The sequence below is a fragment of the Stenotrophomonas sp. 71799_Sma genome, assembly GCF_056482505.1.
This window is the reverse complement of sequence record NZ_CM151202.1, coordinates 1-57,671: the sequence shown is the minus strand read 5'-3', so window position 1 is coordinate 57,671 and position 57,671 is coordinate 1. Positions and strand designations below refer to the sequence as shown.

Sequence of the window (57,671 nt, the reverse complement as noted above, 5' to 3'; positions counted from 1 at the left end):
GCTGCGAAAGCGGCAATGCCTGGAAGCCCTTCACCGTGCGCAGCACGAAGCTGGAATTGGCATCGGCCACGCCGCCGGCATTGAGCAGCCGGTCCAGCAGGAAGTGCGAGAAGTGCTCCAGGTCGCGCACGTAGACGTGCAGCAGGTAGTCCATGTCGCCGGTCAGTGCATGGCAGGCCACCACTTCATCCCAGCCCTGCACGCTGTCCACGAAGTGGCCGATGGCGGCCTGGTCGTGCTTTTCCAGCTGCACGCGCACGAAGGCCTGCAGGCCCAGCCGCAGCTGCCGTGGCTCCAGCCGCGCGCCATAGCCGACGATCACGCCCTCGCTTTCCAACCGCTGCAGGCGACGCAGGCAGGCCGAGGGCGAGAGGTTCACCCGTGTCGCCAGCTCGGCGTTGGTGGCGCGCCCATCCCGCTGGATTTCAGCCAGCAGGCGTATATCCGTGCGATCGAACTGGACTTCTCCGGCCATTGTTGCCCCGCAACATGGTGAGTACGCAAGGATATTGCGCCAACAAGGCCAATCGACGCAACTTTTGCAACCCTGTTGCGCGCGCCCTGCCCTAGCATCGTGGGTATCCCGTCAAGGAGTGCCCCATGGACCTCGCCCAGCCCCGCCGCGTCGAACACCAGCAGACCGACAAGGGCTACGTGCCGGTGTATACCACCGCGCTCGTCGAGCAGCCGTGGGACACCTACAGCGCCGACGACCACGCCACCTGGAGCACGCTGTACCAGCGCCAGCGCGAACTGCTGGTCGGCCGCGCCTGCCAGGAATTCCTGGATGCACAGGACGAGATGGGCATGAGCGCGCACATGATTCCGCGCTTCGACCAGCTCAACGAAGTGCTCGGCGCCGCCACCGGCTGGACCCTGGTCGGCGTGGAAGGCCTGCTGCCGGAACTGGACTTCTTCGACCACCTGGCCAACCGTCGTTTCCCGGTGACCTGGTGGATCCGTCGCCCGGACCAGATCGATTACATCGCCGAACCAGACCTGTTCCACGATCTGTTCGGCCATGTGCCGCTGCTGATGAACCCGGTGTTCGCCGACTACATGGAGGCGTACGGCCGTGGCGGCGTCAAAGCCCACGCGATTGGCCCGGATGCACTGCAGAACCTGACCCGCCTGTACTGGTACACGGTGGAGTTCGGCCTGATCGATACGCCCGACGGCCTGCGCATCTACGGCGCCGGCATCGTGTCGTCGAAGGGCGAATCGCTGTACTCGCTGGAGTCGGCTGCGCCCAACCGCATCGGTTTCGACCTGCAGCGGATCATGCGCACGAAGTACCGCATCGACACCTACCAGAAGACCTACTTCGTCATCGACAGCTTCGAACAGCTGATGCAGGCAACGTCGCCGGACTTCACCCCGATCTACGCGACGCTGTCTGATCAGGCGCATCTGCCGGCGGGCGATGTGCAGGCCGATGACCGCGTGTTCCAGAAGGGCACCGGCGAAGGCTGGGCCGACGGCGGCGATGTGTAGGCGAACGGCGTACAGCGCTTCGCATTGAACGGAAAACGGCGCACCTGGATGCGCCGTTTTCGTTGCTGCCGAGGGCAGGGCACTCAGCCGTCCACGGCCCGGCAGGAACCGCGCACCATCAATTGCGGATGCACGCTGGTTGCGGTCGGCGCATCCGGCACGTCGGCCTGCACCAGCATCGCCGCCGCCATGCGCCCGATGTCGGACACATGGCGGCGCACCGAGGTCAGCGGCGGCCACAGCCGCGACGCCAGTGGGCTGTCGTCGTAGCTGACGATCGACAACTGCTGCGGCACCGCGATGCCCGCACGCAACGCCACCTGATACACGCCGGCAGCCATTTCGTCGTTGCCGGCAAAGATCGCACTGGGCCGTTGTCCACCCATCAGCAGCCGTTCGGCGGCATGCACGCCCGACTCGAACGTATCGCCCGCTTCCAGCACGCGTTCACCCGGCAGCGTCAGGCCCACCTGCGCCAGCCGGTCGAGGAAGCCATGGGTGCGCTCGCGTGCGGTACGGCGGTCACCCGGACCGGCAATCACCGCGATGTCGCGGTGGCCGAGCGAGAGCAGGTAGCCCGCTGCCGCGGCTGCACCGTCGCGATCATGGGTGACCACGGCCTGTGCCTCGTCATCCGACACATGCGCGTTGATGCGGACATAGCGGCATTCGATGCCGTCGAGCATCTCCGTCAACGCAGCCGACTCGGAGGCACGCGGGCCCAGGATCACGCCGTGCAGCTTCTGCTGCTGCACGAAGCGCCGCACGCCGTGCGCGCAGTCCGGAGACTGGCTGTCGCAGGGATGCACGACCAGTTCATAGCCGGTGCCGCGCAGCGCTTCCAGCGCGCCGTGCTGCAGGTCGACGATGCATTGGGCGCCCGGGTCGTCATACACCAGGCCGATCAGGAAGGAGCGGCGGAACGCGAGGCCGCGCGCCAGGGGGTCGGGCACGTAACCGACCTCGCGCATCAACGCCTCAACCTTGTCGCGGGTGTCTTTGCGCACCAGCGGCGAGTTGTTGATGATTCTTGAAACCGTTTTCTTGGAAACTCCCGACAGTCGTGCGATGTCGTTGATCGTGGCAGCCTTGCCCTTCGATGCCGGCAACGCGGCATCGCTAATAATTCGCACTGACATGTATAGAACCAGGTAAGTCGGAGAATTCTAGCCTTGCGCCCGTGGGGCGCGAAGTTGCGGAATGTCGCAGCGAAGATGGATCGCGTCGTGTTCGACCGCTTCTGCTGCGCGAGGTTCCATTGTGATCGCTCTACTTGATGTCCATCTGAACCGTTCTTCCGCGCGTGTTCACCTTGAATGCGGGCGCGACGCGCGCGAACGCCAACATTCCCTTAACCAGGCTCCGCTACAGTCGGGGCATGGACCTGCAGACTTCTCCGTTTCCGGTGTTCCGTGGCCGCGACAGGTTGATCGCTGCGGTCGACGCGGCGATGACCTCCGGTGATGCCGAGCGCATCACCGCCGACCTGCAGCTGGCGCTGCAGGAAGCCATCGCGGACAGCCGCATCGAATTGCCCGAGTGCGTACACCGTCCGGTCAGTGATCATTACGCGCGACGCCCGCTGTACCACAGCCGCGAACACGGCTACAGCGTGATTGCCATGAGCTGGGGCCCAGGGCAGGGCACGCCGCTGCACGACCACGATGCCATGTGGTGTGTGGAGGGAGTGTGGTCAGGCGAGCTGGAGATCACCCGCTATGAACTGCTGGAGCGCAACGGTGAGCGCTGCCGCTTCCGCCGCCACGCCGTGCTGCGCGGGGGCTGCGGCAGTGCCGGCAGCCTGATTCCGCCGCACGAGTACCACACCCTGCGCAACGCCAGCAACGAAGCGCTGGCGATCTCGGTACACGTGTACGAGGCGCAGATGGAGCGCTCTGCGGTGTTCGATCCGCTCGGTGGTGACTGGTACCAGCGTCGCATCCAGGCATTGCAGGCCGACCCGGCCTGAGCCGGGGGCAGGGCGGGGCACCACCAGCACCGTCGTGAGCCACGTGGCATCATGCGCCGCTGCGCTGCCGGACCCGGCGGCGATCCGCGATGCCCGGTCGGGCAAGGAGCAAGACGATGTCCAGCGCTGATCCGCGCCTGCGCGCGCTGTTGAAGCTGGCACCGGTGATTCCGGTGTACACCCCCGAAGATGTGAATGAAGCGGTCGAAGTGGCCCAGGCGCTGTTCCGCGGCGGCCTGCCGGTGATCGAAGTGACGCTGCGCACGCCGCAGGCGCTGGATGCGATCAAGGCGATGGTCGAGGCCGTGCCCGATGCGGTAATCGGTGCCGGCACCGTGCTCAACGCCGCGCAGATGCAGGCAGCCAAGGAGGCCGGTGTGCGTTTCGCGGTGTCCCCCGGTGCCACGCCGACGCTGTATGCCGCCGCGCGTGATGCCGACCTGCCGTACCTGCCCGGTGCCGCCACTGCCTCCGACCTGATCCTGGGCCTGGAGCACGGCCACGACACCTTCAAGTTCTTCCCGGCGGTGCAGGCCGGTGGCGCTGCGTTGCTGGCGGCCTGGCACGGCCCGTTCGCCGATGTGCGCTTATGCCCGACCGGCGGCATCAGCGCGCAGACCGCGCCGCAGTTCCTGCACCTGCCCAACGTGCTGTGCGTGGGCGGCTCGTGGCTGACCACCCCGGCGCTGCTGCAGACCCGCGACTGGGATGCGATCGAGCGTCTGGCCCGCGAGGCCTCGGTACTGGCCGGCTGAACCGCTGCACGAATCGTCAAAGGTTTGATCGTGATCAAAGCGCCGGCCTCGAGCCGGCGTCATTCTGTGGGCAAGCGCACTACGGAGATCCGAACATGAATTCGACCATGAAGGCCGCTGTCGTGCGTGAGTTCGGCAAGCCACTGGTGATCGAGGAAGTCTCGGTACCGCGCCCGGGGGCGGGCGAGGTGCTGGTCAAGATCGAGGCCTGTGGCGTCTGCCACACCGACCTGCACGCCGCCGAGGGCGACTGGCCGGTGAAACCGAACCCGCCGTTCATCCCCGGCCACGAGGGCGTGGGGCACGTCGTGGCCGTGGGAGGCGGGGTAGGGCACGTCAAGGAAGGCGACAGGGTCGGCATCCCCTGGTTGTACTCGGCGTGTGGCCATTGCGAACACTGCCTGGGTGGCTGGGAAACGCTGTGCGAGACACAGCGCAACACCGGTTACTCGGTCAACGGCGGCTTCGCCGAGTACGCACTGGCCGATGCCAACTATGTCGGCCTGCTTCCGAAGGACGTGGGCTTCGTCGAGATCGCGCCGGTGCTGTGCGCCGGCGTGACCGTCTACAAGGGCCTGAAGGTGACCGACACCAAACCCGGTGACTGGGTGGCGATTTCCGGCATCGGTGGCCTGGGCCACATGGCGGTGCAGTACGCCCGCGCGATGGGGCTGAACGTGGCTGCGGTGGATGTGGACGACAACAAGCTGGCATTGGCCCGGCACCTCGGCGCGCAGATCACCGTGAACGCGCGTACCACCGATCCGGCCGCCTTCCTGAAGAAGGAAATCGGCGGCGCGCACGGCGCGCTGGTCACCGCGGTGTCGCCGAAGGCGTTCGAGCAGGCGCTGGGCATGGTCCGCCGTGGCGGCACCGTCTCGCTCAACGGACTGCCGCCCGGTAATTTCCCGCTGGACATCTTCGGCATGGTGCTCAACGGCATCACCGTGCGTGGCTCGATCGTCGGCACCCGGCTGGACCTGCAGGAGTCGCTGCAGTTCGCTGCCGAAGGCAAGGTCGCGGCCACGGTCAGCACCGACCGCCTGGAAAACATCAACGACGTGTTCGCGCGCATGCACGCGGGCACCATTGAAGGCCGCGTGGTGCTCGACTTCGCCGCCTGACCGCCTGTGCATGGCCGCCGTCGCTCCGTCCCCCTCTCCCACGGACGCGGCGGCCATGCCTATCCCCCGGTGGTGCCGGCCGTTGGCCGGCAACCCCAGGCATTTCGCGCCGCCGTACAATGCGCGCATGCCCGGCCTGCTCAAGACCCTGTTCCTGTCCCTCGTCGCCCTGATCGGCGGCGTGCTGTCGCTTGCGCTGGTCAGCAGCGTCGCCAGCTGGCTGCCCCCGTTGCTGGGCATGTCGCCGGACAACAACTGCGTGCAGCTGGGGTGGGACCTGGCCTTCAGCGTGCTCGGCGGCGTCGCTGGCATTTCCTTCGCCACCTACTACGCACCGTGGTGGCCGCGTTCGCATGGTTTTTCGATCTGGTCGTTGATCGCACTCGGATGCGGTTACGCGATGTGGAGCGCCGGCGCGGATTTCCCGCTGTGGTTCGTCATTTCGCTGCTGGCATCGCTGCCGTTGCAGCTGCTGGCCGGCTGGTGGTTCGGCCGCCGCGCGTCGCGCGATCCGCGCTGAGCGCATCCAGGTAGTGCCGGCCGCTGGCCGGCAACCTCGCCCATGCTACAGGTGCCGGCCAGCGGCCGGCACTACCGCTTCAGCGTCGGCAGCGTCTGCTTCAATCGCGCGATGCCCTGCCATGGGTCACCCTTCAGCCGCTTGGCACGCGCCAGCGCCTTGGCCATCGGAAACGCGTCGGCCGCGCTCACCCGCGCCAGTTCTTCCCAGCGCAGCGGCACCGCCACGCCGCCAGAATCGCGTGCACGCAGCGACCACGAGCACACGCTGGTGGCGCCTCGGGTGTTGCGCAGCCAGTCGATGAAGATGACGCCATTGCGCTTCGCCTTGCTCATCGTCGCCACGTAGCGGTCCGGCGCCTGCTCCGCCATCGCCTGTGCGAACGCCTCGCAGAATGCCTTGGCTTCGCCCCAGCCAGCCTTGGGCTGCAGTGGTACCACCACGTGCACCCCCTTGCCGCCAGACAGGCGTACGAAGCTCTCCAGACCCACCTGCTGCAGGCGGCCACGCACGTCGCGCGCACCGGCTTTCACCTGTGCCCAGCTGACGCCGTCACCAGGGTCGAGATCGAACACCAGTCGGTCCGGATGCTCCGGGTCAGCCACGGTCGCACCCCACGGATGCAGCTCCAGGGTGTTCATCTGCACCAGCTGCAACAGGCCACGTGCATCGTCGATATAGACATAGTCCTCGCGGCCGCTCTTCTGCTGGAGGGGCACCGCATGTACCGCATCGCCCAGGCCGGGGCCATGATGCTTCTGGAAGAAGCAGGCCTTGCCGACGCCATCCGGACAGCGCAGCAATGACAGCGGACGTCCGGCGACTTCGGGCAGGATCCAGCGCGCCATGCGCTGGTAGTAGTCGGCCACGTCGCCCTTGCTCAGTTTCTGCTTTGGAAACACCACCCGCTCAGGATGGGTGATCTGGACCTCACCTCCGGCTTCGGCATCTGCGGTGCTCATTCCCAGGTCCTCCTTCTGCTTGTCGCTGCGCAGCCGCTTGAAACTGGCCTGGCGCAGCAGGCCTTCCTTGCCCCAGCCACGGAACGCCACCTCCGCCACCGTCACCGGTTTCACCCAGCGTACGCTGGCGGCGCGGAACGGCACATGCACCGGCAGCTGCAGCACCGGCGTCTTCACTGCCAAAGGCTGCAGTGCCTTGAGCAGCGCGCGCAGGCGCTCGTCGTCGAAGCCGGTACCCACGCGGCCCACATAGCGCAGCCCGGCCTTGTCCGGCGTGGCCAGAAGCAGCGAGCCGAATCCCACCCGGGAACCCTTGGGTGCCGTATAGCCGACGATCACGAACTCGTCGGTGTCTTCGTGCTTCACCTTCACCCAGCTGCGCGCGCGGGTGTTTACGTACGGCGCATCCACCTGCTTGCTGACGATGCCTTCGAAGCCGGCCTCGCCGCTGGCATCGAACACCTGCGGCCCATGGTCGACCACGTGTTCGCTGAAGGCCAGTGTGCCGGGCGCCGGCCCGATGAGATCCTTCAGCAGCGCCTTGCGTTCCAGCAACGGCGCACGACTGATGTCCACGCCGGCCACACCCGGAAGATCGAACACGATGTAACGCAACGGTTGCTTCGAGCTTCCATCGATCACGCGCTGCAGTGCTGCGAAATCGCTGCGTCCTTCCTTGTCCAGAACCACCAGCTCGCCATCCAGGCGCGCATCGCGCACCGGCAGCGCCAGCACGGCCTGCGCGACCTCGGGAAAATCGGCCGTCCAGTCCAGGCCGTTGCGCGAGCGGAGTTTCACCTCGCCATTGTGCAGATCGGCCAGCAGACGATAGCCGTCCCACTTGATCTCGTGCAGCCAGCGCTCGCCGTCGGGGGCACTGTCGCGATGATCGGTCAACTGCGGTTTGAACCCAAGGGGATAGGGCGTATCACGTGCGCCGTGCAGTTGCAGCGCGCGTGCACGCCAACGCGCATCGGCCTTGCGCGTGGTCGTGCGTGCGACGGGTGCAGCATGCGCCGCCTTCGCTGTGGAACGCTTCTTCGCCGCAGGTGCTCGTTTCGGCGTGGGTGCCGTCAGCAGGTCATCCGCCTCCGCGTCGCGCGCTTCGCCGTCGTCGCGCTTGATCAGCAGCCACTGCACCTGGCGGCCTTTCATCGCGGTCCGCACCAGCTTCCAGCCACCGGCCAGGCGTTGCCCGTGCAGCACGAAGTCGATCTTTCCAGCCGCCAGCGCCTGCAGTGGATCGCCTTCACAGGCCCAGGTGCCGTGATCGAAGACATCCACGTGGCCAGCGCCATAGTGGCCTTCAGGAATGTCTCCTTCGAAACCGGCGTAGGACAACGGGTGATCTTCCACCTCCACGGCCAGCCGCTTCTCACCGACGCGCAGCGAAGGCCCCTTGGGCACGGCCCAGCTCTTCAGTACGCCGTCCATTTCCAGGCGGAAGTCGTAGTGACGCGAGCTTGCGTGATGCAGCTGGATGACGAAGGTCGGCCGCCGCTTCGTATCGCCGCGTGCGGGCGTGTCGTCAGGCTCCGGCGTCTGCCCGGCGCCACCACCCAGTCTGCGCTTGCGCCGGTACTGGTGCAGCGACATGGTTCAACCTGCCTTGCGCCGCGTGGTCTTCTTTACGGCCTTTTTGGCGGCCTTCTTCGCAGCCTTCTTCGCCGGTGCCTTGCGCATTGCCGTCTTCTTCGCCGGCGTGCGCTTGTTGGCGTCCAGGCTCTTCTGAAGCAACGCCATGAAATCCACCACATTGGTGGTGGCATCTTCACGCGGTGCGGGCTCGTCTTCCACCCGGGTAGTGCCGCCCTTGGATTTGATGCGCTTGTTCAATACCAGCTGCAGACGCTCGCGGAACTCATCGTGATAATCCGAAGGATCCCAGTCACCGGCCATTGACTCGATCAGCTGTTCGGCCATCGCCGTTTCCTTGCTGGTGATGCGATAGTCGGACAGTTTTCCGGTGGGCAGCTTGTAGTCCTCGGGATCCACCAGCTCCTGCGGATAGCGCAGGATCATCAACACCAGCGCGTCCTCATGCGGCATCACCGCGCACAGGTATTCGCGCGTGCGCACCACCACCCGCGCGATGCCCACCTTGCCGGTACTGCGCAGCGTTTCGCGCAGCAGCACATAGCCCTTTTCGGCCTTCTTGCCGGGCACCAGCAGATACGGTTTCTCGTAGTAGCGTGGGTCGATCTGCGCCGCATCCACGAACGATTCCACCTCCACCGCTTCGTGGCTTTCCGGCGCCGCCGAACGGATATCACCTTCCTCCAGCACGACATAACTGCCCTTGTCGTACTCATAGGCTTTGACGATGTCCTTCCAGGGCACTTCCTCACCGGTGTCGGCGTTGACCCGTTCGAAACGGATCGGCTTGCGATCGCGGGAGTCGAGCATGCGGAACTGCAGATCGACCTTGCGTTCGCCGGACATCAGTGACACCGGCACGTTGAGCAGGCCAAACGACAACGTGCCGGTCCAGATCGGGCGGGCCATGGGCGCACCTTTGGCGGGGCAGGGTGCCCAGCGTGGGCCGGAGGGCGTAAACCAGCCGTGTCCGTGCCGTGCACGTGGGTTCTACGGAACACGGTAGTGCCGGCCGCTGGCCGGCAACCACAGCACACCTGAGCCTGTACGCAGAACCCCAGCGCTACTGCAGCAACGGCCTCACCGCTGCCGCCGGGATATGGTCCAGTGCGCGCCACGCATCTTCCACCACCGGCCGCGCCTGCGACCAGCTCAAGCGCGAGTGCCCACGCATCTGTTCCCAGTGCTCGGCCAGCTCCTCGCAGGTATCGGCGGCGTCACCGCGCGGCCAGTCGGCGGCATGCGTGGTCAGCGCAAAGGCGTAGACCGGGCAGAGGTCACGCCAATTGCGATGGCTCTGGCCACGGCGCTCTTCGTAATCGCTCAGCATGTACTGCAGGTAGTCCTGCGCCACCGCCTGCGGGTCCTCGTGGCGACGCGTGCGGCGCTGAGCTGTGCGCTGGCCGAGCGGATCGAGCAGGGCGTTGAACACGGACGGTGCGGGTCGTTCAAGACGGGGCATGGCCGGCTCCTGCAGCGGGGGCGGGTGGGCAGGAATACGCGCGGTCCCGTTACCGGGGGGTGAGCGAGATGTTCATGACGCCAGGTTCGCGGCGGCTTTACCTTGCGAGCGGTGTAGTGGGAGCCCCCGAGCGCAGGTAGCCAGACCATGAGCCGAGAGACCTCCCGTGACCCGCTGCGGGAAAACCACCCGCCCATTCCCGGCGAGCAGCGCGGTAAGCGCGATGCCGACAACGCCGACTACCGCGGCACCGGCGCACCGTTCTTTGACGCCGAGCATGGTGGCGAGCATCTGCCGGTGAAGCACGAGTCTGAACAGGCCGCGCTGGACCGCAAGGATGGCGGCGACCGCCATCGTGGGGGCCAGGAAAGCCCGCTGAAACGCCGCGAGCGCAAGCAGCATGCCAGCGACAACCAGGACGAGGCGCTGGAGGAGACCTTCCCGGCCAGCGACCCGACCTCGCCGTTCGTACCGGCCAAGGCCCCCGACTGACGGGTAGCGCCGGGCCATGCCCGGCGAGCGCATAGCGCAGCGCGGGATCCACCGGGCATGGCCCGGCGCTACCGTGGGAACGGCGTCAGCGCCACGACCACTGCAGCCCGAGGCTGGCCCGCCGTCCCGGTCCCGGCTCGTGGAAGCGGCCATTGCCGTCATTGACGATCACCGAGCCGATGTAGGCCTGGTCCAGCACGTTCTCCAACCGCGCGAAGGCACGCAGCTCACCGCCCGGCAGGGTCCAGCGGCGTCCACCCTCCAGGTGCAGCAGAGCGAAACCGGGCGCGCGCGCCGTAGCCACGTCATTGACCACGGTATCGGTGCTGGCCGAGGCCTCCAGCGCCCACTGCCAGTCGGCGGGGCTCCACTGCAGGCGGGCGAAGGCCTGCTGGCGTGGCACACCAGGCAGACGGCTGCCGGCGGCGACCACGTTGTTCGAGGTCAGGTACGGCGAGCGCACCTGCGCCTGCAGCCAGGTCCAGGCCAGCTGCAGTTCCAGCTGTTCGGCCAACGGCTGTCGGTACTGCAGCTCCACGCCCTGGCGACGGGTGCGGCCGATGTTGCGATAGGTGCTGCGTCCTCCGATATTGCTGGCAACTGCCAGCTCATCGTCGGTATCTGCACGGAACAGGCTGACATCGAGCTGGGTTCCATCCTGTGCGTGCCACTTGCTGCCGACCTCCAGATTGCGGCTGCGCGCAGCCGCCAGATCCAGCGCCAATCCCGCCTGGGCGTCGGCGCGATAACCCAGCTCATTGAAGGTAGGCGTCTCGAAGCCCCGGCCCACGGCGGCGTGCAGCCGCCACTGCGGGCTGGCTTCGAAGCTGACGCCTGCCACCGGCGTGGTTGCCTGGTAGTGGCGGCGGCCGCTGTCGTCCGGATTGCGCCCGGTGATGTAGCGGTCATCGGACTCGAAACGCACTGCGCTGTGGCGCAGGCCGGCCAGCAGCGACCAGCGCGGGCTCCACTGCCACCAGGCTTGGGCGAACTGGTCGACGTTCTGCACGGTGTCGATCTGGTCTCGACGCAGGCGCCCACGCACACCCAGGGTGCTGCCGATGAAGTTCTCGTAGCCGGTACGGTGCTGGCGCTGGCGGTCGGCGCTGAGCCCGGCCACCAGATCCAACGGGCGGCCGGCGAGATCGCCGTGCCAGCCCCAGCGCGCGTCCAGCCCGCCATAGCCCGCGTCCAGATCGATCACGCCGCCCGCATGCAACGGGTTGGCCTGCGCGGTCGGCGGAATCGGCAGGTACTGGGTGACCTCACGCTGCCCGGCATAGCCCATCAGTTGCCAGCGCTGGGCGTCGGTTTCGCGGGTCCAACGCAACCCGGCCTGCTGCTGGCGCACCGATTTGCGGGTGTTGTACTGGTGCGCCACCGCAGTGGCCTGGCGTGGGTCGGCCGCCACCTGCGCGCGGGTAAGGCCCAGCGGGTCCTGCGCATCCGGCGCATCCAGCGCGTTGAGCAGCAGCTCCAGTCGCCCACCGCCCAGATCGCCGCCGATGCGCGCGGTGAGCGATTCGCGGCGCGCGCGGCTGTGTTCGCGCCAGCCATCGGTGCGGAAGTGATTGGCGGCGATGTTGTAGTCCAGCCCGTGGCTGGCTCCCTTCAGCTGCGCGCCGATGCTGAGCGTGTTGTCGGCACCTGCGTTGAGGCGCAACCGCCACGGGTCGCTGGCCTGGCCCTGCGCGCTCCACACCTGCAGCACGCCGCCGGAGGAATTGCCGTACAGCGCCGAGAACGGCCCGCGCAGCACCTCGATGCGTTCGGCACCCAGCAGGCTGGCATGCGACAGCTGGCCCTGGCCATCGGGCATGGTCGCGGGCACCCCGTCGATCAACACCCGCACCCCGCGCACACCGAAGGTCGAGCGCGCGCCGAAGCCACGGATCGACAGCTGCGTGTCCTGGGCGAAGTTCTGCCGGTCGCGCGCCAGCAGTCCCGGCACCCCGGCCAGTGCCTCGGACAGCTGCGCGCCCGTTCCGGCACGGCCGGCGTCGATCCAGACCGTGTCCTGGCTGGCCGGCAGCGCGAACGGGTCGATACCCGGCACCCGCGCCGCCTGCACCTGCACGGCGGGCAGGGCGGTGGGCGCAGGCTCGGCCATGGCTGCCAGTGGCGACAGCAGCAGGGCGGACAACGGCAGGCAGTGGCGTCGTGCGGCGGGATTCATGATTCAGGTTGATGGATCGGGCGGCAACGCACGCCATGGTACGGGGCTGCGGATGACGATGGCGGCGGCCAGCCCCGGCAGGCTTTGTTACGATGGGCTGTTTCCGGCCGAAAAGCCGCAGACCGCGTGGCGCAATTCCTCCCCCTTTCCGTCTACCGAACGAGTACCGCCGTGTCCTTCTTTGCAAACGTGGAACTGGTCCCAGGCGACCCGATCCTGGGCCTGACCGAGGCGTACAACGCCGACAGCCGCCCGACCAAGGTCAACCTGGGTGTGGGCATCTACTACGACGAGAGCGGCCGCATTCCGCTGTTGCGCGCCGTCAAGCAGATCGAGCAGCAGCTCGCCAACGAGGCCAAACCGCGCGGCTACCTGCCGATCGATGGCCTGCCGGCGTACACGCAGGCAACGCGTGAGCTGGTGTTCGGCAAGGACTCGCCGCTGCTGGCCGCCGGCCGCGTCACCACCGCACAGACCGTCGGTGGCAGCGGTGCGCTGCGTGTCGGCGCCGATGTGCTGAAGAAGCTGCTGCCGCACGCCACCGTTGCACTGAGCAACCCGAGCTGGGAAAACCACCGAGCGGTGTTCAGCGCCGCCGGCTTCGAGGTGGTGGATTACACCTACTTCGACCCGACCACCCATGGCGTCAACTTCGATGGCCTGCTGGCCGACCTCGGCAAGCTGGAAGCCGGCACCGTGGTGCTGCTGCACGCCTGCTGCCACAACCCCACCGGCGCCGACCTCACGGTCACCCAGTGGAAGCAGGTCGCGCAGCTGCTGAAGGACAAGCAACTGTTCCCCTTCATCGACATGGCCTACCAGGGCTTCGACAAGGGCATCGAGCAGGACGGCGCCGCCGTGCGCATCATCGCCGAAGCCGGCATCGACAGCTTCATCGTCGCCAACTCGTACTCCAAGTCGTTCTCGCTGTACGGCGAGCGCGTGGGTGCGCTGTCGATGGTGGCGCCGACCGCTGCTGACGCCAAGGCCGTGCAGTCGCAGGTCAAGCGCGTGATCCGCACCATCTACTCCAGCCCGTCCACCCATGGTGCCGCGCTGGTGGCAGGCGTGCTGACCAACCCGGAACTGCGCGCGATGTGGGAGCAGGAGCTGACCGAGATGCGCGAGCGCATCCACGCACTGCGCCAGGGCCTGGTCGAGAAGCTGGCTGCCGCCGGTGCGCCGCAGTTCGGCTTCATCAACGAACAGGCCGGCATGTTCTCCTACTCCGGCCTGAGCCGTGAGCAGGTCGAGCGCCTGCGCGACGAGTTCGGCATCTACGCCGTTGGCACCGGCCGCATCTGCGTGGCCGCGCTGAACCAGAACAACCTGGAATACGTCGCCAAAGCCGTGGCCACTGTGGCCAAGGGCTGAAACAACGCTCCAGTAGCTTGAAGACAAAGGCGCCGAAAGGCGCCTTTGTTTTTTTGCTTTTGCTCTTGCCTTTGCCATCCCCACCGCGCTCGCGGCGAACCCTGAAGCGCAGGGCGAGGCACACCGTGGCCAGGACCGTGAGGCGCATGGATGCGCCGATCGAGCCCCCATGGGTGAGGGCGCCTTGCCTGCGAGGCATGCCTCGCAAGCGCCAGAACGCACAGCCGCCAGCGGCTGGGCCGGACCACGGAGTGGGGTTTACGGCGTGTCCTGGCCACGGTGTGCCTCGCCCTGCGCCTCCATGAAGGAAGGCGCCACGAGCGCAACGCATCTGGAAACGATTACGCCTTCCCGCGCTCACGCACGGCACCGCCATACGGGCGACAATAGGCGTTTTCCCGCTGCCGAGACCTGCCCGCTCATGTCCCGTACTTCGTTGACCCGCTTCCTGATCCAGGAACAGCACGCCGGCCGCATCAATGCCGACCTGCGCCAGCTGATCGCGGTCGTCGCCCGCGCCTGCACCAGCATCTCCATCGCCGTCAGCAAGGGCGCCCTCGGTGGCGTGCTCGGCGACGCCGGTACCGGCAACGTGCAGGGCGAAGCGCAGAAGAAGCTGGATGTGATCAGCAACGAGATCCTGCTCGAAGCCAACGCCTGGGGCGGCCACCTCGCCGCCTGCGCCTCCGAAGAAATGGACCACAGCCAGCCGGTGCCGGACATCTATCCGCGCGGTGATTTCCTGCTGCTGTTCGATCCCCTCGATGGCAGCTCCAACATCGACGTCAACGTCTCCGTCGGCACCATCTTCTCGGTGCTGCGCTGCCCGACCAACGTCGAACTGCCGGGCGATGATGCTTTCCTGCAGCCGGGCAGCAAGCAGATCGCCGCCGGCTACTGCATCTACGGGCCCAGCACCCAGCTGGTGCTGACCGTCGGCCACGGTACCCATGCCTTCACCCTGGACCGCGAGAAGGGCGAGTTCGTGCTGACCACCGAGAACATGCAGATTCCGGCGGCCACCCAGGAATTCGCCATCAACATGTCCAACCAGCGTCACTGGGAAGCGCCGATGCAGGCCTATGTCGGTGATCTGCTGGCGGGCAAGGAAGGCGCGCGCGGCAAGAACTTCAACATGCGCTGGATCGCCAGCATGGTCGCCGACGTGCATCGCATCCTGACCCGCGGCGGCATCTTCATCTACCCGTGGGACAAGAAGGATCCGTCCAAGGCCGGCAAGCTGCGCCTGATGTACGAAGCCAACCCGATGGGCCTGCTGGTCGAACAGGCCGGTGGCGCTGCCTGGACCGGCCGCGAGCGCATCCTCGACATCCAGCCCGACCAGCTGCACCAGCGCGTGCCGGTGTTCCTGGGTTCGCGCGAGGAAGTGGCTGAAGCCGTGCGCTACCACCACGCACACGACGACGCGCAGGGCTGACGGCCTATCGCCTGACAGCGGTCATGGCAGTTCGATGACATGACCGCGGGGTGACACCGAGGGCGGCAAACGGCACCATCAAGCCGTTGCCGCCTAAGGAATGCACGCATGCACGAGCAGGGCCCGGTCGATTTCATCGAAGTCATCCACAACGCCGTCCCCAGCGAGGTCTGCGCGGCCATCGTTGAGCGCCTGCGCGCTACGCGTGGCCTGCAGCCCGGTGCGGTGGGCAGTGGCGTGTTCCCGGAACTCAAGCACAGCAAGGATCTGCGCATCAGTGGCCTGGACGGCTGGCAGGATGTCGATCAGCAGCTGCAGATCGCGGTGTTCAACGGCCTGCTGACTTATCTACGCCGTTATCCACAGGCGTTGATTGCGCCGCTGATGTTGCAGATCCAGGACAGCAACGGCCAACCGCGACGCCTGTCTGCCGAGGACTTCCCCGACATGCCGCAGCAGCAGCTGGCCGATCTGGCCCGCACCTGCCTGCGCCCGGGTGCGATCAACCTGCAGTGGTATGCGGCGGGCGAGGGCGGCTACCCGTACTGGCATTGCGAGCTGTACCCGAAGGATGCGCAGGCCGAGACCCTGCACCGGCACGTGCTGTGGACGCTGTACCTCAACGACGACTTCGAAGAGGGCGAAACCGAGTTCCTGTTCCAGGGGCGGAAGATCGCGCCGCGCACCGGCAGCCTGCTGATTGCGCCGACTGCGTTCACCCACACGCATCGTGGCAACCGGCCGCAGGGTGGGGACAAGTTCATCGCGACCAGCTGGATCCTGTTCCAGAGTGCGCAGAAGTTGTTTGGAGGGTAGAGTCGAGCTTGCTCGACTGCCTTTACGTCTCCAGTCGAGCAAGCTCGACTCTACTCAGAACAACGACCCCTGCGGCGAATCCTTCTTCGGCGGCAGCGGCTTCTGGAACCGGCTGCAATCCAGCTTCGGCCAATGGCTGTTCTGCGCATTGAAGCCCAGACGTTTGCGCGCCAGCTTGAAGCGGTTGTTCAACAGATCGGCATACACGCCCTGGCCCCGCATGCGCGTGCCGAACTGGCTGTCGTAGTCCTTGCCGCCGCGCAGCTGCTGGATGGTACTCATCACATGTGCGGCGCGATCTGGATGATGGGTGTCCAGCCACTCGCGGAACAGCGGTGCCACTTCCAGCGGCAGGCGCAGCAGCACATAACCGGCGGTGCTGGCACCGGCATCGTGTGCAGCCTCCAGCACGGCTTCCAGTTCGCTGTCGTTGATCCACGGAATCACCGGCGCCACCATCACGCCCACCGGAATACCGGCTTCATGCAGGCGCTTCATCGCGCGCAGCCGTGCGTGCGGCGCCGATGCGCGCGGTTCCAGCTTCGCGGAGAGGTGCGGGTCCAGCGAGGTCACCGAGAAATGCACGCTGACCAGGTTCTCCGCCGCCAGCGGTGCAAGCAGGTCGATATCGCGCTCGACCAGTGCGTTCTTGGTGATCAGCGAGAAAGGATGCTTGGTCTCCAGCATCACTTCGATCAGCTGGCGGGTGAGTTTGAACTTGCGCTCGATCGGCTGGTACGCGTCGGTGTTGATGCCCAGCGCGATCGGCTGCGGCACGTAGCCCGGCTTCGACAGCTCCTTGCGCAGCAGCTGCGGCGCATTGGTCTTGGCGAACAGCTTGGTTTCGAAATCCAGGCCCGGCGACAGGTTCAGATAAGCATGCGAGGGGCGCGCAAAGCAGTAGGAGCAGCAACACTATATGTGTTCGAGGAAAAGTGTTCAGCACTGCGTCCCCTACGGCGGCTTCCCTACAGACTACCTGCGGAGTTCCGTCCTCTTGTATTCCAGCCCAAGGCGGTAAAGGGTAGGTTAGCCGGGCATTGCGACTACCCCCAGACTTGAGGCTCTGCGAGCAGGCCAATTCAGGATGAATTCTTCCTGCTCCGCAGTCTCCACTGCACCAGGGCGCACCGAGCGCACCTTAGCGATCGCATCGATGCCGTCTGGAGCGCAGCCCGTGTCAATGAGAAGCATCGACGCCACGGTCCCCGCTCGCCCTAGGCCTCCTTTGCAGTGCACCACGATCCTGCTTCCGGACAAGAGCTCGGCTGCGAACTGGGGTCCTGTGGATTGCCATGGCAGAAGCAGCCGTGCATCAGGAGCCGCACCATCCTTAATCGGTAGGCCGTGCCACATCAAGCCATGCGCTTTGGCACGCTCTGCCAAGGAGGTAATTCGTAGCTCTTCGAACTCCCACGGCTCAATCAACGTGATCAGATGCTGTGCTCCCCACGCGACTATCGACGCCAGATCGATATCCAAGTCTCGGGCCCAAGACCCCGTCATTGCGACGTCCTGATATTTTCCCGGTGCAAAGGTAACGCCGATCGCACCGCCATTCACGCCGATAGGCAGCGTCGCAATCTGCAGTGGATGAGAATTACTTGTTCTGCTCACCTGCGCTCTCCGAAATCAATGGCCCTGTTGGGCGAGAAGCGAACGCTGCGCCCTTTTAACCTGAAAGTCCAACGGTGAGCCTAGTGGTACGGATATGGTCTTACTGAATCCCATAAGCAGCGCAGAATCGCCCAACGCCTGAGAGAGGGGCCAGGCCCCATTCGACGTTGGAACGAGCCTGGAGGACGCGGTTCCAGAGAGCAGTGAGGCCCAGTTCCAGCCTCTGGCCGGCACCATCCTTACTGGGCGGCCGCTATCGGCCAGAAGCGGCAGCAGGCGCGGCGATACCTGAGGCAATGCGATCTGATCGGAGTGGGCTTAAGCGACGCCCTCCCTCGAGCGCCAAGCCATAACTGGATCAGGGGGGGCTCCAACTCAGGGCTCTCGACAACTCAGCTTGACTGCCTCTATTCTTCCTTTCATGTCCGCCTTCTCGGCCCGCCACCGTCGACTCATCCGGTTCAGCCTTTTCGTGCTGATGCTGTTGAGCGTCGTTGTTCGGCCGATCGTGATCCAACAGGGCGAGCTCCATACTGCCGAGCACGACATCGCTGCAACGGCAGAGCACGGGCACTCACACGGTCCTGGAACTGGCGACAACGTAGATCCGAAGCATGCATCGGGCGTGCACAGCGTCCTTCACCAGGCCGATGTGAGCTTTGCCGGCATGCTGGTGTCTTCGAATCTGAACCTAGCAACTGTTCCGCCGGCATCTTTACTGCCCGGCCTGCACTCCGTCGATGAGCCCTCTGGTCATCGCGGCTCGCCATTCAGACCTCCGATCGTCTGACGACACCTGCCGCGCTGTAGCGGCCTGAGCGCGCTGTCCACCCAATGTTGGCCGGCAGCGCGTCGTCATGACCATCGTCGGAGATTTTCCGTGAAATTACGTAGTTTGTGGGCGCTCGCCATAGCCGGCGCCTACGGTGTGGCCGTGCCTGGCCATGCCGCTGAAGTGCTGCGCTTGGAGGATGTGGTCGCCCGCGCCCTCGGCACCCATCCCAGCGTCCAGGCAGACACCGCTCGACTGGAAGCTGTCAGAAGCCGGGCGGGCCGGGAGGCATTGCCTACGCCGCTCGTGCTGGGCGGCGAGCTTGAAAACGTGGCTGGCTCAGGCGGCCTGAGCGGCCTAGACGCCGCCGAATCCACCTTCCGCATCTCCAAGGTTCTAGAACTGGGTGGGAAGCGGGCTGCGCGCCAAGCGCTCGGCGGCGCCGAGGTGGACGCTGCCCGAAGCGAAGCGGACGTCACCCGTATCGCTATCGCAACTTTGGCCGCAGGGCGTTTCGTCGACGTGCTGGCCGCCCAGGAGCATGTCGAGCACGCCGAAGAGCGCATCAAAATGGCCAGCGCCATGCGCCGTGAAGTGGCCCGTTGGGTCGCGGCCGCCCGCAATCCCGACTCGGACCTGAGATCCGCCGAGATCGCCCTGCTCGATGCCGAGCTGAAGCGGGAGCAGGCATTGCAGGCTCTGGAAAGCGCGCGAATGTCGCTGGCTGCCACGTGGGGGGCGCCAAGTCCGGATTTCGGCTCGGTTGCAGGGGATACCGCGGTCCTTCCCCCTCTGGATGATTTTGATGATCTGAGCCGGCGCCTCGCCACGACACCACAACAGCGCGCCTTGGACGCTCAAGCCGGAGTTATAGATGCAAGGAGGGAGATCGCCCGCGCTAGCGCCAAGCCGGATGTCAGCGTTGGCCTCGGCATCCGCCGACTGGAAGCCACCAAGGACAGCGGCCTGGTGATGTCCGTCTCCGTCCCGTTGGGGAGCCGTCGGCGATCGGACTTCTCCGTGGCTGAAGCGGACTACGAACTCACCTCTCTCAAATACCGGCGCCAGGCGCAGATGCTGGAAATGCGTCAGGAGCTGTTTGGCATCTACCAACAGCTCAAGCAAGCGCAATCGGAAGTGGAGTCAGTGCGCCAGCGTCAGTTGCCAAAGGCCCAGCAGGCCTTTGATCAGAGCCGCAGGGGCTTTGAGGAAGGACGCTTCTCCTTCCTGGTACTCAGCCAGGCTCAGCAAAGGCTCTTCGATCTTCGCGAACGGGAAGTCGAAGCCGCCGCGCGCTATCTCCGTCTCCTGGTCGAGGCCGACCGCCTCACCGCTTCTGCCTTGGACATTCGCCCATGAACCGATACGTATTCCTGATCCTGCTTCCAATTGCCCTGGCTGCGTGCGGTGGCAACGAATCGTCGCAACGAGCAAAGCCAGAGGACACTGCTGCGACCGCAGGCGACTATGAGCGAGGGCCGCATCGCGGTCGCATGCTTCGCGACGGCGACTTCGCCCTTGAAGTAACTGTTTACGAAACCAATACCCCGCCTCATTTCCGGCTGTATGCCTATCGCAACGACAAACCGCTGGCACCTGGAGAAGTCAAAGCGACGATACAACTCAAGCGTCTGGACGGCGAAGTCAACAACTTCAGCTTTATTCCAGAGAAGGACTACCTGGTCGGCAGCGGGGAGGTGGTCGAGCCGCATTCCTTTGATGTCAAAGCCGATGCGGTGGTGGGTGGAAAGAACTACGCCTGGTCTTACGCCTCCTATGAAGGGCGCACCACGATAGATCCGAAAGCCGCTGCCGACGCAGGTGTCGTGGTCGAGTCCGCCGAACCGGGGACCATCCGGGACACCGTTTCCCTCATGGGCAACGTCGCGGTCGACACCGGCCGATTTGCTGCGGTCAAGGCACGCTTCCCTGGCGTGGTCCGCAGTGTGGCGGTCGAGATGGGACAACGCGTCTCGGCTGGTCAGACGTTGGCCACAGTCGAGGGCAATGACAGCATGCGGACCTACTCCGTCACGGCACCTTTCAGTGGAGTCGTACTCGCGCGCAGCACGTCGGTAGGCGATGTCGCTGCCGACAACACGCTGTTTGAAATTGCCGACCTTTCGGAGGTCTGGGTGGACCTGCGTGCGCTGGGAAGCGATGCCGAGCGACTGTCGCCAGGCCAGATGGTGACCATTCGCTCGGCAACAGGCGGTTTGGAAGCAACGGGAAAGCTGCAGGGCATCCTTCCGTTGGCCAGCGCTGGCCAGACCGTGGTGGCACGTGTGGCCCTTACCAACAGCGAGGGCAGGTGGCGACCAGGAATGGCCGTATCCGCCGAAGTCGTCATCGCGGAAACGGAGGTTCCATTAACAGTAAAGGAATCGGGCCTGCAGCGTTTTCGGGACTTCACCGTGGTATTCGCCCAAGTGGGCAACAGCTATGAGGTGCGGATGCTTGAACTGGGTAGGCGCGATGGCGATCGCGTGGAGGTACTGAAAGGGCTTAAGCCGGGAACCCGGTACGTTTCCGAGCAGAGCTACCTGATTCGTGCCGACATCGAAAAGTCCGGCGCAAGCCACGACCACTAAGGACGCACCATGCTAGAGCGAATCATTCGCGCGTCTATCGCGCACAGATGGCTTGTGCTCCTTCTGGTCCTGGCCCTCTCAGGCCTTGGGATCTGGAACTACAGCAAGCTTCCCATCGACGCCGTTCCTGACATTACCAATGTCCAGGTGCAGATCAACACCGAAGCTCCGGGCTACTCACCGCTGGAGGCCGAGCAACGGGTCACCTTCCCGGTCGAAACAGCGTTGGCCGGGTTGGCAAAGCTGGAATACACCCGTTCCATCTCACGCTACGGCCTGTCTCAGGTCACGGTCGTGTTTGAAGATGGCACAGATATCTACTTCGCCCGTCAGCAGGTCGCAGAGAGACTTCAGCAAGCGGGATCCCAATTGCCCGTGGGACTAAAGCCAAGCCTTGGACCGGTAGCGACGGGCCTGGGTGAGATCTTCATGTACACCGTGGAAGCGGAGTCCGGTGCTGAAGAGACGTGGACACCAATGGCGCTTCGTACGCTGCAGGACTGGGTGATCCGACCGCAGATGCGCCACTTGAAAGGCGTAACCGAGGTCAACACCGTCGGAGGCTATGTTCGCCAGTTTCACATCACGCCGGACCCGAAGAAGCTCCAAGCATACGGACTGACGCTGCAGGATGTGCTCGAAGCCGTGGCCCGCAGCAACACTAACGTGGGTGCCGGCTACATCGAGAAAAGCGGTGAGCAGTACTTGGTACGCGTGCCGGGCCAAGTGGCCGACATGGCGGGTTTGCGCAAGATCGTAGTGGCTAACCGTGATGGCATGCCATTGCGTGTTGGCGATCTGGCAGAAGTTGTAGAAGGCACCGAACTTCGTACAGGCGCGGCAACCAAGGATGGCAACGAAGTGGTCCTTGGTACGGCGTTCATGCTCATCGGCGAAAACAGCCGGGACGTGGCTCAGCGAACCGCGGCCAAGCTCAAGGACATCGACGCTACGCTGCCTGACGGCGTTCGGGCGCATCCTGTGTATGACAGAACCGAACTGGTGGATCGGACCATCGAGACGGTGAAGAAGAACCTCCTCGAAGGCGCCTTGCTCGTCATCGCGGTGCTCTTCCTGCTTTTGGGCAATCTTCGTGCGGCACTGATCACTGCGGCGGTCATTCCATTGACGATGCTGCTGACGATCACAGGCATGGTCCAGAATCGCGTCTCTGCGAATCTGATGAGCCTGGGCGCACTGGATTTTGGCTTGATCGTCGATGGGGCAGTCATCATCGTAGAGAACTGCCTGCGTCGCTTTGGCGAGCGGCAACACCTTCAGGGCCGTTTGTTGACTCGGGAAGAACGATTTTCCTTGGCGGCAAGTGCCAGTGCAGAGGTGATCAAGCCAAGCCTGTTCGGCCTTTTCATCATCGCGGCGGTCTACATCCCGATCTTTGCCCTCTCCGGCGTGGAAGGGAAGATGTTCCACCCGATGGCGCTTACCGTGGTCATCGCGCTTACCGGTGCCATGGCACTGTCCTTGACATTCGTGCCTGCCGCTGTGGCTCAGTTCGTAACGGGAAAGGTTTCGGAGAAGGAAACCAAAGCCATGCGCCGAGTCACCAACGTGTATGGCCCGATGCTTGAGCGTGCCGTCAATGCACGCAAGGTAGTGGTGGCCTCTGCTGCGGTGCTCACCGTCCTGGCGGGCCTGCTTGCAAGTCGCCTCGGCACCGAGTTCATTCCGAACCTGGATGAGGGCGATATCGCCTTGCATGCGCTTCGAATTCCAGGGACCAGCTTGACCCAGGCGATCGGCATGCAACGTCAGCTGGAAGCGGCGATCAAACAGTTCCCCGAGGTAGATGAAGTCGTCGCAAAGATCGGCACTGCCGAGGTGGCCACCGATCCCATGCCCCCCTCCGTAGCCGACACCTTCATCATGCTCAAAGATCGGGACCAATGGCCTGATCCGCGCAAGCCGAAGGCACAGCTTGTTGCCGAGCTCGAGAAAGTGGTTCGCGCCATTCCTGGCAACAACTATGAGTTCACCCAGCCGGTGCAGATGCGGATGAACGAGCTCATTGCGGGCGTTCGGGCTGAGGTTGCTGTCAAGCTGTACGGCGACGACCTGGAGCAACTGGCAACCATCGGCAGCCAGGTAGAGAACGTTGCCAGTGAGATCCAGGGAGCGGCCGACGTGAAACTTGAGCAGATCACCGGTCTGCCATTGATGACGATCACGCCGGACCTGGATGCACTTGCACGATACGGCGTAGCCATTGACGACGTGCAGAAGACCATCTCGGTGGCGCTGGGAGGTGAATCGGTCGGCCAGGTGTTCGAAGGCGATCGGCGCTTCGATATCGTGGTTCGTCTGTCGGAGAACCTTCGCCAGGACGTCCGGACACTGGCGTCACTACCTGTGGCCGTCGCGCCCGGGGTGAGCACAGGCCAAGAGCGCAGCTTCGTGCCGCTGGGCCAGTTGGCCAAGGTCGAGATCGCGCCTGGTCCGAACCAGATCAGCCGTGAGAATGGTAAACGCAGGGTGGTGATCACAAGCAATGTGCGCGGGCGCGACTTAGGGTCCTTTGTCGAGGAGTTGCGCACCAAGGTCGGACAGGAGGTCCAGCTGCCGGAAGGGTACTGGATCGAGTACGGCGGCACGTTTGAGCAGTTGATCTCGGCAAGCAAGCGGCTGTCCGTCGTCGTGCCAGTGGTTCTGGTGATGATCTTCGGATTGTTGTTCATGGCATTCGGCTCAGGGAAGGACGCTGCGATCGTATTCAGTGGCGTGCCGCTTGCACTGACCGGGGGCGTGGTGGCGCTGTGGCTGCGCGACATTCCCATGTCCATCTCCGCAGGTGTGGGCTTCATCGCTCTTTCGGGCGTTGCCGTGCTCAATGGCCTGGTAATGATCAGCTTCATCAAGAACCTGCGGGAAGAAGGCGTCCCCCTGCACAAGGCTGTCACCGAAGGTGCTCTTACCCGCCTCCGGCCAGTCCTGATGACGGCCTTGGTGGCGAGTCTGGGCTTCCTTCCTATGGCCCTGAACGTCGGTGCTGGCGCGGAAGTTCAGCGTCCGCTCGCCACTGTTGTTATCGGCGGAATCATCTCTTCAACGCTGCTGACACTTCTCGTGCTGCCGGCGCTGTATCGATTGGTTCACCGCGAAGATTCTGTTCTGGAAAGTCGCTCCTCATGAACCACCCGTCCCCTTTCTGCACAAGGAACTTGTCTTTGACTTCTTCCAACAAGCTCTTTGCTTGGCTTTCGATGCTTGCCGCAGTCCTCCTGCCGTTTGCGGCGTTCGCGCACGGTGTAAGCGAGGGAGACCAGGCCTTCCTTGAAGAAAGCACCGGTAGGCAACTGATCGCGTTTACCTACCTTGGCGCCAAGCACATGGTGACTGGATACGACCACCTTCTATTTCTGTTCGGGGTGATCTTCTTCCTATACCGCATGCGGGACGTGAGCATCTACGTCACCTTGTTCGCCATTGGCCACAGCACGACGCTGCTGCTCGGCGTGCTCGGCGGCTTTCATGTCGACGCCTATCTGGTCGACGCGATCATCGGTCTCTCGGTGGTCTACAAGGCCTTGGACAACATGGGCGCGTTCAAGCGGTGGTTCGGCGTGCAACCCAACACCAAGATTGCAGTCCTTGTCTTCGGCTTCTTCCACGGCTTCGGCCTGGCCACGAAGCTTCAGGACTTCTCGCTATCGCCGGACGGGCTGGTCCCCAACATGCTTGCGTTCAACGTGGGCGTTGAGCTCGGCCAACTTCTGGCGCTTGCCGGCATCTTGATCGTGATGGGCTTCTGGCGTCGGCTGCCTTCCTTCAACCGCCAGGCCTACGGCGTGAACACCATCTTGATGACGGCCGGCTTCGTGCTCATCGGCATGCAGCTCACCGGCTACTTCGCTTCCTGATTTCTGACCGAGACCCATCATGTCAATCACTATCAATCAACCACTTCCCACGACTGGCCGCCTGCTGAAGTCGACCCTTGTCGCTGCCGCCATTGCCGGCGCGCTTCTCGTTACGGCCGTTCTGCCGGCGGAGTACGGCATTGATCCCACCGGGATCGGCCGAGCGCTGGGCCTGACTGCCCTGGCAGACGGCGGAAGCACCGCCGCAGACCCGGCTACGCCGACGTCCTCGACAGCATCGGACGCAGCGACCACCTTGGCGGAAAAGGCTGCGGCTGCGTTCGGGGCGAACAAGGGGCAATCGCTTGATCCAGCCGCGGTATCGCTCACCAACGGTGAGCTTCGCCAGGACGCGATGACGATCACGCTGGAGCCGGGGAAAGGCAAAGAGGTCAAATCCCACATGGCTGCTGGCGCGGGAATGCTGTTCAGCTGGAAGGCGACCGGTGATGTAGCAGTCGATATGCATGGTGAGCGGCCCGACGTGAAGGGTGCATGGACCAGCTACGCCGTCGAAGCTGCGCAGCGGGAGGCGCACGGCACCTTCGTCGCGCCATTTGAAGGAACTCATGGGTGGTACTGGCAGAACCGAAGCGACACGCCGGTGACCGTGAGCATCGAACTTGTGGGCTACCAAGCCGACATCTATCAGCCGTAACACCCGGCACTTCGCCGACCCAACCCGAGGAGAAACAACATGAAAACTCATAGCGCAGTAATTGCCGGCCTGCTTTTCAGCATGTCCCTTTTCACCACGGCATCCGCTCATGATCCTGCCCTCCATGCCGATCCGGCTCCCCCGGCTGCTCCCAAGGCCAAGCCGACGACTTGCGAACAGCTTGCCGACCGTTCGAAGTACAAGGTGGACCTCAAGGATGCCCAGACCAAGGCGCTGAAGGAACGTTGCGACGCACAGGCAGCTCCGAAGAAGAAGTAAATCCACTCGGATTTAGCCAACGACCCTGCCATTCCGGCGGGGTCGTCACCTCGACCCGAACAGTGGTGGGCGTACACTCCGCCTGTCTGCCGCCTCTGCCCTGAATCCGGGCAAAAGGGCGCACACGGGTTGGTGCCGTCAGAACGTTGCTACCAGGACAATCCCATGCTCGAAGTACTGAGTCACCCGGCGTTTCGGCGCCTGTTTGGTGCCCAGATAGTCGCCCTGGTCGGAACCGGCTTGGCGACTGTCGCCCTTGCCCTCCTGGCCTACGACCTCGCTGGCAGCCAGGCCGGAGCGGTGTTGGGCACCGCGCTGGCGATCAAGATGGTCGTGTACGTGACCTTGGCGCCCGTTTCAGGAGCGTTGGTCCCTGCACGGCTGCGCAAGCGGGTGCTGATCGCACTCGATCTGGTTCGTGCGGTTGTGGCGGTCTGCCTGCCCTTCGTCACCGAGATCTGGCAGGTGTATGTCCTCATCGCTGTGCTGCAGTCGGCATCGGCATGTTTCACGCCGCTGTTTCAATCCACCATCCCCGAAATTCTTCAAGAAGAGCGTGATTACACCCGTGCGCTCTCACTTTCCCGATTGGCATATGACCTTGAAAGCCTGCTGAGCCCGGCGCTTGCTGCCGCACTGCTGACGATCATTAGCTTCCACGGGCTGTTCGCTGGTACCTCGGTAGGTTTCATCCTCTCGGCGCTGCTCGTCGCGTCCACCACCTTCCCGGCCCTCGCTGCGGTCTCTTCCAAGGACGGTCCCTATGCCCGAGCCATCCGTGGAATGCGAATCTACCTCCGCACACCGCGATTGCAGGGCCTGCTCGCGTTGAACCTCTGCGCCGCAGCCGGCGGCGCGATGGTGTTCGTCAATACGGTGGTTATGGTCCGCACCGTTCTGGGCGGGGCGGAGGAGCAGGTTGCATGGGCGCTGGCGGCCTTCGGAGGCGGGTCCATGCTGGTCGCACTTCTTCTTCCGAAGGTTCTCGACCGCATTTCGGACCGGACAGTAATGTTGGCTGCAGGACTGTTCATGTCAGTTGTCCTGGTTACCTTCCTTGGCGTCTGGTTTGCCCTGAAGGGACATCCCGGGTGGACGGCGGTCATTCCGGCCTGGACGCTGCTGGGCATGGCGTATGCCGGCTTGGTTACCCCCGGCGGGCGGCTGCTGCGGCGTTCGGCTGAGTCCGCCGATCTACCATTCCTCTTCGCTGCCCAATTTTCCCTATCGCATGTTTGCTGGTTGATCGCCTATCCACTCGCCGGGTGGGTTGGTGCGCGCTACGGCTTGCATGTTGCCTTGGCCGCCTTGGGGATTCTGGCCACACTCGGTTTGGTCGCCGCGTGGCGCAGATGGCCGGCGCACGATCCAGAGGAGATAGCGCATAAGCACGAACATCTTGCTGAGGACGACCCGCACCTCTTGGCACACCGAGACGTGGATGGCACGCACCGTCACCGGTTTGTCATCGATCAACTTCACACACGCTGGCCAGGCTGACCAAGGCGCCAGGCGGGCGGCGAGCACGGAGCTACCTACTTGCGAGTTTGGTCGCAGACGTACAAGTCCATGTCGACGTCATATCGACACGCGCGCCCACATTCGTAAGATCCCACTTCCTGCGCCCCTGGCAGTGGAGGGCTATTTCTCAGGGCGGCTATTGCAGCCGCCTGGCAATGCTCGAAGGTGTCGTAATCGCCATAAACAGCGTGACGGACTTCCTGAGTGGACGCGCCGGGCGGATAGACAAAGGCAGTCCAGCGCCCCTGGGACCCGCCGCAAGAAACCGCGACTATGGCGACGCCGACGGTTAAGGTTGTCCGACCGATGTCCATGGCCGAATCCTAGCACCGCCGCGCGCCGGGCGGACACCAGCTTAAGCCTATTCAGCTTCGCGAACCAATTTCCTTCGCTCAGGGAAGTCCGCTGTTGGCGATGAACGGACCTCCGTCGCCTGCAAGCGGGCAGGTGACCACGGAAGAAGCGACCTGGAACCGCTCTCTCAGTGTTGCCGCGTTACAGGTTAGGGAAGTTCGCGAAGCAGCTCGGCGTGGCGCCAAGTTCCACCAATGAGCCAATGACTGGCAGAACGCTTTAGGGCTAGGATTGCCTCAGGGGCGTAGTAGGAGTTGGTGTCAGTCTGCGTCCTACACGGACCGTTGACCAAGCCTCTTACAGGACGCCCCATGCCTCGAATTCGCCATTTGGCCATTCGGAACTTTCGATCCATCAAGGCGCTCGACTGGTCGCCCGCCCCGGGCATCAACTGTTTGATCGGTCCTGGCGATAGTGGCAAGTCCACCATCCTCGATGCCATCGACCTGTGCTTGGGTGCTCGACGAAGCATTTCCTTCGGCGACATGGACTTTTTTGACCTCGATGTCTCAGAGCCCATTCGTATTGCCGTGACATTCGGGGAACTGCCGGCATCGCTGATGGACATTGATGTCTATGGCGACTTCTTGCGAGGATTCGATTCGGTATTTGACACCCTAGAAGACGAACCCGCCGCGGGGTTGGAGACAGTGCTTACGCTGCTGCTTCAAGTCGGGGCGGACCTTGAGCCCAGCTGGACGCTGATCTCCGATAGGTCGCTTCAACAAGGCTTGGAACGAAGCCTGCCTTGGAAAGAACGCATCGTGTTAGCTCCGGCACGCATCGGCAGCTTTACAAGCTCCAACTTATCTTGGAGCCGCGGGTCGGTGCTCAACCGGCTAACAGACGAGCGCGCAGAATTGGGAGCCCAGCTCGCTCTAGCAGCGCGTCAGGCGCGCGCCAACTTTGGCGCTCAAGCATCGCCCCACCTGAGTCAGACACTCGGAATCGTCCGGACAACTGCCCAGAGCCTTGGAGTTGACGTCGGATCGATGCCGCAGGCCTTACTCGACTCGCACTCCGTCTCCATCGGCGAAGGCGCCATCGCGCTTCACAGCGAGGCAGGCATCCCCCTTCGGTCCCTTGGTACGGGTTCTTCTCGACTCTTGGTGACGGGACTTCAACGGGCCGCGGCGGAGTCAGCGCCGATTGCCTTGGTGGATGAGGTGGAATATGGGTTAGAGCCCCATCGGCTCATGCGGCTGCTGGATTCCTTGGGAGCCAAGGAGACGCCGCCGCCTCTCCAAGCGTTTCTCACAACACACTCCCCTGTGGCACTTCGTGAGCTTTCAGGTGAGCAGCTGCTTGTAGTTCGGCCACGACCGGCTGGCCATGTCGTCATTTCCGCTGGCTCGACCGACGAGATTCAAAGCACGCTGCGCACTGACCCGGAGGCCTTTCTGGCGAAGTCTGTGATTGTGTGCGAGGGAGCAAGCGAGGTAGGGTTTGTGCGTGGCCTCGATCTATGGGGGGTAGCCAGCAAAGAATCCTCTTTCTTGGCTTTAGGTGGTGCATACGTCAATGCAGGCGGAGGCACTCCGGACAACGCTTTTGCCCGAGCGACTGCGCTTATGGATCTGGGTTACCGAGTCCTCGTCTTCATAGACGCTGACAAACCTGCCGCTCCAGGTGTTGCAGAAGCATATCTTCAATCAGGCGGCAGCCTCGTGACTTGGCGGGCAGGAATGACGTTGGAGGACGAGCTGTTCCTCTGCCTTCCTGACACATCGATTGATGCCCTGCTCCTGAAGGCTAAAGAGCGTGTTGGCGAAGATCTTATGAACCAACAGCTGGTTGCCAAATCGAACGGTCTAACAACTTTGGCGTCCATCGAAGCGCTGAGGCCGAATTCACCCTATCCGCCTGATATTCGCGTACTGCTTGGCGAAGTCTCCCGTATCAAAAAGAATAGCTGGTTCAAGTCGCTTACGACTTACCAGTCAATCGTCCTGGATATCGTCTCTCGGGGCTACGCAAACGCGGACGCTAGCTTCAAGGCAGTAGTAGACCAACTCTGGGCCTTTACCCGTGCTGCCTGAAATCGATCTGCTAGCTATCCAACGCGGATCGATCACCGCCCCAGCAGGATGCGGCAAAACCCAGCTGATTGCCGAGGCGCTGGCATCCCACTCTGGGAACAGACCGATCCTTGTTCTGACTCACACAAATGCTGGCGTCACCGCGTTGAGGACACGCTTGAAACGCGCGGGGGTGCCCAGCTCTGCCTATCGGCTGTCGACGATTGATGGATTCGCTATGCGTCTCATCGCCAAGTTCCCGGCGCGCAGTGGCCATCATCCCCAACTCTTGGAGCTCAACAACGCGGGTAGCGACTACCCCGCGATCCGTGAATCATTCCGGCAACTCTTGGACTCGGGGCATATCGCTGCACCCATCGCAGCCACTTACGCCCGGCTTTTGGTTGACGAGTATCAGGATTGCAGCACCGTTCAGCACTCCATCGTGTCCACCCTCGCTGCGCTTTTGCCCACGTGCGTCCTCGGTGACCCTCTGCAGGCCATCTTCGGATTTGGCGGAAATCGGCTGGTTCACTGGGAACAAGACGTTCAATCGTCCTTCCCAGCAGCGGGTAGCCTTCGAACCCCTTGGCGCTGGCAAATTGCAGGTAATGAAGAGCTGGGCCAGTGGCTGCTATCCCAAAGGCATGCTCTTACGGCCGGCTTACCCATTGATCTAACTACGGCTCCGTCATCCGTTCGTTGGATCCAGCTGGTTGCCGGTAGTGAAGTGCAGCAAAGATTGACTGCGGCACGGACCAATGCGCCTGGTAGCCAAGGAACGGTTCTGGTAATTGGCGAGTCCATGAATGTTCAAGGCCGCCACCAACTCACCAGCCAAACGCCTGGGGCAATGGCGGTAGAAGCCGTGGACATGCGAGACCTCGTCAACTTCGCCAGGCAATTCAATCTTCAGGCTCCTAGTGCGCTGCAAGACTTGGCCACCTTCTCCGCTCTCATGATGACGGGCGTCGGCACGGCGAATCTAGTGACGCGTGTCGGTACCATTCGTAGAGGGAGAGCCAGGACACCTCCAACTCCTGTAGAAGCTGAGGCAGTCGCCTTTGAGTCCGAGCGGACCATGACGCGCGCCTTGCGGCTGGTGGACGCTTTGGCCGAACAGACAGGCACTCGGGTCTATCGGCCCGAGATTCTGCACTGCTGTCGATCAGCCATGCGAAGCGTTATCAACGGAGAGCAAGATCTATTAGGAGCCGCACTTCATGCCCGCGAGCGAAATCGTCACCTCAGCCGCCCCATTGCGCGCAGAGCAGTCGGCAGCACTCTCCTTCTGAAAGGTCTCGAGGCAGACATTGCCGTGGTCCTCTATCCGGAGAGCATGAGCGTGCAGAACCTCTATGTAGCCCTCACGCGTGGTGCGAAAGGGCTGGTGATCTGCTCCAGTACCCCAACGCTGACCCCGACCCCATAGCCTCAACCTAACCATTCTGCGCCCTATCAGGCACGAAGCTTTGCGGCGCTTCATCATTGCAATGGTCACAATGGACCTTGTCCCAAAGTCGTTGCTGAACATCTGGGTCTGAAGAACGTGGGTCTCGCCGGGCAGCGACTGCATCAGGATTGATTTCAAGGTTCTCCTTGTCCCACCTAGATGATTGGGCGGCGAAGGTGGCGTAGGCTATCTGCTTACCAATGATGCGTCAGCGGACAGCAGAATGAGCAGACCCAACTCAGTAGAGGATAAGGCATTGGCCGCTCTTGACCGCCTGGTGAAGCGACGCCCGACCAATGAACTGCTGAAGGCAAAGATGGCCGCAGGTCATCGGATCATCACGCCTACCGCGGTCGCGGCAGAGGCAGGAGTAAATAGAGGGAGCTTTGGATCAAGGCACGCTCGACTTGGGCACGTCTGGCTTAAAATTCAGGAGCTGGCTGAGGAGGAGAGGCGAGGCTCAGTAGCTGAAGAGCTCGCCAGGGTTAAGGCTGAGAACGCAAGGTTGAAGGCTCTGCTTTACAAGACCAACATCCACAACGCATCTCTCCAACTCGCAGTGTCCCGGCTTCAGAAGCAGAGTACCAAGAGAGACGATGGAGCAAATGTCGTCAACTTTCGCCGGAACGATCGGAAGCGTCCCCGGTAGCGTTGGATATCATCCTCAGCACTGCTCGACTCTGAACAACACGGCTCATAGCAATCTTGGAATACTGATCCCTAGAGTTGGTCCGCTCCATCTGGACAATGGCCTGATTTTTCAGGAGGCGATCCTCCCAAAAGTCCTTATGCTCTGGCAGGATGATGCAGCACTTGCACCCCGCGCACAGGCCGGGCGACCGTAGGCCGAAGTTCGGCGAGGCGCGGACAGTGAGGAGGCTTGCTTGTGGGTTGCAGCTGGAACGGTCAGGCAACATATCAATCAGGCAACTTGCGTAGGTCCCTGTCCATATCCGCAGGTCGGTGAGTTTCACGTATGCCACGGCCTTATCGATCGGCGTCTCTCCGTCCATCTTGGACAGTGCCTCGGTCATTGATTCGGCATGCTGCATGAGAAGACGCTGCGCCGGTCCACCTCCGATCGGCCTGCCGAGGGTGATTTGAACTAGGAACCGAGAGGTCTCCATGACTCTCTCTCCTTCCAAGTTCTCGAGCAGAGCCGCATCGTTTCCAATGTACCCTTGATCCGTGATCTGCTCGCTCATGTGACGGAAGTGCGTCCGTAGCGCTGGCATTAGTTCCGGCTTGGATCGGAACACATAGTGCGCAAAGGTGATCCTCCATCGCTGCGGGCGTAGGTACCTCACCTCGTAAACAGCTTGCGTCGTTTCGATGCCACGCTTCTTCGTGAGGGCTTCGACGGCAAACTCACGTTGCAGCAGAGAATTTCTGGATGCTGTCATTCGGCCGATTCCATCGGGACCCGATGGAAGGGACTTGGCGTGGGAGAAGCTGAGCATCAGTGACTTAGTGCCCGATAGTGCTCGCCAAGGCTCCATTAGCCGCACCAGCACCTCGACGGATTTCAGCACGATCGGCAGGTGATTCGTGCCCAACGGGCGCAGTCCGGCAGTCCACTCATGGCGAGTCGCTTCCCTTTTGGCGGAAATGCCACAGATGGAGAACACCTCCATTAGTCCGTCTAGCGACGTCACTGACTTGACCACACCGTGCTGTAGCGTCGGATCGTGGTCCAGGGAGAGGCCAATCAGCTCATGAGCTCGAATCCCGGTGCATCCCTGCAGCAAGACACTGCATGCGCTTTGAGTCATTAGTATTAGGCGTCTCAGGCCCTGAGTTCCGCTAATCTCGCGCTCGTCACCAGCGTCATCAATCCGATCTATGGTGGCCAATGGCTCATGCCAGGGTGTCAGTGTCCCTGGGATCGGGCTCATCTGGAACTCCTCGATGTGCCGTTTGATCTGACGAAAGCAGGCGATTCGTCTCGGTCCCGTAGCACTTCTTGCGTCGATCAGCATCGGGATGACCTCAGCCTGAAGTCTGATCACATCCTCCGAGCCGTACTCAATCCATTCACATGCGTAGGAAAGAATCGGTACCGAGATCTCGTCCGGGACAGGCATCAATCCACCCGTTCGAGCAAGCCCGAGCGGCTCTGTCACGACGTCGTAGGTCTTTCTTCCGTCAAACGGCGCTTCGCACGGTGCTTGTCCGCCTCTGGCGCGCAAGCTGTCCGCGATTTCGTAGATCTGTGTAAGTGGATGGATGAGTTTGTAGGCGGTCGCATGCGTCCACGCCCTGTCTCGACCGGCATCACTTCGGGCCGTCATGTACTGCTCTTCGAGACCTTCGACGTAGTCCCAGCTCATCGCCGTGGTGATATCGAAGAGGGAGTGGATCTCCCGCTCTCCCATGAACTTCACCAGCTCCCTCATGCCCATGTAAGTGCCAGGGATAGACCCAACCGTCATACGTACGGTGTCCTCAATGATGGCGGTCTTGAGGTAGCACTTCAGCTCAGAGAGCAGTCCTCTGTGCTTGTAGTCCGTGAGCAACTCTCCGCGTGCCACAGGGATTGCCCAGTCAACTGTGACAAACTCCTTCTGTTGGCCGACCGTGGTCTGGGCAAAGGTCCAGACATCACTGTCATAGTCAACTTGGAAGGAAGGATGCAGGGTCGCTGCCTGCGCTGTTTCGACCTTTCTTGCTGCGGGCATAGCCATATCTCTAGAATTGATTCGCTAGTGGCGGTACAGCCGGACTATTCAAGTCCAGGCAGGGGCGTCAGCATGATCATCATCGCTGATTGTCGATTCGCAGTTGTGCTCACTGCTGGGATCCATGAATCGCGGAGAGCGAGATAGGCATTCTCGAACTTTCGCCTCCAGATCTCGCTGCCGAGCTCTGCCCTGGCTTCTTCGTATAGCTCCTGCAGTTGAAGAAAGCGCGCGAGCGCGTAGGCTTCGTTTGGATCAGCTGCGGCGAGCGGGCATGCAGGACAGGAACCATAGCTGGTGCAGAGCTTTCCATGGCGCTGCCCTGGTTGAGGACTTTGGAATGGATCTGCACAGCAGAAGCCCTGCGTGGCTGCCGTTTGCTCACGATCACTTCGGGCGGAGCGTGTGTCGATCTTTCCATTTGAAGTCACCCAGCGCTCCTGTGCGGTCATGGCTCCTGCCAGCTGTTCCTTTTGCCGATGCTGCATCGTGGTTGTCTGGTAACTGTCTTGACCAGTTGACAGTAGCCGATGGCCTAGCATTGCTCGGAGCTCGAAGGCGTCGCCGTCGGTCAGCCCATCAACCGCTTCGGAGAACGCAAGCCTGTTTGCTTGAGAGCCAGAGTACTTAAGCCCCCTTCGTTTGCAGAACAACGTGATGTAACCGGTCACCCGCGTGGTCACGTCGTCGGTTCTGGCTGAGTAGGAGTCGATGTGCATTCCTCGGCGCTTGTGCCGCCCGCCTTCGGAAACTGCGTGGAGGAAGAAGTCATTGGCAAGCTCACCAGCAGCGTAGTCTCTGATTCGTTTGGTCCAAGCAATAACGAAACTGATCAATCTTTCAGGCGCTAGCGGGTGATCGCTAGCGGGGAAGGCTGCTCGCTGTGTCGCGCCCTGAGCGGAACTTCCAGCCCTGCGCTTGGAGGACTTGATCACCGTTCGCTTTTGTCCAAGCGGGTAGTGCTCCGATATGCCATTCAGGGTGAGTGTTCTAAGTGGCTGCTCGTTGAAGCCCGAGTGCATGGCTAGTACGAGAAAGAATGGGATCAGATCGCCGCCGATCGGGTGCGCTAGTCTCCTCAGACGGAAGTACTCGCTTTCGCTGATCTTTCCTACGCCTGGGAGCTTGTGAACCGCGCCTTGGCGAGGAAGATGACCGTCAAAGTTTGCCAATATTTGAGCAATTGCCTCTGCCGGATCGCTTAGCGATACAGCGTCGCCCTTTTTCTTCTGAGCGAGGGCACTGTGAACCCTATCTAGAAGCGGCCACACTTCGTCCATTGTCGATATGCATTCTTCGACCGCCGCCTTCATGACGTTGGCCCAAGCCGCACGGTCCAGCTCTTTCGGCTTGCTCTTCCGTGGCAGTCCTGCGAACGGCTTTGGCGGAATACGGATCACCTTCCACCGTGGATCCATCTCGTGCAGCGCAAGAACGACCTTCTTGAAGGTCCCGTAATAGTGGCGCTGGGTCTCCACCGAGAGAACTGTCGGGTGCGTGGTATCCCTACCTTTCAGATACGTTAGAAAGGACTCGCCGAGATCCATTGGAGTGTCGTCTGGGCCGCTTATCTTTACCCCTTTTACGGTTAGGTACTGCACCAGGCCACTCACGATGTTGTTAGCTGAAGAGGATCTAGTCGTCTCCCTGCTGTTCTTGTTAGCTCGGCAGAACGCCTCGGCGAAGAGCGGTGCCGCTGCACCTATGCCCTTCCACCGGCTGAGATTAACGATGTTGTCGCGCAGGTCTCCGGCGCGCCTGAACGCGACTTCTAGGCGACCAGCGCTCTCGCGGACATCCCATTTCTTTGTGTTGCCTACCTTTTCCTCAACTACTACGGCGTGCCGCAGCTGGGCGGATCTTCTTCCTGCCACGTAACGCTCCAATCCGTGTTCAATCTGATTTGATAAGGTGAGTCGGTCACATGCGAGGAGTAGTGCGTATGCTGGCCGTGGAGCCGTGTGAGCTCCAACTCGTCAGGCCTCGACGCCGATTCGCATAAAGGGTTGACCTTCAAGGTGCAGTCTGATCGATTCCCTGGTTTCGCTCTCGAATGCGTTCGCGCTTCGCAGGTAGATGGACTCAGTCGTATCCCTGAGACTGTGTCCCAGTACCGACTGAACATACTTGATCGCATCCATGTCACCGTTTGCGCGCTTCTCCATGTACGTGTACAAGGCGAAGGTGTGTCGAAGGGCGTGAATGGTTATTCGCTCGCGCTGCGTGGATTCGTAGCGAGCCAGGTCACGCTCTTTGGAGAGCCGTTTGAGCAGCCTGTCCTTGGCCTGGGCGAAATGCCGGTCGAAGATCTGCGGGGTTATCGGATTGCCCGCATGCTTGCGGTTGTTTGCGTCGAGGACGAATAGGACGCCGTGATCCTCGAGCTTGTGGTATCCCAGTCGGAGGTCAACGAGGCGCTGCCGAACACCTTTGGCATAGCGCTTCAACGCGTTGAGTAGCCAGACTGGAACGGGAACATTGCGCTTCTTGTTACCTTTCCCGAGCACGGGGATGGCGACTGCAGTGAGAGGATCGCGCCCTTCCGTACGGGCCTGAAGGATGGTTTTCGCTTTGAGATCGCACACTTCCGCCCGCCTCAGTCCTGCTTGATAGCAAAGCTCAGCCATCAATCGCTGCGCCGTGGTTGCGTATGCCAGTTCAACCAGACCGTTTCGCTCGAGCACAGGGTTTGGACCTAGTTCGTCAAGAATACCGACGACGGTCTCGGGATGGAGCGCAGTGATGAGTTCGTCAGCGTCGTTCAGCCCGGGAAGGTCGACGCCAACGTCGAGAACTTGAACAGTTCCTCGCTTCGTCTGCTTGCTCAGCAGCGCTGGTGCCTTCCTCAGGTATCCCCGTTTCACGCAGAATGCGATTAGCTTGGTCACGGTCGACCATCTTCGATGAATAGTCGCGGCGGCGAGCTTATCCAAGGTCACCGCAGAGTCCAGGTCAGTCAAGGTGTCCGCATAGGATCTGAGGAGATCCTCATCTACGTCGGAAACGAGCTTTTTTCTTGCGTCAAGAAAGTGATGGAAGTCGGTGAGGTCAGCCGCGATAGCTGCGGTTGTGTTCTTGCTGCAGGCAAGCTTTGGCTTTGGACCGATCGTTAGATGGGCATCTGCAAAGAATTCAAAAGCGGGCTGAACGATCGTTCCATCAGACCTGCTGACCAAAAAGCAGAAGCCTTCGGGTAAGGGTACGCCTTGCGCACACTTGATTCCTGTCGCTTCCGAAGCGATTGCACGTGCGGTGCATATTTCGACGTCATAGACCATGGCGCCGAAAGCTATCAGGTATACGGAAAGTTTTTTTTGCTGTGAGCCTTACGGTACGTTAACAACTGAAATGAGAATCATGCCTACTTTTTACTTCCATTGATTCATATATTTACGCGTGATCGTGACCCTACTGGTACGCTCGGTGTGAAGGAAGACCTGCTCGCTGGTACGGGGGAAGTGCGCAACAGAGAGGTGGGTTCGTTCGTCGCGCAGGCTAGATTTGCTCCTTCAGTACCAATGTTGGTGTCCGCTTGGCGCGGCAATCGGTAGCGCGCGGTCAATGGCTACCCAAGGCTGGCAGTGAGTTGACATCATCAATCGGGAGACGCCGCGGTTGCTACTGCGCGTTCTTTAGGGAAGCGTGTTGGCTGGGCAGTGGGTACGCCTGGAGCTACCGATTCAATTGCTGCCGGCAAAGGTAAGGTTGCCGCAACGCCACTGCACCACTTTTGATTGCTGGCAACCTTTGGTTGGCCGTCTCCGGGTTCTCCGGAGCGACGCTATCAAAGAGTTTCTCGAGTGCTGCCCGCGTGCTGATCCCTAACTGTGCCGAATGTGCGAGAGGACGGCCGCTGCATACGCGCTCTTTCAACGAGCCATCGAGACAACGCGCTGCTCAGCCATGATCGGCGATCATGTGGCCAAGGTCGGATGCACTCTGCAGTTCAATGATGCGATCGGTCAGGCGTTCAGCTGCGATCTGCAACCCGTCATCGTCTGACGAGTACGGGGAGCCGAACAGCGGGATCTCGACCCACAGTCTCTCCTGCCCATCATGCACATAGGGGCCATGGTCATCCAAGAGAAGGGCTTCACCCACGTGGGGGGAGACATAGGAAAGATCCTTTGTCCTTCCAGACCAGTGGATGTATCGAAGCTCGACAAACCATGCCGGAACACTGCCTTCCCTAGCCAGGAGTCCGGCAATTCTTCTTGCAAGTGCCTCGGGAACCGTAGTGAACAGTACAAGTTCCTCGAACTGCGATCGGACATCCTCTAGGAACCGGTGAAGCCCAGGGCGAGGAATCTGACTGACTGCGTTGGAGATGAGCGTGCCTTCGAGGTCCAGTGCCAGGATGGTTGGCTTCATTGGGAGTTCCTGTCTAAGCTTCTAAGCCTGAGTAAACGCATCGGTAGGTAGCTATCCATGGCGTGGGTCACAGGGTACCGGTTCGGGCTACGCCCCTCTGAAACTTTGCCCAACCACTTCACTTCCGTTGGATTGCTTCTGAGACCTCTACGGCCCAACGCGAGGTGTGGATGATCCTGGTCTCCTGCAGCTGCTCTTGAAGGATCTGGCGTTTGGTGAGCTGAGACACCGCCTCCCACTCGTTCCTGAAGATGTAAGTGGCATTGCCTGACTCGGGACTCTCGAACACGTATCGATTCCTTCCCGTGAACCCAAAAACGATGTACTCACTGAAACCGCCTAATCCGACTGCCATGAAGTCGGGCTCGTGACGAGTGATGGTCCGGATGCGCTGCTTAGCGACTGCGCGGTCGCTGTCGGTCAACTGCTTCAGATAACTATCCAATACCTGCATCGCTCTATCGAACGGGAACTTCCCCGGAGGGAGAATGCGCCAGTTGATCTTCTCGACCCTGACCGGCACCGCGAGGTCCGGGTCAACGATTTCGAAGTGTTGGAAGCATTCCAGGTAGATGTTGAGGAGGTTTGCAATGCTCTCTTCTGGCTCCGTCCGGTCAATGATCCTAGTAGCCATTGCGATACCACTGTCTGTATCTACAGCAGTGAGGAATTCACCAGGTGGTGCAACGTATTCCCTGGGATAGGTCTCATAGGATCTTGTCTGAGTACCGTGGTGAGTGTGTCCGTGCCAGTCCTTCCACGAGGTATTGATTGATCGAGACTTGGTGACCATCGGAAGGTCCTTTCGGATGATCTCTTTGCCTCGGGCATTGAATAACGTCGCGGGTCCTTCGGCGCTTGGCACAATGGAAGCGCCTGCGAGCGGAAGGTCGTCGAATCCCAGCATCGCCGCTTGGTGTTCTGTGAGTGGGCCGCTAAGAATGCGAAACTGTGGCAGCCGCTCAATCGTGCTTCGGTAGACTGATAAACCTCTCACTTGCTTGGGCATACGCTGGTCCTTTTCATGAGGAAGCGGGATAACCAAATATGTTTGGAAAGCCGTCTAAGCTTGCTGCGGAGGAGATGCTATTTCCTTTTCGGGGAGATGCTATCAGTACTCAGAAACCTAGGACGCTCTGTCCCTGTAGGCGCCGCTCGGACTGCATCCATAGCTTTGTACTGATGCTAGCCTCGTTTTCCGTTCGGCTAGAAAAGTTGCCCCTGTGGCGACTTGTCTTGGGGAGGTTGAAAAAGATGAGTGGCCAGCGCTGGCAGCCTAGTGAAACCGAGTTCACGATGCTTCTTTTCAAAGCGCTTCCGGATCAAGTCCGCTACAGGGCCAGTTCCGGACATCCTGGTGCCAAAGCTGGCGTCATACTCCTTTCCACCATGCATCTGTCGCATCAAGCTAAGCACGTGCGCAGCGCGGTCCGGATAGTGCAGCTCGAGCCATTCTCTCCAAATGTCCTTAATCTCGTTGGGTAGCCTGAGAAGCACGTAGCCTGCTGCCCGAGCGCCGTGTTCGTGAGCAGCCTCAAGGATGGCTTCTAGGTCATGGTCGGTGATCATGGGAATGACCGGCGCGATCAAAACCCCTACCGGTACTCCTGCCTCGTGCAGCTGATTCATTGCTCGCAGCCTTGCGTGGGGAGCAGCAGCTCGTGGTTCCAGTTTTGCAGATAGCTTCCTGTCGAGCGTGGTGACCGAGAAGTAGACCGTAACCAACCGATCCTTGGCCATCGACGCCAGCAGTTCGACGTCCCTGGTGATCAAGGCACTCTTGGTGACGAAGCTCACCGGATGCTTGGCATCAGCAAGCACCTCAAGGCATTGGCGTGTAATTTGGTAATTCCTTTCAATCGGCTGATAGCCGTCTGTGTTTATCCCCAACGCAATCGGGGTGCACTTGTAGTTCGACTTGCTAATTTCTGCTCTGAGGCGCTCCGGGGCATTTGTCTTTGCAAACAGGCGCGTCTCGAAGTCTAAGCCTGGTGAAAGGCTCAAGTAGGAGTGAGAAGGGCGAGCAAAACAGTAAACACAGCCATGCTCGCAGCCGCGGTACGGGTTGACCGACGCGCTAAAGCCAACGTCAGGGGATGAGTTGTGGCTGATCACTGTGCGCGCTCGCTCTTCCTGCACCTGAGTTCTCAGCGGTGGCGCGTCTTCCATCTCCTGGTAGACCGACTCCCAGCCGTCGTCGACTCCCACTGTTGCAGTGGTATCGAAACGGCTTGGGACACGCGATGCGGCCCCTCTGCCTTTGAGGGGAACTTGGGCCTTTCGAGCATCCTGTTCCATGGCGACAACTTGGGAAGGTCGGGCCGTTAGTATTATTGCTAACCACAGGCGCCGCAACACCGTGAAATTCAGCTAGCTGTAGGCCATACGGTCGTTTGGCGAGTAGGTTCTGCCCAGGCTTATCCACAGCTTCGGCTGGCAAGGCCTTTATCAGCTGCGTTGGCCATGGAGCGCTTTGGCTTCCGCCAAGAAGATCTGCATCAATGCCCGCGATCGACGTGTTGCTGCAGGCAGTGGAATGCCCAACTGTGCGCAGAGCGAAGTCGCATATGCCATCTGTGCACCCGTGGGCGGCTTGATGTCCCAATCCGTTAGCTGGGGGATGAGCTTTGAGAGCTCTTCTGCCAGGCGGTACTCAAAGCCTCTTGCTTGCCCTTCCTCTTCTTGCATTCGACGCATCTGCATAGCGACCTGCTCCCTGCCCATGGGAGAAAAGGGAAGCTCAAGAGTGAACTCCAGTTCCGGACATACGAGGTAAAAGTTCATGGGAGATGCAATTAGTACTTATAAGTAGACTACCTTTAGAGGCGTAGTCTTTAAAGTACTGGAACCACAAGCTGCTTCGTATGGTCGAGCATACGAACCAAGCGAAACTTGCAGATGTGATCCGCGCGCATCGCATTGATCTGGGTGTCAGCCAAGAAGCCTTTGCTGACCACATCCAGATGCACCGCGCCTACTACAGCAAGATCGAGCGTGGCGAAAAGAACCTCACTCTCGTTACCTTGGAGCGAGTTGCTAAAGGCATGGGTACCTCGATGTCGGCCCTGCTGCGCGCCGCAGGGCTCTAACACTCTTTGCAGACCACGAAGGTTGGCCAACCTCTCCAGGATGGGCGTGTTTGGCCGGCACTGCGCGGGGGATTGTGCCGATAGCAATGTGTTTACTGATTATTCTCTAACCTGTTGATCTATATGGATTTATCTAGTGAACAATCAGGGGGTATTGATACCATGCTCACAACCGCGGTACGGATTCACCGACTGGCTGAAGCCGACGTCCGGCGAGGTGTTGCGGCTGATGATGCTGCGCGCGGTCTCGGCACGCACTTCGGTACGCAGGCGAGGGGCAAGGAACTCCTCGCTCTCGTCGACCGCCCAGCCGTCGTCCACCGCCTCGCTGACAGTGCTTTCAAAGCGCCCGGCAAGGTGGGACGTGGAACCTCGGCCCTTGATCGCAATACCCATTGCGGCAGGGTAAGTCGCGGCCGTCTCAGTGGCTGCGACGGCCGCCTGAAGGGTTCAGCGCCACCCGTAGAGTCGAGCCGTGCTCGACTCCCACCCAGGGTGGCCCAAGACCGAAGTCGAGCAGGGCTCGACGCTACAGGGGGAGGGTCAGAGCAGCGCCAGGTACCCGCGCACCGTGGCGTCCAGCCCGTCGTACAGCGCCTCACCGATCAGCGCGTGGCCGATCGACACCTCCAGCACGTCCGGCACGTTGGCCAGGAAATCGCGCAGGTTGTCCTGCGACAGATCGTGGCCGGCGTTCACGCCCAGGCCAACGGCCTGTGCACGGCGTGCGGCAGTGGCGAACAGCGCCAGCATCGCGTCAGCATCACCAGCCGCATGCGCCTCCGCATAGGGCCCGGTGTACAGCTCGATGCGGTCCGCACCCACCTCGGCCGCCTGCTCCAGCAACGGGTTGCCGGCATCGACGAACAGGCTGACCCGGCAACCCATCGCTTTCAGTTCGGTGATCAATGGGCGCAACCGCTCGGCATCGCGCTCGAAGTCGAAACCGTGGTCGGACGTGATCTGCCCATCGCCATCCGGTACCAGGGTGGTCTGCGCCGGGTGGGTCTGTGCACACAGCGGGAGCAGCCCCGGATAACCCTCGCGCGGCGGTGCGAACGGATTGCCTTCGATGTTGAACTCCACCCCACGCGCACGGGTCAGCGTGGACAGGGCCAGCACGTCCTCGGCGGTGATATGACGGCGGTCCGGTCGCGGATGCACGGTGATGCCATGCGCGCCGGCATCCAGGCAGGCCTGGGCGGCGCGTACCACGTCCGGTTCGGCACCACCGCGCGAATTGCGCAGGACGGCGATCTTGTTGACGTTGACGCTGAGCTGGGTCATGGAACGAAACTACTTGGAAAGAGGGGATGGATCGTGATCGTTGGGGTCGTCACCGCGGCGGGCCTGGGCCTGTTCGCGCAGGCGGCGCAGTTCTTCGGCATCGACCAGTGTGGACGGATCGCGCTGTGGATCACCGAAACGGGCCACGTAGCGGCCACGCACCCAGGCCAACAGGAAGGCGAGGGCGGCCAGCAGGCACAGGGTCATCAGCCCGGGGCTGGGGGTCTTCAGCGCGAAGGCGAAAGAGCCCAGCGCCAGCAGCAGGTACAACCAGTACATAGTCGGGCTCCCCGGATGATCGGCGCAGTGTAGCGCTGCGTCAGAGCAGCGGCGAGGCCAGCCGGGCGAAGGCCTCGGGCAGGCGGTGCAGCCACAGCGAACGACCGGCCTGGTCGTGCACACGCGTGGAACGGTCGAATTCGCCCTGCAGCAGTTCGGCCAGCGCAGCCACCCGGTCACGGTCGCTGATCATCATCGACAGCTCGAAGTTCAGCCGGAAGCTGCGGTGATCGAAGTTGGCACTGCCGACGATGCAGACGTCGTCATCGGCGATGAAGGCCTTGGTATGCAGCATGCGTGGGCCGTACTCGTAGATCTTCACCCCGGCATGCAGCAGCTCGTCGAAGTAGGAGCGGGCGGCCTGGGTGACGAACCAGGAATCGCTCATCTTCGGCACCAGCAGGCGCACGTCCAGCCCGCCCAGCGCGGCCGAGGTCAGTGCCATCCGCGCCGCTTCGCCCGGCACGAAGTAGGGCGTGACCAGCCAGACGCGCTCGTGCGCTTCCTGGATCGCCGCCACATGCAGGCGATGGATCGTTTCCCAGCCCGAGTCCGGGCCGGAGACCAGCACCTGGGCGTTGATCGCACCATCGCCGCGCAGCGGCATGTCGGCTGGCCACAGACGCGCGATGTCCATGCGCGAGGGATCCTGTCCACTGGCGTAGAGCCAGTCCTCGGCGAACACCAGCTGCAGGCTGCGCACCACGTGGCCGCGGATGCGCATGTGCAGGTCGCGGTAGGCATCCGCCCTGCGGCTTTCATCCTCGTCGTCGGTGATGTTGATGCCGCCGGTGAAGGCGAGGCGGCCGTCGACGATCACCAGCTTGCGGTGGGTACGCAGGTTCAACCACGGGCGCTTGAATGGCTTCAGCAGCTGCCGTGGGTGGAACCAGATCGCTTCGCCACCGGCGTCGAGCAGCGGCTGCAGGAAGCGGCGGGGCAGGGCCGACGAACCCACCGCGTCGAGCAGCAGGCGCACCTGCACACCCGCGCGGGCGCGCTCGACCAGGGCGTCGCGCAGCGCGGTGCCGGCATGGTCCGGGTTGAAGATGTAGTACTCCAGGTGCACGTGATCGCGGGCCTGCGCGATGGCGTCCAGCAGGGCCGCGTAGGTTGCCGCGCCATCCACCAGCCAGGTGACTTCGGTGGCGCTGCTCGGCGCGAGCCCGGTCGTGGCCTGTGCGACCTTGGCCAGCTCGGTGCAGTCGGCGTCGGGTGGGCAGACATCGCTGTAGTGCTCCATCCCCGAGCGGGCACGGCCACGGCGCAGGCGCTGCCGCTTCACCTTCTGCGGGCCCAGCAGGTAGTAGATGAAGAGACCCAGGTAGGGCAGCAGCGCCAGCGACAGGATCCAGCTCAGCGTGGCCACCGGCTCGCGCTTCTGCAGCATGATCCAGCCCGCCAGCGCGAACAGGTACAGCAGATAGGCGACCGCCAGGATCGTGCCAAGGTGGGCGATGCCGTCGAGCCAGTGGCGCAGGGAGTCGAAGAGGGCGAGCATCCGCCGATCATAACGGTCCAGGCCGTCAGGCATAAAAAAGACGCCCCTGTTTCCAGGGGCGTCTGCAGTCGCGTCATGACTGTTGTATTGCGGTGTAGCAGTTACTGCTGCACAAAACCGATCTTCTTCATCTGAGCGTTCTTCGCGGCAGCCAGAACCTTGGCCATCACGTCGTACTCGGAATCCGGGCTCGCATCGATGCGCAGTTCCGGCTGGTTGGTCGGGTCCTTCTGGACCTCGTTCTCCATCCGCTGCTGCAGCTCGCTCGCATTGATCGGGCTGTTGTTCCACGAGACCTGGTTGCTGGCGTCGATCTTGAGTTCGATCGGCGGCGGCGGTTCGACCAGCTGCGGCGGTGGGTTGAGCACGCGCTGCGGCAGGTCCACGGCGATCGGGTACGTCATGATCGGCGCGGTCACGATGAAGATGATCAGCAGAACCAGCATCACGTCCACGAGGGGCGTGACGTTGATGTCTGCCATGGGGCCTTTGCCACCACCACTACTGAATGCCATGGCTTACTGCCCCTTCTCTTTGGTCGCGACGAAGCCGACGTCCAGCATGCCCTGTTCCTGCGCGATCTTGGTCATCTCGTTGATGACACGCATCTTGGTGGTGCGGTCACCACGCAGGTTCAACGGCGGCTGCGGGGTCTGCTGGGCGGCGGTCGCCAAGCGCGACTCGAGAGTCTGCTTGTTGATTTCTTCGTCGTTCCAGTAGATCGAGCCATCTTCCTTGACTGCCAGGGTGATGGGGCCCTTGCGGTCGTTGGTGTCGTCCGGCTTCTGGACCAGGTTGGCCTCCGGCAGATCCACCTTGACCTTGTGGGACATCAGGGGCGCCGTGATGATGAAGATGATCAGCAGCACCAGCATCACGTCCACGAGGGGCGTAACGTTGATGTCGGCCATGGGGCCGCCGCTGTTACCACTACTGAAAGCCATAACGGGCTCCGTCTAGATCGTGTTGACTACGTTCTCGCTGGGTACAGCGCGTCGCAATTAGCGGACGCGCGAACCGGTGGCGAAGAAGTCGTGCAGGTCGTGCGCGAAGGTATCGAACTTGCTGATGGTCGCGCTGTTGATCTTGCTGAAGAAGTTGAAGGCGAACACGGCCGGGATCGCGACGAACAGACCGATCGCGGTCATGATCAGCGCTTCACCCACCGGGCCGGCAACGGCGTCGATCGAAGCGGAGCCGGTGGCACCGATCTTGATCAGCGCGCCGTAGATGCCCCACACGGTACCCAGCAGACCGACGAACGGAGCGGTCGCGCCGACGGTGGCCAGCAGGGTCATGCCCGACTGCAGCTTGTTGCTTTCGCGGGTCACGGCCTGACGCAGAGCGCGGTCGACGAACTCCGAACGGCTCAGGTTCTCACCCACGCCGCCGGTGGCGCCGCCTTCAGCGCGCTGGTGGTGGGCAGCCGCCTGGGCAGCGTCCAGGGCGATCTTGGAGAACGGCTCGGAAGCCGGCTGTTCTTCCATCGCACGGATGGCGTCCTGCGCGTTCGGGGTATCCCAGAACAGGCTGACGACGCGATCAGCGGCGCTCTTCAGGCGGGTGGCGCGGAAGATGTTGATGACGGTCCAGTACCAGGACATGGCCGACATGACGACCAGGGTCAGCAGCACGACCCAGGAAACCGCGAAATCACCCGGCTTGGTGGTCATTTCGTGGATCAGGTGCTCGAAGCCCATCTGCGACAGGGCGTTGGACGGATTGCCCCCGGCAGCAGCGGCGATGAAAATTTCCTGCAGCATGACGCTTACCTTTGTTGTGTGTGGTGATAAAGGGTGTAGCTAAGCTAAACAATCGAACTGGGAGCGGGGGTGGCCAGGCGGCCACCCGGACGCATCAGTTCAGCGCAAAGTTGACCGGGACGCGAACGCGACCTGCCGCCTTCTTACCGCCAGATTCAGCGGCGTTGAAGCGCCACTTGCGAGCTGCTTCCATCGCAGCACGGTCCAGGTCGCGGTTACGGCTGGACTTTTCCACCGTGACATTGGTGACGTTGCCGCTGGCATCGACATCAATGATCAGGATCACTTCGCCCTGGATACCCGCGCGGAAGGCTGCCGGCGGGTAGCGCGGCGGGTTCATGGCCTTCGACGAGATGTCCACGCTGGCCTCGATCGAGGTCGGCGGAGCCGGCGGCGACGGAGGCGACGGCGGGGTGACGATATCGCTCGGGCGCGGTTCCGGCACGTCCACGACCGGCGCCTGCGGCGGCGGCGGGACCGGCGACGGCTTCGGCGGCGACAGGTTCTTCACCGGCGGCGGCGGAGTATCCGTCGGCGGCGGCGGCGGCGGCGGCGGTGGCGGCGGCGGCGGGGCGTCGACGATCGTCACCATGACGTTGCGCTCCTTCTCAGCCACGGCCTTGGGAGCCACGGCGGGGATCAGGAGCATCATGAACGCGGCCAGATGCAGGGCAATTACAAACGCGATGCCGACGATGCGAGGCCAGCTCAGCCCCTTGTCATCGGGTTGTTCGTACCGGTGAACGACTAGTTGTTCCGTCATGCGCCAAGAGCTCAATAGTGGGGCCGGGATGCCGGGGGCGGAATCCCTGATCAGCGGTGCATGACACCGCAGGAACCTCCAAGCTTATACCAATCCTGAGCGCCTGCGCATCAACTGTGCAGGCATTCAGGCGTTATTCCTACTTACTTCAGGTTGATGATTTTTTTGGCATCAGCCTGGTTCTTCACACCCTTCGCCAGCGCCTGCTGGGCGGCCTGCTTGGCCTCCGGGATGCGACCTTCGGCATGCAGGACGCGTGCCAGGTTCAGGTAGGTCTCACCGTCCTTGGACAGCGGGGCAGCCTTCTGCCACGCATCGATCGCCTGCGGCACCTGGTCGGAGTAGTAGTAGGACTGGGCCAGCGCCAGGTAGACCTGGTAATCCGGCTTCAGGATGCCCTTCTGCAACCCTTCGTTGATGACCGCGATGACGTCCTTTTCCTTGTGTTCGGTGTTGGCATAGATCGAGTACAGCTGCTTGTACTCGCGCTCTTCGGTGAGCTGGCCGCTGCTGCGCAGCTTGTCCATCACCGCGGCAGCCTTCTCCATCTGATCGGCCTGCATGTACATGCTGGCCAGGTTCAGCTGGGCCTTCTTGTCGTTCGGGTTCTTGGCGGCCAGTGCTTCGGCTTCCTTCACCGCTTCACCGGACTGGCCGGCTTCGGAGAGGGCCGCCATCAGCAGCTGGTTCCAGTTGTCCTTCGGTTCGGTGGCACCGGCGATGGCCTGCTTCAGCACCGGGATCGCTTCCTGGTAGCGCTCCAGCTGGTACAGCGCCTGGCCCTTGGCGATCAGCTCTTCCGGCTTGGTCGACTTGCTCTCGGCGAAGTACTTGTCCAGGGTCGCCAGGCCTTCGGCGGTCTGGTCTTCCTGCAGCTGCAGCTGGCCCAGCATCAGCATCGACTGGAAGTGGCCGTTGTTGTCCAGGCCGTTGAACTGCAGGACCTGCTTCAGGTAGGCCACGGCAGCCGGGGTGTCGTCGGTCTGGTAGGCGGCCTGCGAGGCCAGCTGCGCGGCCAGCGACTTGTCGTACTCGTTCGCGGCGCTGTCAGCCAGGATCGCGTCGGCCTGCGTGCGCGTCTCCGGGAACTTTTCCTTGTTGTAGCTGTCGATCATCTTCTGCAGCTTGCTGCCCAGCTTGGCCGATGCCTTGACGGTCGGCTCCTCGCGGGTCGCGTTCGGGTACAGCGCTTCGGCCTTGGCCTGCTTGCCGCCGCGGTTGCCACGCTCGGAGGAACGCGAGGACTGCGCGAAGGCATCGGTGACCACGGCGCCGGTCAGGGCGGTCGCGACGAGGACGGAAAGCACAGCTTTGTGGTTACGGAAAATCATCGTTCACCTCGATCGAACCGCCGGATAGCGGCAAAGTCGGACTGTCAGAAAAATCTGAGCCGCCAAACGTATCAGAAACAGATGGCGTGAGAAATCGTTTTATGTGCTGCAATACAGCATAGAACTGCGCACTCATCCGCACTTTGGCCGCAGCCCGGCCGCCTGCGCCTGCTGATAGACCGGCGTCAGTCCCGGTGCATCGCGTCGCAGTTCCTGGATACGGTTGGCTGGATCGGGGTGGGTGGACAGCCATTGCGGGCTGCGGCCGCCACTGGCGGCCATCATGTTCTGCCACAGGTCGACCGCCTGCGCCGGGTTGAAACCGGCCTGGGCCATCAGTCGCTGGCCGATCACGTCGGCCTCGCTTTCCTGGGTGCGTGAACCGGGCAGCAGGAAGGCGGTCTGCGCGCCCATGCCCCCGAGCTGGTTGACGGTGCTGGCAGCGCCTTCTCCGTAGGCCGCGCCGGCCAGCGCACCGAGCACGGCCAGCCCGGTCTGCGCACCCATCTGCCGGGTGATGCGCTCTTCGTGGTGGCGGGCGATGACGTGGCCGATTTCATGGCCGATTACGGCAGCCAGCTGATCCTGGTTTTTGGCGACGGTGAAGATGCCGGTGTTCACGCCGACCTTGCCGCCGGGCAGGGCGAAGGCGTTGGGCTCCTTGTCGACGAACACGGCCGTCTCCCACCGTACGCCACGGTATTGAGGCGGCAGCTGCGCGACCAGGGCGTTGACCACGCACTGCACGTAACCGTTCTGGCGGCCGTCGGTGCTGATCTTTTCCTTCTGCTTGGTTTCGGCGAACGCCTGTGCGCCGAGCTGGTCCAGCTGCGCCTGCGACACCCCGCCCACCATCTGCCGACGGCCGGTAGGGGAGGTCGTGGTCGCGCAGGCGCTGACCAGGGTGGTGATGACAAGGGCCAGCAGCAGTTGTTTCATGGATCCACCCCCGTGTTCATATGCGCAGTGTGTAGCGTAGCGGCTTAATCTTTCGTCAAGCGGACACGGCGTTACGTTGCCCCGAAGAACACAAGCGCGGCAAGCGCCACGCCGTTGTTCAGCGCGTGCGCGGTGATCGCGGCCCAGAGCGTGCCGGTGCGCTGGTACAGCCAGCAGAACGCGGCACCCATGCCGCCATAGACCAGCCACAGCTGCGCGATCTCGGCCGGGCCGTTGGCACTGGTGCCAGGGATTTCATGGATCAGGGCGAAAGCAAGGCTGCTCAGTACCACGCCCAGCCACGGGCGTCCGGCCTTCCACAGGCGGCCAAACAGCACGCGGCGGAACAGCAGCTCCTCGTAGGCCGGTGCCAGTACCACCGCGAACAGCACCAGGAACAACGGGAAGCGCGCGATCGCACTCTGCATCAGCGCCAGATTGGTGGGAACCGGCTCGATGCCGAACTGCTTGGACAGGAAGGCGATGCCATTGCTGCCGAGCACGATCAGGGTCGCCACCAGCAGCGTCCAGCCCCAGGTGGAGGGACGGCGCAGCGCCTGGCGCGACGCGTGGCGCTCGGCGGCATTGGCCGGCCGTCGCCAGAAGTACAGCAGCAGCGCGGCGCCGCCGGTGGCAAACAGCGCCATGAGAATCTGCGCAAGCGCGCCCGGCTGGCCCAGTGATGCCGCTACCGAACTGGCGTCGGGGGCGCCAGCGCCGGCCTGCGCGTTCGCGTAACCAACCACCACGCCACGGTACAGGCCCCATAGCAGGCCGCTGATCAGGCTCAGGCCGAACAGGGTGACAGCGGCGATACCCAGGTCGATGAAAAACCCCGCCAACGGCGAAACGGCACGCGGCGCGGCAGAAGCCGGCGGAACCGGGGGCGGAGCGGAAACCGGGGCGGATGCGGACATCAGGTACCTGCGTTCAAGAGTCGAAGGCCGGCGCGCCTCCCCGCGCACCGGCCGTGTCCCGATTGTGTCAGATATCCAGGTTTGCGACCTTCAGCGCGTTGTCTTCGATGAAGTCGCGACGCGGTTCGACGACATCGCCCATCAGCGTGCTGAAAATCTGGTCGGCAGCGACAGCATCTTCGATGCGCACCTGCAGCAGTCGACGGGTTTCCGGATTCACCGTGGTGTCCCACAACTGCTCCGGATTCATTTCACCCAGACCCTTGAATCGCTGGATCTGCCGGCCGCGCTTGGCCTCCTCGAGCAGCCAGTTCTGTGCCTTGGCAAAGCTGTCGACTTCGATCGACTTGGCACCGCGGGAAATGGTCGCGCCTTCGCGGACCAGACCGTGCAGCAGCTTCGATGCCTGGTGGATCGCGCGCAGTTCGCCGCTTTCGAAGGCCGACATCGGCAGCACCTGGATGTGCTGTTCGCCCATGTGGCGACGGGTCACCAGCACAGCGGCCGGGCGCTCATCGTTGGCGTCCTGCAGTTCCAGCGTGAAACGCGGGCTGCCCAGGCTGCCCTGGTTGAGACGCTTGGCCAGTGCATCCAGGCCCTCGCCTTCGCCGGCAGCGCGCAGGCTTTCCAGGTCCATCGGGACGAAGTCGACCAGCGCTTCAAGCAGGTTGCGGTCGTAGCGGTGTGCGTTGCGCTCGATCGAATCCAGCGCCGCCGCGTAGGCCAGCAGCAGCTTCTCCAGCGCCAGGCCTTCGATGCCGGGCTCGCCGGTGGCCGGCACCAGTGCAGCGTTTTCCACTGCGCTGCTGGCCAGGTAGCTGTCCAGCGCCGGGTCGTCCTTCAGGTACAGCTCCTGCTTGCCCTGCTTGATCTTGTACAGCGGCGGCAGGCCGATGTAGACGTAACCGCGCTCGATCAGCTCCGGCATCTGGCGGTAGAAGAACGTCAGCAGCAGGGTGCGGATGTGGGCGCCGTCGACGTCGGCGTCGGTCATGATGATGATCTTGTGGTAACGCAGCTTGTCTGGGTTGTACTCGTCACGGCCGATGCCGGTGCCCAGCGCGGTGATCAGCGTACCCACCTGGTCGGAGGACAGCATGCGATCGAAACGCGCGCGTTCCACGTTGAGGATCTTGCCGCGCAGCGGCAGCACCGCCTGGTTCTTGCGGTTGCGGCCCTGCTTGGCCGAACCACCTGCCGAGTCACCCTCGACGATGAACAGTTCGGACAGCGCCGGATCCTTTTCCTGGCAGTCGGCCAGCTTGCCCGGCAGGCCCGCGATGTCCAGCGCGCCCTTGCGGCGGGTCAGGTCGCGGGCCTTGCGCGCGGCTTCACGTGCACGTGCGGCATCGACGATCTTGCCGGCGATCGCCTTGGCTTCGTTCGGGTTTTCCTGCAGGAACTCTTCCAGCCGCGCACCGAAGGCGTTTTCCACCGCCGGGCGCACGTCGGAGCTGACCAGCTTTTCCTTGGTCTGGCTGGAGAAGCTCGGGTCCGGCACCTTCACCGACAGCACTGCGATCATGCCTTCGCGCATGTCATCGCCGGTCAGGTTGATCTTGGCCTGCTTGGCGATGCCGTTCTGCTCGATGTAGTTGTTGAGCACACGGGTCAGCGCACCGCGGAAACCGGCCAGGTGGGTACCGCCGTCCTTCTGCGGAATGTTGTTGGTGAAGCAGTACATCGTCTCCTGGTAGGAGTCGGTCCACTGCAGCGCCACGTCCACGACGATGCCGTTGTGCTCGCCGGTGACTGAAATGACGTTCGGGTGCAGCGGGGTCTCTTCAGCTGGGCCAGATGCTCCACGAAGCTGCGGATGCCGCCTTCGTAGTGGAAGTCATCGCGACGGCCGTCGCCACGCTCGTCGGCAAGGACGATCTTGACGCCGGAGTTCAGGAACGACAGCTCGCGCAGGCGGCGGGCCAGGATGTCGTAGTGGAATTCCACGTTGTCGTGGAAGGCGACGGTCGACGGCCAGAAGCGCACGGTGGTACCGCGCTTGGTGGTGGCTTCCAGCTTGGCCAGCGCAGTCACGGCTGCGCCGTTGCTGAATTCCTGCTGGTAGTGGGAGCCATTCTGGAACACGTCCACCAGCAGCTTCTGCGACAGCGCGTTGACCACGCTGACGCCGACGCCGTGCAGGCCGCCCGAAACCTTGTAGCTGTTGTCGTCGAACTTGCCGCCTGCGTGCAGGACGGTCATGACGACTTCGGCCGCAGACACTTCGCGACCGAGCTTGGCGCTCATCTGCTCGTGCTTGCCGGTCGGAATACCACGGCCGTTGTCGGACACCGAGACCGAGCCGTCGGCGTGGATCGTCACTGCAACGTGGTCGGCGTGGCCGGCCAACGCTTCGTCGATCGAGTTGTCGACGACCTCGAACACCATGTGGTGCAGACCGGTGCCGTCATGCACGTCGCCGATGTACATGCCGGGACGCTTGCGGACAGCCTCCAGGCCTTCCAGGGCGGTAATGCTGTTGGCGTCGTAATTGCCGTTGTTTGCCGGGGTGTTCTGTTCGTCGCTCATTGCGCTTGCCGTAGGCTCCGCAGGTCGGGCACCGCTTGGGGCGATGCGCCGAGAATGAAAGGATTCCAACCCGAATTATACCAGCCGGGGTCGAGCGGCCCTGGTGTGCCCACTATGGCACAGCCACGATCTGTGCATGTTCCACGTGGAACCGGGCGATGTGGGTCAGTTCCTGCAGCGCCGCCGGGGTTTCGGTGGCGGTGATGAAGATCTGTGCCGGCCCATTGAGCAGGCGCTCCAGTACCCGCGCCTGATGGGTGCGATCCAGCTCCGAGGCCAGATCGTCCAATGCGATCACCGGCCATTCGCCTCGCTGTTCCGCATAGTCCTCCGCCTGTGCCAACAGGCACGCCAACGCCGTCAGCTTGGCCTGGCCGCGGGACAGCGCATCACGACCTGGAATGCTGTGGAAATCCACACTCCAGTCCGCGCGGTGCGGGCCCACCGAGGTATACCCGGCCTGCCGGTCACGTTCCCGGGCCAGAAGCAGGGCATCGGCCAAGGGAAGCTCGTGCCGCCGCCAACCGGGGCTCAGCCCCAATCCCTGGATACCGAGCTGTGGAGCGAGGCTGGCGGCCAAGGCGACCGTGCGCTGCTGCAGACGCTCCAGGTAGTGCTGGCGGCGGCTGGTCAGTGGTTCTCCTGCCTCGGCCAGCTCGTGATCCCAGGTATCGAGCATCCGCGACGGCCCGCCCTGCTTGAGCAGGGCATTGCGCTGCTTCAGCGCCCGGGAGTAGCGACGCCACAGGGACAGAAAATCCGGTTCCACGTGGAACAAGCCCCAGTCGAGGAAGCGGCGGCGGGGTTCACCACCACCACTGACCAGTGCATGGCTCCCGGGCTCGAACGTCACCACGGCCAGCGCTGCGCAGAGATTACCCAGCTGTGCGACATCCTCGCCGTCCAGTCGCCCCTTCCAGTCCTGACCACTGTGGCGCAGGCCGGCTTTTCGGCGGTGGGGCGGGTGATGGGCACGCTGTTCGTCCCATTCCACGAAGATTTCCAGCGCTTCCTGGCCCTGGCGTACCAGACCGTCACGCACCCGGCCACGGAAGCTGCGGCCATAGGCCATCAAGTGCAGGGCTTCGAGCACGCTGGTCTTGCCGGCACCGTTGTCGCCGGTCAGCAGGTTCAATCCCGGCTGGGGCGACAGGTCCACCGCACTGAAACGACGCAGTTGATGCAAGGCGAGGCGGCGGATCTGCATGGGGCGCGAAAGACCATCCGCACAAGGCGGTAGAGGGGTAGGGAATCCATCAGCTTACTGCATCGGTCAAGCCAGCCGTGCCGCGCCAGACATCGCCACTGTGCTGAAGACTCCGTCTGGCAACCCTACGCGTGTTCCACGTGGTGGCGCTCCCTCACCTGGGCTCGCCTGGGTCTGGATACGCCCGGGAATCCTTGAATTCTGAGCGCCGGCGCAGGGTACCGGCCCTCAGATTTCAGCGATTTCAGCCTCATTCCGCGAGCATCGCCAGGTGCCCCGACGGTGGTTTGCGCGAACACCGCGCAGATTTCTTGAAATCTACGATGCGATGCCCTGGAGGGTTCCACAGATTTCAAGGATTTCGAGCCCGCCGTTTCACACTGTCCACAGCAGGTCTGTATGACTTATACACAAGGTATGGGCAAACTGTGGATAAAAAAGCCCTTTTGCCCGACCTGCGAAACTATCCACAGGTTCCCCCCCAGCCTGAGGGGCCTCTATACAGGGGGTTTCAGGTGCATAAATCTCTTCAAAATCAACTAGATAATGCATTTCTCCACGAAATCTGGGCCTACCATCACCACCATGCTTTAGATTTATACCCAGATTTAGAAGCTAGGCCGGCCCCGATCCGACCCCAACGAGACCTGTGGACAGTGGCGTCTGCAGATGAAGCAACCGCAGCGTTGCGACCCACGATCTGCTTCACCCCTCCGGCAAGTTCGGGGAACGTGCATCAGGCTGAAGACCCAGAACGGCATACTCGATCGAGAGCGGCTGGACAGCGCCCAAGCTCACAACCTGGATTCCAATCGCTCAGCGCCGATTGCATCGGAAGGGCAGCCAGGATCAATCGGCAACCAGCGATCTCAAGGAAGCCATTCACCCACACCTGGAGATCCGCCCATCGCGATGCTCCACGTGGAACCTGCAAAAAAAAAACGCCCGGGAAGATCCCGGGCGTCGTTCGGTTCCACGTGGAACAGGCTGCCGTTAGAGACGCAGCGGCATCACCACATGGCGCGACTTCTCGCTGCTGGATTCACGCACCAGCGCCGAGGAGTTGGAGTCGCGCAGCTGGATGATGACTTCCTCGTCGCGCAGGGCAGACAGGGCATCCAGCAGGTAGTTCACGTTGAAGCCGATGGCCAGATCGCTGACCGTGGTGTCGGCTTCGATCTCTTCCTGGGCTTCTTCCTGTTCCGGGTTGTGCGCGCTGATCTTCAGGTTGCCCGGCGAGACTTCCACGCGGATGCCGCGGTACTTCTCGTTGGACAGGATCGCGGCACGCTGCAGCGAGGCACGCAGTGCTTCGCGATCAACCTTCACTTCGCGGTCGGCACCGATCGGAATCACCGCTTCGTAATCCGGGAAACGGCCGTCGATCAGCTTCGAGGTGAAGGTGACATCGTCGCGCTTGACGCGGACGTGGCTGCGGCCGACTTCCAGCTCGATCTCGCGATCGCCGCTCTCCAGCAGGCGCTGCAGTTCGGTCACGCCCTTGCGCGGCACGATGATCTGGCGCTTGGAACCACTGGGCTTGGCCAGATCGGTTTCACACAGCGCCAGGCGGTGGCCGTCGGTGGCGACGGTACGCAGCGCATCGCCGCGCAGATCGAACAGCAGACCGTTGAGGTAGTAGCGCACGTCCTGCTGGGCCATCGCGAACGCGGTGCGTTCGATCAGTTCCTTCAGGGTCGCTTCGCCGATGGCCACGCGCTCGGTGGCTTCCACTTCGTCAACCGACGGGAAGTCGTTGGAGGGCAGGGTGGCCAGGGTGAAGCGGCTGCGGCCGGCCTGCACGGTGATCTTGTCACCGGTCTGCGAGACCGTGATCCGGCTGCCGTCGGGCAGGGCGCGGATGATCTCGAACAGCTTGCGGGCGGGGATGGTGGTTTCGCCGTCCTGGGCATCTTCAACCGCGATCCGCGACACCATCTCCACTTCCAGGTCGGTACCGGTCAGCGACAGCTGGCCGTTCTGCACCTGGACCAGGAAATTGGCCAGAACCGGAAGGGTCTGGCGGCGTTCGACCACGTTGACGACCTGTGCCAACGGCTTGAGAAAGGCTTCGCGCTGCAGTGTGAAACGCATGTGGTTCCGTGCCCCTATGCTTTAAAAAATGTGGAATAAATCAAAAGCTTGGTGGTGCTGGTAGAGACAGAATCGCTGGAAAACAACGCTAAGTCTTTGTAAATAAAAGAATTTCAGACATCGAAACCCTCTGTATTACCGACCCCCAGGGGGTGGGGAAAGCTGTGGATAAATCCAGCGCGATTTCAGACGCCATTTTTATCCACAACGTGTCCCGCGCTTGCTACCGGATTCTGCACCGTTTTGTGCGATGACGCCTCATCGGCATCCGTGCATCATTCGCTCAGCTTCCGGATCAGCTTGTCCCAGTCCTCGCGGAGCTTGCCGTCGGTTTCCATCAGGGTCCGGATCTGGCGGCAGGCATGCAGCACCGTGGTGTGGTCGCGACCGGCAAAGGCGTCGCCGATCTCGGGCAGGCTGTGCTCGGTCAGTTCCTTGGTCAGGGCCATGGCGACCTGGCGGGGGCGGGCCAGCGAGCGGGTCCGACGCTTCGACAGCAGATCCTTGATCTGCAGGCCGTAGTAGTCGGCAACGGTTTTCTGGATGTTGGGAATGCTGATCGCCTGCTGCTGGGCGCGCAGCAGGTCGCGCAGGGTTTCCTGGGCGAATTCGGTGGTGATCGCGCGGCCGGTGAAATTGGCGCGGGCGGTCAGGGTATTGAGCGCACCTTCGAGGTCGCGCACGTTGGAGCGCATCTTCTTGGCGATCAGGAACGCAACATCATCGGGAATCTCTGCACCGCGTTCGCGTGCCTTGGCCAGCACGATCGCAGCGCGGGTCTCGAAGTCAGGCGGTTCGATCGCGACCGACAGGCCCCAGGCAAGCCGCGACTTCAGGCGTGCTTCCAGGCCTTCGACCTCGCGCGGATAGCGGTCGCAGGTCAGGATGATCTGCTGCTTGCCATCGAACAACGCGTTGAAGGTATGGAAGAACTCTTCCTGGGTGCGGTCCTTGCCGGCGAAGAACTGGATGTCATCGATCAGCAGCGCGTCCACCTGCTGGAACTGGCGCTTGAACTGATCCATGGTCTTTTCCTGCAGAGCCCGGATCATCGCGCTGAAGAACTGTTCCGAACGCAGGTACAGCACCTTCGCACCCGGATTGGCCTGGCGCATGGCATTGCCGGCGGCGAACATCAGGTGGGTCTTGCCCAGGCCCGTGCCTCCGTACAGCAGCAGCGGGTTGTGCGCGCGGTCGCCCGGCTTCTGCGCTGCCTGGAAGGCGGCGGCCAGGCCCAGCTGGTTGCTGCGGCCTTCGACGAAGTTGGCGAACGTGTAGTGATTGTCCAGGTTGCCGGCAAACGGCACCTGCGGTTCGCTGGACACATGCGCCGACGGCGTGGAAACCGGCGCGTTCTGCGCCTCCACGGGACGCGGGCGCGAGCCGATTTCAAGAAAAACGTCGCTGAAACCGGCGAAATGGGCCAGCAGTTCGCGGATCCGGGCCAGGTACAGCTCGCGGACCTGGTCGACGATGAAGGCATTCGGTGCATACAGCACCAGGCTGTCCACGCGCAGATCGGCCTGCAGCGGCTTCAACCAGGTATGAACGTCTTCCGGCGGGAACTCCGCTTCGAGGCGCTCGAGACTACGGGACCAAGCATCCAT

General features: G+C 62.5%; 48 protein-coding genes and 3 pseudogenes (1 of these 51 running past the window's edge). 21 read left to right on the top strand and 30 right to left on the bottom strand.

Annotation, left to right across the window (positions count from 1 at the left end; translation table 11 throughout):
• A protein-coding gene (locus ACZK4Z_RS00255) for an Lrp/AsnC family transcriptional regulator (protein WP_004153377.1) crosses the window boundary here: on the bottom strand, positions 1-475 show its 5' portion. Its footprint begins 8 nt before the window's first position; 475 of the gene's 483 nt are visible here — the first part of the coding sequence; it begins with the start codon at positions 473-475; the stop codon falls past the left edge of the window.
• Between the two features lie 125 nt (positions 476-600).
• Here ACZK4Z_RS00255 and phhA point away from each other — a divergent pair, with 125 nt between their 5' ends.
• Positions 601-1,494, top strand: a complete 894-nt coding sequence (gene phhA / locus ACZK4Z_RS00250; protein WP_125892674.1) for a phenylalanine 4-monooxygenase — start codon at positions 601-603, stop codon at positions 1,492-1,494.
• Between the two features lie 83 nt (positions 1,495-1,577).
• On the opposite strand, the gene ACZK4Z_RS00245 is transcribed toward phhA, so the two are convergent.
• On the bottom strand, positions 1,578-2,633 hold the full coding sequence (locus tag ACZK4Z_RS00245) for a LacI family DNA-binding transcriptional regulator (RefSeq protein WP_125892672.1): 1,056 nt from the start codon (positions 2,631-2,633) through the stop codon (positions 1,578-1,580).
• Positions 2,634-2,872: 239 nt separating this feature from the next.
• Here ACZK4Z_RS00245 and ACZK4Z_RS00240 point away from each other — a divergent pair, with 239 nt between their 5' ends.
• From ACZK4Z_RS00240 to ACZK4Z_RS00225, 4 genes are all read left to right on the top strand, one after another.
• On the top strand, positions 2,873-3,463 hold the full coding sequence (locus ACZK4Z_RS00240; RefSeq protein WP_049399007.1) for a cysteine dioxygenase family protein: 591 nt from the start codon (positions 2,873-2,875) through the stop codon (positions 3,461-3,463).
• 116 nt (positions 3,464-3,579) lie between these two features.
• A complete protein-coding gene (gene eda, locus ACZK4Z_RS00235; RefSeq protein ID WP_125892670.1) occupies positions 3,580-4,218 on the top strand; it encodes a bifunctional 4-hydroxy-2-oxoglutarate aldolase/2-dehydro-3-deoxy-phosphogluconate aldolase in 639 nt (212 codons plus the stop codon).
• Between the two features lie 95 nt (positions 4,219-4,313).
• The gene (gene adhP / locus ACZK4Z_RS00230; RefSeq protein WP_125892668.1) at positions 4,314-5,342 is read left to right on the top strand and encodes an alcohol dehydrogenase AdhP; all 1,029 of its coding nucleotides are present in this window, start codon (positions 4,314-4,316) and stop codon (positions 5,340-5,342) included.
• A gap of 127 nt (positions 5,343-5,469) precedes the next feature.
• Positions 5,470-5,862, top strand: a complete 393-nt coding sequence (locus ACZK4Z_RS00225) for a hypothetical protein (RefSeq protein WP_125892688.1) — start codon at positions 5,470-5,472, stop codon at positions 5,860-5,862.
• Positions 5,863-5,933: 71 nt separating this feature from the next.
• On the opposite strand, the gene ligD is transcribed toward ACZK4Z_RS00225, so the two are convergent.
• The 3 genes from ligD to ACZK4Z_RS00210 all read right to left on the bottom strand — a co-directional run bounded on the left by ligD (position 5,934) and on the right by ACZK4Z_RS00210 (position 9,882).
• Positions 5,934-8,420 (bottom strand): DNA ligase D, encoded by a 2,487-nt coding sequence (gene ligD, locus ACZK4Z_RS00220; RefSeq protein WP_125892605.1) that lies wholly within the window; start codon positions 8,418-8,420, stop codon positions 5,934-5,936.
• Between the two features lie 3 nt (positions 8,421-8,423).
• Positions 8,424-9,329, bottom strand: coding sequence for a non-homologous end joining protein Ku (gene ku / locus ACZK4Z_RS00215; RefSeq protein ID WP_049422360.1), 906 nt, complete (start codon positions 9,327-9,329; stop codon positions 8,424-8,426).
• Between the two features lie 154 nt (positions 9,330-9,483).
• Positions 9,484-9,882 carry a hypothetical protein gene (locus ACZK4Z_RS00210; protein WP_004132921.1) on the bottom strand — a complete coding sequence of 133 codons (399 nt, stop codon included), beginning with the start codon at positions 9,880-9,882 and terminating at the stop codon, positions 9,484-9,486.
• Positions 9,883-10,029: 147 nt separating this feature from the next.
• On the opposite strand from ACZK4Z_RS00210, the gene ACZK4Z_RS00205 reads away from it, so the two are divergent.
• Positions 10,030-10,374, top strand: coding sequence for a hypothetical protein (locus ACZK4Z_RS00205; protein ID WP_012509612.1), 345 nt, complete (start codon positions 10,030-10,032; stop codon positions 10,372-10,374).
• An 85-nt stretch (positions 10,375-10,459) separates the two neighbouring features.
• On the opposite strand, the gene ACZK4Z_RS00200 is transcribed toward ACZK4Z_RS00205, so the two are convergent.
• Positions 10,460-12,550 (bottom strand): TonB-dependent receptor family protein, encoded by a 2,091-nt coding sequence (locus ACZK4Z_RS00200; RefSeq protein ID WP_125892603.1) that lies wholly within the window; start codon positions 12,548-12,550, stop codon positions 10,460-10,462.
• 171 nt (positions 12,551-12,721) lie between these two features.
• Between ACZK4Z_RS00200 and ACZK4Z_RS00195 the strand changes: the two genes are divergently transcribed.
• The 3 genes from ACZK4Z_RS00195 (at position 12,722) to ACZK4Z_RS00185 (ending at position 16,178) form a co-directional block, all read left to right on the top strand.
• On the top strand, positions 12,722-13,924 hold the full coding sequence (locus ACZK4Z_RS00195; RefSeq protein ID WP_012509610.1) for an amino acid aminotransferase: 1,203 nt from the start codon (positions 12,722-12,724) through the stop codon (positions 13,922-13,924).
• Positions 13,925-14,345: 421 nt separating this feature from the next.
• Positions 14,346-15,362 (top strand): class 1 fructose-bisphosphatase, encoded by a 1,017-nt coding sequence (locus ACZK4Z_RS00190; RefSeq protein ID WP_014035428.1) that lies wholly within the window; start codon positions 14,346-14,348, stop codon positions 15,360-15,362.
• A gap of 108 nt (positions 15,363-15,470) precedes the next feature.
• Complete coding sequence (locus tag ACZK4Z_RS00185; RefSeq protein ID WP_065724008.1) at positions 15,471-16,178, top strand: 2OG-Fe(II) oxygenase; 708 nt, start codon at positions 15,471-15,473, stop codon at positions 16,176-16,178.
• Between the two features lie 54 nt (positions 16,179-16,232).
• On the opposite strand, the pseudogene ACZK4Z_RS00180 reads toward ACZK4Z_RS00185, so the two are convergent.
• Both ACZK4Z_RS00180 and ACZK4Z_RS00175 read right to left on the bottom strand, forming a co-directional pair.
• Positions 16,233-17,087: pseudogene (locus ACZK4Z_RS00180) on the bottom strand (PA0069 family radical SAM protein); the annotation flags it as partial.
• Positions 17,088-17,207: 120 nt separating this feature from the next.
• Complete coding sequence (locus ACZK4Z_RS00175) at positions 17,208-17,741, bottom strand: cyclin-dependent kinase inhibitor 3 family protein (RefSeq protein ID WP_229298581.1); 534 nt, start codon at positions 17,739-17,741, stop codon at positions 17,208-17,210.
• Between the two features lie 451 nt (positions 17,742-18,192).
• Between ACZK4Z_RS00175 and ACZK4Z_RS00170 the strand changes: the two genes are divergently transcribed.
• From ACZK4Z_RS00170 to ACZK4Z_RS00120, 11 genes are all read left to right on the top strand, one after another.
• Complete coding sequence (locus ACZK4Z_RS00170; RefSeq protein ID WP_229298500.1) at positions 18,193-18,585, top strand: hypothetical protein; 393 nt, start codon at positions 18,193-18,195, stop codon at positions 18,583-18,585.
• 90 nt (positions 18,586-18,675) lie between these two features.
• Entirely contained in the window at positions 18,676-19,926 is a 1,251-nt protein-coding gene (locus ACZK4Z_RS00165; protein WP_012478646.1) for a TolC family protein, read from the top strand.
• Complete coding sequence (locus ACZK4Z_RS00160) at positions 19,923-21,158, top strand: efflux RND transporter periplasmic adaptor subunit (protein ID WP_005411786.1); 1,236 nt, start codon at positions 19,923-19,925, stop codon at positions 21,156-21,158. The genes ACZK4Z_RS00165 and ACZK4Z_RS00160 overlap by 4 nt, the downstream gene beginning before the upstream one ends.
• A 9-nt stretch (positions 21,159-21,167) precedes the next feature.
• Positions 21,168-24,305 (top strand): efflux RND transporter permease subunit, encoded by a 3,138-nt coding sequence (locus ACZK4Z_RS00155; RefSeq protein ID WP_012478645.1) that lies wholly within the window; start codon positions 21,168-21,170, stop codon positions 24,303-24,305.
• Complete coding sequence (locus ACZK4Z_RS00150) at positions 24,302-25,033, top strand: HupE/UreJ family protein (protein ID WP_012478644.1); 732 nt, start codon at positions 24,302-24,304, stop codon at positions 25,031-25,033. The genes ACZK4Z_RS00155 and ACZK4Z_RS00150 overlap by 4 nt, the downstream gene beginning before the upstream one ends.
• A gap of 19 nt (positions 25,034-25,052) precedes the next feature.
• Positions 25,053-25,691 carry a hypothetical protein gene (locus ACZK4Z_RS00145; RefSeq protein WP_046272255.1) on the top strand — a complete coding sequence of 213 codons (639 nt, stop codon included), beginning with the start codon at positions 25,053-25,055 and terminating at the stop codon, positions 25,689-25,691.
• A 39-nt stretch (positions 25,692-25,730) separates the two neighbouring features.
• A complete protein-coding gene (locus ACZK4Z_RS00140) occupies positions 25,731-25,970 on the top strand; it encodes a hypothetical protein (RefSeq protein ID WP_005414985.1) in 240 nt (79 codons plus the stop codon).
• A 165-nt stretch (positions 25,971-26,135) separates the two neighbouring features.
• On the top strand, positions 26,136-27,470 hold the full coding sequence (locus ACZK4Z_RS00135; protein ID WP_005414984.1) for an MFS transporter: 1,335 nt from the start codon (positions 26,136-26,138) through the stop codon (positions 27,468-27,470).
• A gap of 686 nt (positions 27,471-28,156) precedes the next feature.
• Complete coding sequence (locus tag ACZK4Z_RS00130) at positions 28,157-29,884, top strand: ATP-dependent nuclease (protein ID WP_005414983.1); 1,728 nt, start codon at positions 28,157-28,159, stop codon at positions 29,882-29,884.
• Positions 29,874-31,295: a UvrD-helicase domain-containing protein gene (locus ACZK4Z_RS00125; protein WP_012478642.1), complete on the top strand. Its 1,422-nt coding sequence runs from the start codon at positions 29,874-29,876 to the stop codon at positions 31,293-31,295. Before ACZK4Z_RS00130 ends, ACZK4Z_RS00125 begins: the two co-directional genes overlap by 11 nt.
• Positions 31,296-31,539: 244 nt before the next feature.
• On the top strand, positions 31,540-31,965 hold the full coding sequence (locus tag ACZK4Z_RS00120; RefSeq protein WP_125892599.1) for a hypothetical protein: 426 nt from the start codon (positions 31,540-31,542) through the stop codon (positions 31,963-31,965).
• Here ACZK4Z_RS00120 and ACZK4Z_RS00115 read toward each other — a convergent pair.
• The 7 genes from ACZK4Z_RS00115 to ACZK4Z_RS00085 all read right to left on the bottom strand — a co-directional run bounded on the left by ACZK4Z_RS00115 (position 31,928) and on the right by ACZK4Z_RS00085 (position 41,149).
• Positions 31,928-33,994 carry an integrase gene (locus ACZK4Z_RS00115; protein ID WP_229302253.1) on the bottom strand — a complete coding sequence of 689 codons (2,067 nt, stop codon included), beginning with the start codon at positions 33,992-33,994 and terminating at the stop codon, positions 31,928-31,930. The two genes, ACZK4Z_RS00120 and ACZK4Z_RS00115, sit on opposite strands and share 38 nt — an antisense overlap.
• 44 nt (positions 33,995-34,038) lie before the next feature.
• The gene (locus tag ACZK4Z_RS00110) at positions 34,039-35,880 is read right to left on the bottom strand and encodes a hypothetical protein (protein ID WP_021204602.1); all 1,842 of its coding nucleotides are present in this window, start codon (positions 35,878-35,880) and stop codon (positions 34,039-34,041) included.
• 90 nt (positions 35,881-35,970) lie between these two features.
• Entirely contained in the window at positions 35,971-37,272 is a 1,302-nt protein-coding gene (locus ACZK4Z_RS00105; protein ID WP_012478638.1) for a tyrosine-type recombinase/integrase, read from the bottom strand.
• 619 nt (positions 37,273-37,891) lie between these two features.
• On the bottom strand, positions 37,892-38,365 hold the full coding sequence (locus ACZK4Z_RS00100) for an NIF family HAD-type phosphatase (protein WP_021204601.1): 474 nt from the start codon (positions 38,363-38,365) through the stop codon (positions 37,892-37,894).
• A gap of 118 nt (positions 38,366-38,483) precedes the next feature.
• Positions 38,484-39,158: a hypothetical protein gene (locus ACZK4Z_RS00095; protein ID WP_229298499.1), complete on the bottom strand. Its 675-nt coding sequence runs from the start codon at positions 39,156-39,158 to the stop codon at positions 38,484-38,486.
• Positions 39,159-39,571: 413 nt separating this feature from the next.
• A complete protein-coding gene (locus ACZK4Z_RS00090) occupies positions 39,572-40,663 on the bottom strand; it encodes a PA0069 family radical SAM protein (protein WP_021204599.1) in 1,092 nt (363 codons plus the stop codon).
• A 150-nt stretch (positions 40,664-40,813) separates the two neighbouring features.
• Complete coding sequence (locus ACZK4Z_RS00085) at positions 40,814-41,149, bottom strand: hypothetical protein (RefSeq protein ID WP_012478634.1); 336 nt, start codon at positions 41,147-41,149, stop codon at positions 40,814-40,816.
• Positions 41,150-41,229: 80 nt separating this feature from the next.
• Between ACZK4Z_RS00085 and ACZK4Z_RS00080 the strand changes: the two genes are divergently transcribed.
• Positions 41,230-41,454, top strand: a complete 225-nt coding sequence (locus ACZK4Z_RS00080; protein ID WP_478451088.1) for a helix-turn-helix domain-containing protein — start codon at positions 41,230-41,232, stop codon at positions 41,452-41,454.
• A 159-nt stretch (positions 41,455-41,613) separates the two neighbouring features.
• Here ACZK4Z_RS00080 and ACZK4Z_RS00075 read toward each other — a convergent pair.
• From ACZK4Z_RS00075 to dnaA, 15 genes and pseudogenes are all read right to left on the bottom strand, one after another.
• Positions 41,614-41,850, bottom strand: a pseudogene (locus ACZK4Z_RS00075) (radical SAM protein); the annotation flags it as partial.
• Between the two features lie 147 nt (positions 41,851-41,997).
• Complete coding sequence (locus tag ACZK4Z_RS00070; RefSeq protein ID WP_125892597.1) at positions 41,998-42,741, bottom strand: pyridoxine 5'-phosphate synthase; 744 nt, start codon at positions 42,739-42,741, stop codon at positions 41,998-42,000.
• Positions 42,742-42,750: 9 nt separating this feature from the next.
• On the bottom strand, positions 42,751-43,020 hold the full coding sequence (locus ACZK4Z_RS00065) for a hypothetical protein (protein ID WP_125892595.1): 270 nt from the start codon (positions 43,018-43,020) through the stop codon (positions 42,751-42,753).
• 40 nt (positions 43,021-43,060) lie between these two features.
• Positions 43,061-44,521, bottom strand: coding sequence for a cardiolipin synthase (gene cls / locus ACZK4Z_RS00060; RefSeq protein WP_032129285.1), 1,461 nt, complete (start codon positions 44,519-44,521; stop codon positions 43,061-43,063).
• A gap of 101 nt (positions 44,522-44,622) precedes the next feature.
• On the bottom strand, positions 44,623-45,036 hold the full coding sequence (locus ACZK4Z_RS00055) for an ExbD/TolR family protein (RefSeq protein ID WP_032129281.1): 414 nt from the start codon (positions 45,034-45,036) through the stop codon (positions 44,623-44,625).
• A 3-nt stretch (positions 45,037-45,039) separates the two neighbouring features.
• Complete coding sequence (locus tag ACZK4Z_RS00050; protein ID WP_012509603.1) at positions 45,040-45,465, bottom strand: ExbD/TolR family protein; 426 nt, start codon at positions 45,463-45,465, stop codon at positions 45,040-45,042.
• Between the two features lie 57 nt (positions 45,466-45,522).
• Positions 45,523-46,284: a TonB-system energizer ExbB gene (gene exbB / locus ACZK4Z_RS00045; protein ID WP_004132614.1), complete on the bottom strand. Its 762-nt coding sequence runs from the start codon at positions 46,282-46,284 to the stop codon at positions 45,523-45,525.
• A gap of 94 nt (positions 46,285-46,378) precedes the next feature.
• Entirely contained in the window at positions 46,379-47,047 is a 669-nt protein-coding gene (locus tag ACZK4Z_RS00040) for an energy transducer TonB (RefSeq protein ID WP_049399022.1), read from the bottom strand.
• A 143-nt stretch (positions 47,048-47,190) separates the two neighbouring features.
• Positions 47,191-48,378 (bottom strand): tetratricopeptide repeat protein, encoded by a 1,188-nt coding sequence (locus ACZK4Z_RS00035; protein ID WP_032128511.1) that lies wholly within the window; start codon positions 48,376-48,378, stop codon positions 47,191-47,193.
• 132 nt (positions 48,379-48,510) lie between these two features.
• On the bottom strand, positions 48,511-49,317 hold the full coding sequence (locus ACZK4Z_RS00030; RefSeq protein WP_032128510.1) for a M48 family metallopeptidase: 807 nt from the start codon (positions 49,315-49,317) through the stop codon (positions 48,511-48,513).
• Between the two features lie 71 nt (positions 49,318-49,388).
• Positions 49,389-50,234 carry a CPBP family intramembrane glutamic endopeptidase gene (locus ACZK4Z_RS00025; protein ID WP_125892593.1) on the bottom strand — a complete coding sequence of 282 codons (846 nt, stop codon included), beginning with the start codon at positions 50,232-50,234 and terminating at the stop codon, positions 49,389-49,391.
• Between the two features lie 67 nt (positions 50,235-50,301).
• Positions 50,302-52,763 (bottom strand): annotated as a pseudogene (gene gyrB, locus ACZK4Z_RS00020) (DNA topoisomerase (ATP-hydrolyzing) subunit B).
• Positions 52,764-52,875: 112 nt separating this feature from the next.
• Positions 52,876-53,970 (bottom strand): DNA replication/repair protein RecF, encoded by a 1,095-nt coding sequence (gene recF, locus ACZK4Z_RS00015; protein WP_121504964.1) that lies wholly within the window; start codon positions 53,968-53,970, stop codon positions 52,876-52,878.
• 993 nt (positions 53,971-54,963) lie between these two features.
• On the bottom strand, positions 54,964-56,064 hold the full coding sequence (dnaN, locus tag ACZK4Z_RS00010) for a DNA polymerase III subunit beta (protein WP_005411731.1): 1,101 nt from the start codon (positions 56,062-56,064) through the stop codon (positions 54,964-54,966).
• A gap of 275 nt (positions 56,065-56,339) precedes the next feature.
• Positions 56,340-57,671, bottom strand: coding sequence for a chromosomal replication initiator protein DnaA (gene dnaA, locus ACZK4Z_RS00005; protein ID WP_005411730.1), 1,332 nt, complete (start codon positions 57,669-57,671; stop codon positions 56,340-56,342).

Excerpts from the sequence above, each read along its gene's own strand:
- ACZK4Z_RS00200 (WP_125892603.1), bottom strand. The coding sequence starts at position 12,550 with ATGAATCCCGCCGCACGACGCCACTGCCTGCCGTTGTCCGCCCTGCTG.
- ACZK4Z_RS00150 (WP_012478644.1), top strand. The coding sequence starts at position 24,302 with ATGAACCACCCGTCCCCTTTCTGCACAAGGAACTTGTCTTTGACTTCT.
- phhA (WP_125892674.1), top strand. The coding sequence starts at position 601 with ATGGACCTCGCCCAGCCCCGCCGCGTCGAACACCAGCAGACCGACAAG.
- ACZK4Z_RS00130 (WP_005414983.1), top strand. The coding sequence starts at position 28,157 with ATGCCTCGAATTCGCCATTTGGCCATTCGGAACTTTCGATCCATCAAG.
- exbB (WP_004132614.1), bottom strand. The coding sequence starts at position 46,284 with ATGCTGCAGGAAATTTTCATCGCCGCTGCTGCCGGGGGCAATCCGTCC.
- ACZK4Z_RS00090 (WP_021204599.1), bottom strand. The coding sequence starts at position 40,663 with ATGGAACAGGATGCTCGAAAGGCCCAAGTTCCCCTCAAAGGCAGAGGG.
- recF (WP_121504964.1), bottom strand. The coding sequence starts at position 53,970 with ATGCAGATCCGCCGCCTCGCCTTGCATCAACTGCGTCGTTTCAGTGCG.
- ACZK4Z_RS00115 (WP_229302253.1), bottom strand. The coding sequence starts at position 33,994 with ATGCCCGCAGCAAGAAAGGTCGAAACAGCGCAGGCAGCGACCCTGCAT.
- ligD (WP_125892605.1), bottom strand. The coding sequence starts at position 8,420 with ATGTCGCTGCACCAGTACCGGCGCAAGCGCAGACTGGGTGGTGGCGCC.
- ACZK4Z_RS00070 (WP_125892597.1), bottom strand. The coding sequence starts at position 42,741 with ATGACCCAGCTCAGCGTCAACGTCAACAAGATCGCCGTCCTGCGCAAT.
- ACZK4Z_RS00210 (WP_004132921.1), bottom strand. The coding sequence starts at position 9,882 with ATGCCCCGTCTTGAACGACCCGCACCGTCCGTGTTCAACGCCCTGCTC.
- ACZK4Z_RS00055 (WP_032129281.1), bottom strand. The coding sequence starts at position 45,036 with ATGGCATTCAGTAGTGGTGGTGGCAAAGGCCCCATGGCAGACATCAAC.
- ACZK4Z_RS00245 (WP_125892672.1), bottom strand. The coding sequence starts at position 2,633 with ATGTCAGTGCGAATTATTAGCGATGCCGCGTTGCCGGCATCGAAGGGC.
- ACZK4Z_RS00035 (WP_032128511.1), bottom strand. The coding sequence starts at position 48,378 with ATGATTTTCCGTAACCACAAAGCTGTGCTTTCCGTCCTCGTCGCGACC.
- ACZK4Z_RS00140 (WP_005414985.1), top strand. The coding sequence starts at position 25,731 with ATGAAAACTCATAGCGCAGTAATTGCCGGCCTGCTTTTCAGCATGTCC.
- dnaA (WP_005411730.1), bottom strand. The coding sequence starts at position 57,671 with ATGGATGCTTGGTCCCGTAGTCTCGAGCGCCTCGAAGCGGAGTTCCCG.
- eda (WP_125892670.1), top strand. The coding sequence starts at position 3,580 with ATGTCCAGCGCTGATCCGCGCCTGCGCGCGCTGTTGAAGCTGGCACCG.
- ACZK4Z_RS00155 (WP_012478645.1), top strand. The coding sequence starts at position 21,168 with ATGCTAGAGCGAATCATTCGCGCGTCTATCGCGCACAGATGGCTTGTG.
- adhP (WP_125892668.1), top strand. The coding sequence starts at position 4,314 with ATGAATTCGACCATGAAGGCCGCTGTCGTGCGTGAGTTCGGCAAGCCA.
- ACZK4Z_RS00145 (WP_046272255.1), top strand. The coding sequence starts at position 25,053 with ATGTCAATCACTATCAATCAACCACTTCCCACGACTGGCCGCCTGCTG.
- ACZK4Z_RS00025 (WP_125892593.1), bottom strand. The coding sequence starts at position 50,234 with ATGTCCGCATCCGCCCCGGTTTCCGCTCCGCCCCCGGTTCCGCCGGCT.
- cls (WP_032129285.1), bottom strand. The coding sequence starts at position 44,521 with ATGCTCGCCCTCTTCGACTCCCTGCGCCACTGGCTCGACGGCATCGCC.
- ACZK4Z_RS00030 (WP_032128510.1), bottom strand. The coding sequence starts at position 49,317 with ATGAAACAACTGCTGCTGGCCCTTGTCATCACCACCCTGGTCAGCGCC.
- ACZK4Z_RS00240 (WP_049399007.1), top strand. The coding sequence starts at position 2,873 with ATGGACCTGCAGACTTCTCCGTTTCCGGTGTTCCGTGGCCGCGACAGG.
- ACZK4Z_RS00095 (WP_229298499.1), bottom strand. The coding sequence starts at position 39,158 with ATGGTCACCAAGTCTCGATCAATCAATACCTCGTGGAAGGACTGGCAC.
- ACZK4Z_RS00185 (WP_065724008.1), top strand. The coding sequence starts at position 15,471 with ATGCACGAGCAGGGCCCGGTCGATTTCATCGAAGTCATCCACAACGCC.
- ACZK4Z_RS00100 (WP_021204601.1), bottom strand. The coding sequence starts at position 38,365 with ATGAAGCCAACCATCCTGGCACTGGACCTCGAAGGCACGCTCATCTCC.
- ACZK4Z_RS00160 (WP_005411786.1), top strand. The coding sequence starts at position 19,923 with ATGAACCGATACGTATTCCTGATCCTGCTTCCAATTGCCCTGGCTGCG.
- ACZK4Z_RS00040 (WP_049399022.1), bottom strand. The coding sequence starts at position 47,047 with ATGACGGAACAACTAGTCGTTCACCGGTACGAACAACCCGATGACAAG.
- ACZK4Z_RS00065 (WP_125892595.1), bottom strand. The coding sequence starts at position 43,020 with ATGTACTGGTTGTACCTGCTGCTGGCGCTGGGCTCTTTCGCCTTCGCG.
- ACZK4Z_RS00205 (WP_012509612.1), top strand. The coding sequence starts at position 10,030 with ATGAGCCGAGAGACCTCCCGTGACCCGCTGCGGGAAAACCACCCGCCC.
- ACZK4Z_RS00135 (WP_005414984.1), top strand. The coding sequence starts at position 26,136 with ATGCTCGAAGTACTGAGTCACCCGGCGTTTCGGCGCCTGTTTGGTGCC.
- ACZK4Z_RS00225 (WP_125892688.1), top strand. The coding sequence starts at position 5,470 with ATGCCCGGCCTGCTCAAGACCCTGTTCCTGTCCCTCGTCGCCCTGATC.
- ACZK4Z_RS00080 (WP_478451088.1), top strand. The coding sequence starts at position 41,230 with ATGGTCGAGCATACGAACCAAGCGAAACTTGCAGATGTGATCCGCGCG.
- ku (WP_049422360.1), bottom strand. The coding sequence starts at position 9,329 with ATGGCCCGCCCGATCTGGACCGGCACGTTGTCGTTTGGCCTGCTCAAC.
- dnaN (WP_005411731.1), bottom strand. The coding sequence starts at position 56,064 with ATGCGTTTCACACTGCAGCGCGAAGCCTTTCTCAAGCCGTTGGCACAG.
- ACZK4Z_RS00085 (WP_012478634.1), bottom strand. The coding sequence starts at position 41,149 with ATGAACTTTTACCTCGTATGTCCGGAACTGGAGTTCACTCTTGAGCTT.
- ACZK4Z_RS00050 (WP_012509603.1), bottom strand. The coding sequence starts at position 45,465 with ATGGCTTTCAGTAGTGGTAACAGCGGCGGCCCCATGGCCGACATCAAC.
- ACZK4Z_RS00190 (WP_014035428.1), top strand. The coding sequence starts at position 14,346 with ATGTCCCGTACTTCGTTGACCCGCTTCCTGATCCAGGAACAGCACGCC.
- ACZK4Z_RS00105 (WP_012478638.1), bottom strand. The coding sequence starts at position 37,272 with ATGGTCTATGACGTCGAAATATGCACCGCACGTGCAATCGCTTCGGAA.
- ACZK4Z_RS00120 (WP_125892599.1), top strand. The coding sequence starts at position 31,540 with ATGAGCAGACCCAACTCAGTAGAGGATAAGGCATTGGCCGCTCTTGAC.